At 68.1% G+C, this 53,400-nt stretch carries 56 protein-coding genes, 1 tRNA gene, 3 pseudogenes and 2 riboswitches (1 of these 62 only partly in view); of the genes and pseudogenes, 21 read left to right on the top strand and 39 right to left on the bottom strand.

All coding sequences use genetic code 11. The annotated features are described in order from the left end of the window. Window positions 1–372 carry the 3' portion of a ribose-5-phosphate isomerase RpiA gene (rpiA, locus tag BVI061214_RS11580; protein WP_053768494.1) on the top strand. 312 nt of this gene lie to the left of the window's left edge, so only the last 372 of its 684 coding nucleotides appear in the window; its start codon lies beyond the left edge, outside the window; it ends in the stop codon at window positions 370–372. A 107-nt stretch (window positions 373–479) separates the two neighbouring features. On the opposite strand, the gene BVI061214_RS11575 is transcribed toward rpiA, so the two are convergent. Then, entirely contained in the window at window positions 480–698 is a 219-nt protein-coding gene (locus BVI061214_RS11575) for a DUF4926 domain-containing protein (RefSeq protein ID WP_003044896.1), read from the bottom strand. After that, window positions 695–1,015, bottom strand: a complete 321-nt coding sequence (locus BVI061214_RS11570) for a DUF6883 domain-containing protein (protein WP_053768493.1) — start codon at window positions 1,013–1,015, stop codon at window positions 695–697. Before BVI061214_RS11570 ends, BVI061214_RS11575 begins: the two co-directional genes overlap by 4 nt. A gap of 67 nt (window positions 1,016–1,082) precedes the next feature. On the opposite strand from BVI061214_RS11570, the gene BVI061214_RS11565 reads away from it, so the two are divergent. The 4 genes from BVI061214_RS11565 to BVI061214_RS11550 all read left to right on the top strand — a co-directional run bounded on the left by BVI061214_RS11565 (window position 1,083) and on the right by BVI061214_RS11550 (window position 4,765). Beyond that, window positions 1,083–1,301 (top strand): DUF433 domain-containing protein, encoded by a 219-nt coding sequence (locus BVI061214_RS11565; protein WP_003044893.1) that lies wholly within the window; start codon window positions 1,083–1,085, stop codon window positions 1,299–1,301. 8 nt (window positions 1,302–1,309) lie between these two features. Continuing rightward, on the top strand, window positions 1,310–1,663 hold the full coding sequence (locus BVI061214_RS11560; RefSeq protein ID WP_082333173.1) for a DUF5615 family PIN-like protein: 354 nt from the start codon (window positions 1,310–1,312) through the stop codon (window positions 1,661–1,663). A gap of 275 nt (window positions 1,664–1,938) precedes the next feature. After that, window positions 1,939–3,798 (top strand): methionine--tRNA ligase, encoded by a 1,860-nt coding sequence (gene metG / locus BVI061214_RS11555; protein ID WP_053768492.1) that lies wholly within the window; start codon window positions 1,939–1,941, stop codon window positions 3,796–3,798. Window positions 3,799–3,898: 100 nt separating this feature from the next. Beyond that, on the top strand, window positions 3,899–4,765 hold the full coding sequence (locus BVI061214_RS11550) for a hypothetical protein (RefSeq protein WP_053768491.1): 867 nt from the start codon (window positions 3,899–3,901) through the stop codon (window positions 4,763–4,765). Window positions 4,766–4,814: 49 nt separating this feature from the next. Here the strand turns inward: BVI061214_RS11550 and BVI061214_RS11545 are convergent, their stop codons facing one another. Continuing rightward, entirely contained in the window at window positions 4,815–6,134 is a 1,320-nt protein-coding gene (locus BVI061214_RS11545) for a S41 family peptidase (protein WP_053768670.1), read from the bottom strand. A 72-nt stretch (window positions 6,135–6,206) separates the two neighbouring features. Between BVI061214_RS11545 and BVI061214_RS11540 the strand changes: the two genes are divergently transcribed. Both BVI061214_RS11540 and hpf read left to right on the top strand, forming a co-directional pair. Further along, entirely contained in the window at window positions 6,207–6,935 is a 729-nt protein-coding gene (locus BVI061214_RS11540; RefSeq protein ID WP_053768490.1) for a cell division ATP-binding protein FtsE, read from the top strand. Next, entirely contained in the window at window positions 6,932–7,492 is a 561-nt protein-coding gene (gene hpf / locus BVI061214_RS11535) for a ribosome hibernation-promoting factor, HPF/YfiA family (RefSeq protein WP_053768489.1), read from the top strand. Before BVI061214_RS11540 ends, hpf begins: the two co-directional genes overlap by 4 nt. 104 nt (window positions 7,493–7,596) lie before the next feature. Here the strand turns inward: hpf and BVI061214_RS11530 are convergent, their stop codons facing one another. From BVI061214_RS11530 to BVI061214_RS11510, 5 genes are read right to left on the bottom strand one after another with little or no spacing between them, the layout of a single operon-like run. Then, on the bottom strand, window positions 7,597–8,877 hold the full coding sequence (locus BVI061214_RS11530) for a murein hydrolase activator EnvC family protein (RefSeq protein ID WP_053768488.1): 1,281 nt from the start codon (window positions 8,875–8,877) through the stop codon (window positions 7,597–7,599). Window position 8,878: 1 nt separating this feature from the next. Beyond that, window positions 8,879–9,733, bottom strand: a complete 855-nt coding sequence (locus BVI061214_RS11525) for a cell division protein FtsX (protein WP_053768487.1) — start codon at window positions 9,731–9,733, stop codon at window positions 8,879–8,881. Between the two features lie 34 nt (window positions 9,734–9,767). Continuing rightward, entirely contained in the window at window positions 9,768–10,253 is a 486-nt protein-coding gene (locus BVI061214_RS11520; protein WP_053768486.1) for a peroxiredoxin, read from the bottom strand. A gap of 39 nt (window positions 10,254–10,292) precedes the next feature. Then, entirely contained in the window at window positions 10,293–11,378 is a 1,086-nt protein-coding gene (locus BVI061214_RS11515) for a zinc-dependent alcohol dehydrogenase (RefSeq protein WP_053768485.1), read from the bottom strand. After that, complete coding sequence (locus BVI061214_RS11510; RefSeq protein WP_053768484.1) at window positions 11,375–12,436, bottom strand: class II aldolase/adducin family protein; 1,062 nt, start codon at window positions 12,434–12,436, stop codon at window positions 11,375–11,377. The genes BVI061214_RS11515 and BVI061214_RS11510 overlap by 4 nt, the downstream gene beginning before the upstream one ends. Before the next feature lie 45 nt (window positions 12,437–12,481). Here BVI061214_RS11510 and BVI061214_RS11505 point away from each other — a divergent pair. Together BVI061214_RS11505 and BVI061214_RS11500 are read left to right on the top strand one after the other, a co-directional pair. Beyond that, window positions 12,482–13,468 (top strand): annotated as a pseudogene (locus BVI061214_RS11505) (P1 family peptidase). 74 nt (window positions 13,469–13,542) lie between these two features. Continuing rightward, window positions 13,543–15,084, top strand: coding sequence for a S8 family peptidase (locus tag BVI061214_RS11500; protein ID WP_053768483.1), 1,542 nt, complete (start codon window positions 13,543–13,545; stop codon window positions 15,082–15,084). A gap of 49 nt (window positions 15,085–15,133) precedes the next feature. Here BVI061214_RS11500 and BVI061214_RS11495 read toward each other — a convergent pair whose 3' ends face one another. The 8 genes from BVI061214_RS11495 to hemE form a co-directional block, all read right to left on the bottom strand. Continuing rightward, window positions 15,134–16,141 carry a S1C family serine protease gene (locus tag BVI061214_RS11495; RefSeq protein WP_053768482.1) on the bottom strand — a complete coding sequence of 336 codons (1,008 nt, stop codon included), beginning with the start codon at window positions 16,139–16,141 and terminating at the stop codon, window positions 15,134–15,136. A 56-nt stretch (window positions 16,142–16,197) separates the two neighbouring features. Further along, window positions 16,198–19,131 carry an HD domain-containing phosphohydrolase gene (locus BVI061214_RS11490; protein WP_156303267.1) on the bottom strand — a complete coding sequence of 978 codons (2,934 nt, stop codon included), beginning with the start codon at window positions 19,129–19,131 and terminating at the stop codon, window positions 16,198–16,200. A gap of 12 nt (window positions 19,132–19,143) precedes the next feature. Beyond that, a complete protein-coding gene (locus BVI061214_RS11485) occupies window positions 19,144–21,717 on the bottom strand; it encodes a bifunctional diguanylate cyclase/phosphodiesterase (RefSeq protein ID WP_053768481.1) in 2,574 nt (857 codons plus the stop codon). 41 nt (window positions 21,718–21,758) lie between these two features. Beyond that, on the bottom strand, window positions 21,759–22,115 hold the full coding sequence (locus BVI061214_RS11480) for a hypothetical protein (protein WP_053768480.1): 357 nt from the start codon (window positions 22,113–22,115) through the stop codon (window positions 21,759–21,761). A 50-nt stretch (window positions 22,116–22,165) separates the two neighbouring features. Beyond that, a riboswitch (cyclic di-GMP riboswitch) is annotated at window positions 22,166–22,251 on the bottom strand. 67 nt (window positions 22,252–22,318) lie between these two features. Then, a riboswitch (cyclic di-GMP riboswitch) is annotated at window positions 22,319–22,403 on the bottom strand. Window positions 22,404–22,465: 62 nt separating this feature from the next. Beyond that, window positions 22,466–24,709, bottom strand: coding sequence for a diguanylate cyclase (locus BVI061214_RS11475; RefSeq protein WP_053768479.1), 2,244 nt, complete (start codon window positions 24,707–24,709; stop codon window positions 22,466–22,468). A 35-nt stretch (window positions 24,710–24,744) separates the two neighbouring features. Continuing rightward, a complete protein-coding gene (gene hemG, locus BVI061214_RS11470; protein ID WP_053768478.1) occupies window positions 24,745–26,100 on the bottom strand; it encodes a protoporphyrinogen oxidase in 1,356 nt (451 codons plus the stop codon). After that, window positions 26,082–27,041 carry a ferrochelatase gene (hemH, locus tag BVI061214_RS11465; RefSeq protein ID WP_053768477.1) on the bottom strand — a complete coding sequence of 320 codons (960 nt, stop codon included), beginning with the start codon at window positions 27,039–27,041 and terminating at the stop codon, window positions 26,082–26,084. Before hemH ends, hemG begins: the two co-directional genes overlap by 19 nt. After that, a complete protein-coding gene (hemE, locus tag BVI061214_RS11460; RefSeq protein ID WP_053768476.1) occupies window positions 27,038–28,063 on the bottom strand; it encodes a uroporphyrinogen decarboxylase in 1,026 nt (341 codons plus the stop codon). The genes hemH and hemE overlap by 4 nt, the downstream gene beginning before the upstream one ends. Here hemE and BVI061214_RS11455 point away from each other — a divergent pair. Continuing rightward, a complete protein-coding gene (locus tag BVI061214_RS11455; RefSeq protein WP_082333172.1) occupies window positions 27,956–28,357 on the top strand; it encodes a peptidylprolyl isomerase in 402 nt (133 codons plus the stop codon). The two genes, hemE and BVI061214_RS11455, sit on opposite strands and share 108 nt — an antisense overlap. Here the strand turns inward: BVI061214_RS11455 and BVI061214_RS11450 are convergent. From BVI061214_RS11450 to BVI061214_RS11435, 4 genes are all read right to left on the bottom strand, one after another. Next, the gene (locus tag BVI061214_RS11450) at window positions 28,352–29,200 is read right to left on the bottom strand and encodes a nitrilase-related carbon-nitrogen hydrolase (RefSeq protein WP_053768475.1); all 849 of its coding nucleotides are present in this window, start codon (window positions 29,198–29,200) and stop codon (window positions 28,352–28,354) included. The two genes, BVI061214_RS11455 and BVI061214_RS11450, sit on opposite strands and share 6 nt — an antisense overlap. 65 nt (window positions 29,201–29,265) lie before the next feature. Continuing rightward, on the bottom strand, window positions 29,266–30,009 hold the full coding sequence (locus BVI061214_RS11445; protein WP_053768474.1) for a sulfite exporter TauE/SafE family protein: 744 nt from the start codon (window positions 30,007–30,009) through the stop codon (window positions 29,266–29,268). Then, window positions 30,006–30,665, bottom strand: a complete 660-nt coding sequence (locus BVI061214_RS11440) for a rhodanese-like domain-containing protein (RefSeq protein WP_053768473.1) — start codon at window positions 30,663–30,665, stop codon at window positions 30,006–30,008. The genes BVI061214_RS11445 and BVI061214_RS11440 overlap by 4 nt, the downstream gene beginning before the upstream one ends. Window positions 30,666–30,668: 3 nt before the next feature. Further along, on the bottom strand, window positions 30,669–32,105 hold the full coding sequence (locus BVI061214_RS11435; protein ID WP_053768472.1) for an MBL fold metallo-hydrolase: 1,437 nt from the start codon (window positions 32,103–32,105) through the stop codon (window positions 30,669–30,671). A 192-nt stretch (window positions 32,106–32,297) separates the two neighbouring features. On the opposite strand from BVI061214_RS11435, the gene pdo reads away from it, so the two are divergent. The 3 genes from pdo to BVI061214_RS11420 are packed head-to-tail and all read left to right on the top strand — an operon-like array spanning window position 32,298 to window position 34,154. Continuing rightward, window positions 32,298–32,987, top strand: coding sequence for a protein disulfide oxidoreductase (gene pdo, locus BVI061214_RS11430; protein WP_053768471.1), 690 nt, complete (start codon window positions 32,298–32,300; stop codon window positions 32,985–32,987). Window position 32,988: 1 nt separating this feature from the next. After that, window positions 32,989–33,363 carry a rhodanese-like domain-containing protein gene (locus BVI061214_RS11425; RefSeq protein WP_053768470.1) on the top strand — a complete coding sequence of 125 codons (375 nt, stop codon included), beginning with the start codon at window positions 32,989–32,991 and terminating at the stop codon, window positions 33,361–33,363. After that, complete coding sequence (locus BVI061214_RS11420) at window positions 33,363–34,154, top strand: TlpA disulfide reductase family protein (protein ID WP_053768469.1); 792 nt, start codon at window positions 33,363–33,365, stop codon at window positions 34,152–34,154. The genes BVI061214_RS11425 and BVI061214_RS11420 overlap by 1 nt, the downstream gene beginning before the upstream one ends. On the opposite strand, the gene BVI061214_RS11415 is transcribed toward BVI061214_RS11420, so the two are convergent. The 5 genes from BVI061214_RS11415 to BVI061214_RS11395 form a co-directional block, all read right to left on the bottom strand. Continuing rightward, entirely contained in the window at window positions 34,151–35,524 is a 1,374-nt protein-coding gene (locus tag BVI061214_RS11415) for a SpoVR family protein (RefSeq protein ID WP_053768468.1), read from the bottom strand. The genes BVI061214_RS11420 and BVI061214_RS11415 overlap by 4 nt on opposite strands. A 1-nt stretch (window position 35,525) precedes the next feature. Then, on the bottom strand, window positions 35,526–36,569 hold the full coding sequence (locus BVI061214_RS11410; RefSeq protein WP_053768467.1) for a DUF444 family protein: 1,044 nt from the start codon (window positions 36,567–36,569) through the stop codon (window positions 35,526–35,528). Beyond that, window positions 36,566–38,578 carry a PrkA family serine protein kinase gene (locus BVI061214_RS11405; protein ID WP_053768466.1) on the bottom strand — a complete coding sequence of 671 codons (2,013 nt, stop codon included), beginning with the start codon at window positions 38,576–38,578 and terminating at the stop codon, window positions 36,566–36,568. Before BVI061214_RS11405 ends, BVI061214_RS11410 begins: the two co-directional genes overlap by 4 nt. 76 nt (window positions 38,579–38,654) lie before the next feature. Continuing rightward, entirely contained in the window at window positions 38,655–39,203 is a 549-nt protein-coding gene (locus tag BVI061214_RS11400; protein WP_053768465.1) for a CPBP family glutamic-type intramembrane protease, read from the bottom strand. 4 nt (window positions 39,204–39,207) lie between these two features. After that, entirely contained in the window at window positions 39,208–39,891 is a 684-nt protein-coding gene (locus BVI061214_RS11395) for a metallophosphoesterase (protein ID WP_053768464.1), read from the bottom strand. 23 nt (window positions 39,892–39,914) lie between these two features. On the opposite strand from BVI061214_RS11395, the gene BVI061214_RS11390 reads away from it, so the two are divergent. The 6 genes from BVI061214_RS11390 to BVI061214_RS11365 all read left to right on the top strand — a co-directional run bounded on the left by BVI061214_RS11390 (window position 39,915) and on the right by BVI061214_RS11365 (window position 43,754). Next, a complete protein-coding gene (locus tag BVI061214_RS11390; RefSeq protein WP_053768463.1) occupies window positions 39,915–40,343 on the top strand; it encodes a regulatory protein RecX in 429 nt (142 codons plus the stop codon). Window positions 40,344–40,352: 9 nt separating this feature from the next. Further along, window positions 40,353–40,790 carry a type II toxin-antitoxin system RatA family toxin gene (locus BVI061214_RS11385; RefSeq protein WP_053768462.1) on the top strand — a complete coding sequence of 146 codons (438 nt, stop codon included), beginning with the start codon at window positions 40,353–40,355 and terminating at the stop codon, window positions 40,788–40,790. Window positions 40,791–40,881: 91 nt separating this feature from the next. Continuing rightward, the gene (locus tag BVI061214_RS11380) at window positions 40,882–41,154 is read left to right on the top strand and encodes a stage V sporulation protein S (protein WP_003044778.1); all 273 of its coding nucleotides are present in this window, start codon (window positions 40,882–40,884) and stop codon (window positions 41,152–41,154) included. Beyond that, the gene (locus tag BVI061214_RS11375) at window positions 41,151–42,347 is read left to right on the top strand and encodes an RsmB/NOP family class I SAM-dependent RNA methyltransferase (protein ID WP_053768461.1); all 1,197 of its coding nucleotides are present in this window, start codon (window positions 41,151–41,153) and stop codon (window positions 42,345–42,347) included. Before BVI061214_RS11380 ends, BVI061214_RS11375 begins: the two co-directional genes overlap by 4 nt. Beyond that, complete coding sequence (gene proC / locus BVI061214_RS11370) at window positions 42,344–43,129, top strand: pyrroline-5-carboxylate reductase (RefSeq protein ID WP_003044775.1); 786 nt, start codon at window positions 42,344–42,346, stop codon at window positions 43,127–43,129. The genes BVI061214_RS11375 and proC overlap by 4 nt, the downstream gene beginning before the upstream one ends. 100 nt (window positions 43,130–43,229) lie before the next feature. Further along, window positions 43,230–43,754: a hypothetical protein gene (locus BVI061214_RS11365; RefSeq protein WP_003044771.1), complete on the top strand. Its 525-nt coding sequence runs from the start codon at window positions 43,230–43,232 to the stop codon at window positions 43,752–43,754. On the opposite strand, the gene BVI061214_RS11360 is transcribed toward BVI061214_RS11365, so the two are convergent. From BVI061214_RS11360 to rpsB, 8 genes are read right to left on the bottom strand one after another with little or no spacing between them, the layout of a single operon-like run. Beyond that, a complete protein-coding gene (locus BVI061214_RS11360) occupies window positions 43,741–44,367 on the bottom strand; it encodes a glycosyltransferase family 2 protein (RefSeq protein WP_053768460.1) in 627 nt (208 codons plus the stop codon). The genes BVI061214_RS11365 and BVI061214_RS11360 overlap by 14 nt on opposite strands. Then, on the bottom strand, window positions 44,367–45,377 hold the full coding sequence (locus BVI061214_RS11355; RefSeq protein ID WP_053768459.1) for a M50 family metallopeptidase: 1,011 nt from the start codon (window positions 45,375–45,377) through the stop codon (window positions 44,367–44,369). Before BVI061214_RS11355 ends, BVI061214_RS11360 begins: the two co-directional genes overlap by 1 nt. Then, complete coding sequence (gene dxr / locus BVI061214_RS11350) at window positions 45,374–46,477, bottom strand: 1-deoxy-D-xylulose-5-phosphate reductoisomerase (RefSeq protein WP_003044760.1); 1,104 nt, start codon at window positions 46,475–46,477, stop codon at window positions 45,374–45,376. The genes BVI061214_RS11355 and dxr overlap by 4 nt, the downstream gene beginning before the upstream one ends. Beyond that, on the bottom strand, window positions 46,474–47,298 hold the full coding sequence (locus BVI061214_RS11345) for a phosphatidate cytidylyltransferase (RefSeq protein WP_053768458.1): 825 nt from the start codon (window positions 47,296–47,298) through the stop codon (window positions 46,474–46,476). The genes dxr and BVI061214_RS11345 overlap by 4 nt, the downstream gene beginning before the upstream one ends. Window positions 47,299–47,334: 36 nt before the next feature. Beyond that, on the bottom strand, window positions 47,335–47,892 hold the full coding sequence (gene frr / locus BVI061214_RS11340) for a ribosome recycling factor (protein ID WP_053768457.1): 558 nt from the start codon (window positions 47,890–47,892) through the stop codon (window positions 47,335–47,337). 13 nt (window positions 47,893–47,905) lie between these two features. Beyond that, on the bottom strand, window positions 47,906–48,607 hold the full coding sequence (pyrH, locus tag BVI061214_RS11335) for a UMP kinase (RefSeq protein ID WP_053768668.1): 702 nt from the start codon (window positions 48,605–48,607) through the stop codon (window positions 47,906–47,908). A gap of 54 nt (window positions 48,608–48,661) precedes the next feature. Further along, entirely contained in the window at window positions 48,662–49,252 is a 591-nt protein-coding gene (gene tsf / locus BVI061214_RS11330; protein WP_053768456.1) for a translation elongation factor Ts, read from the bottom strand. After that, window positions 49,249–50,040: a 30S ribosomal protein S2 gene (gene rpsB, locus BVI061214_RS11325; protein ID WP_053768455.1), complete on the bottom strand. Its 792-nt coding sequence runs from the start codon at window positions 50,038–50,040 to the stop codon at window positions 49,249–49,251. Before rpsB ends, tsf begins: the two co-directional genes overlap by 4 nt. Before the next feature lie 164 nt (window positions 50,041–50,204). Here rpsB and BVI061214_RS11320 point away from each other — a divergent pair. Continuing rightward, window positions 50,205–50,279: transfer RNA gene (locus BVI061214_RS11320), tRNA-Ala, on the top strand. Window positions 50,280–50,356: 77 nt separating this feature from the next. Here BVI061214_RS11320 and BVI061214_RS13910 read toward each other — a convergent pair. The 6 genes and pseudogenes from BVI061214_RS13910 to BVI061214_RS11300 all read right to left on the bottom strand — a co-directional run bounded on the left by BVI061214_RS13910 (window position 50,357) and on the right by BVI061214_RS11300 (window position 52,862). Continuing rightward, window positions 50,357–50,626, bottom strand: a complete 270-nt coding sequence (locus BVI061214_RS13910) for a tyrosine-type recombinase/integrase (RefSeq protein ID WP_003044742.1) — start codon at window positions 50,624–50,626, stop codon at window positions 50,357–50,359. Further along, window positions 50,617–51,540 carry a site-specific integrase gene (locus tag BVI061214_RS11310; RefSeq protein ID WP_248841766.1) on the bottom strand — a complete coding sequence of 308 codons (924 nt, stop codon included), beginning with the start codon at window positions 51,538–51,540 and terminating at the stop codon, window positions 50,617–50,619. Before BVI061214_RS11310 ends, BVI061214_RS13910 begins: the two co-directional genes overlap by 10 nt. Continuing rightward, window positions 51,534–51,671 carry a hypothetical protein gene (locus BVI061214_RS13020; protein WP_003044736.1) on the bottom strand — a complete coding sequence of 46 codons (138 nt, stop codon included), beginning with the start codon at window positions 51,669–51,671 and terminating at the stop codon, window positions 51,534–51,536. Before BVI061214_RS13020 ends, BVI061214_RS11310 begins: the two co-directional genes overlap by 7 nt. Beyond that, entirely contained in the window at window positions 51,668–51,832 is a 165-nt protein-coding gene (locus tag BVI061214_RS13330; RefSeq protein ID WP_169775287.1) for a hypothetical protein, read from the bottom strand. Before BVI061214_RS13330 ends, BVI061214_RS13020 begins: the two co-directional genes overlap by 4 nt. Continuing rightward, a complete protein-coding gene (locus tag BVI061214_RS11305; protein ID WP_003044729.1) occupies window positions 51,822–51,971 on the bottom strand; it encodes a hypothetical protein in 150 nt (49 codons plus the stop codon). Before BVI061214_RS11305 ends, BVI061214_RS13330 begins: the two co-directional genes overlap by 11 nt. An 8-nt stretch (window positions 51,972–51,979) precedes the next feature. Then, window positions 51,980–52,862, bottom strand: a pseudogene (locus BVI061214_RS11300) (transposase). 350 nt (window positions 52,863–53,212) lie between these two features. On the opposite strand from BVI061214_RS11300, the pseudogene BVI061214_RS13505 reads away from it, so the two are divergent. Beyond that, window positions 53,213–53,400, top strand: a pseudogene (locus BVI061214_RS13505) (hypothetical protein); the annotation flags it as partial.

The raw sequence follows: 53,400 nt of genomic DNA, 5'->3' as shown, positions 1-53,400 counted from the left end.
CTCCTCCGGGAGAAGATCGTGGAGGCCACGGCGGGGGAGTTCATCGTGGTGGCCGACCACACCAAGAAGGTTCCCGTCCTGGGCCGGGGCGTGGTGCCGGTGGAGATCGTCCCCTTCGGCCACCAGGCCACCCTTAGGGCCATCGCCCACCTGGGGGGCGAGCCCGCATTGCGCATGGACGGGGACGAGTTTTACTTCACCGACAACGGCCACCTCATCGCCGACTGCCGCTTCGGCCCCATCGGGGACCCCCTGGGCCTGCACAAAGCCCTCCTGGAGATTCCCGGCGTGGTGGAAACGGGGATCTTCGTGGGCCTGGCCACCCGGGCCCTGATCGGGGGGCCCATGGGGGTGGAGGAGCTCTTGCCGTAGCGCCCCCTCTTTTTTCACACCCCAGGGGTTGGGGTCAACCCGGGTCGGGGAACGTCGCTGCGGGAGCCGGGTCCAAATGGGCTTCCCGGGCCTAAAGAAGAGGCTCCTCAGGCGGTCTTGGCCCGAAGGAGGGCGGGGCCCCTCAGAGGCTCCACCTCCTCCTCGGCGAGGTCCAGGAGGGCCAGGGTGTTCCCCTCGTGGTCCACGAACTCCACCATGTACCCCCCCTTGGGGTAGACCAGGACCACGGTCCCCACATCCCCCGCCTCGAGGCCCCACTCCCTTTTGTCCCGCCTGAGGACTACCAGGTCGTGCTCGCGGATCATCGCCCCCTCCATGGGTACGCCGTCACCAAACGGGCTACCTCTCCCTCAAGGTACCAGACGCTCTGGAGGAAGACCTCTCGCCTGGGTCCTCGGAGGGGACCCCTTAGGACCAGGACGAGCCCCTGGCCCAGGTAGCCGGGCTGTCGGCTCACCTCCTCTGCCTCCTGGGCGTGTTGGAGCAGGGCCACCTCCAGCGCCTCCGGGGCGTCTGGGGAAAAGCCCAAGGCCATGAAGAAGCGGGCCTTGCTACCCCCCTCAGGATGCTTGGGGTTGAGGAGATAGGCGACCAGCTTTTCCTTGGGCACGAAAAAGCGCACGAGGGAAGTCTACACCTGAGCGCTTTGATCAGACCGCGCCCCAGGCCGCCTCGGCTACAATGGAACCGTGGGCTGGCGTGAGCGCATCACCTTTGACCCCCAGGTCATGGGGGGGAGGCCTTGCATCCGGGGCATGCGGATCACGGTGGGGACGATCCTCACCCTGTTGCGCCATCAGACCCCGGAGGAGATCCTTCGCGATTACCCCTACTTGGAGCGGGAGGACATAGACGCCGCCCTGGAGTACGCGGCCCACCTCGCCGACGAGCGGGAGGTGGCCGTCTGAGGCTTTTGGTGGACGTGAACCTCACGCTAAGGTGGGTGGAGTTCTTTCAGGAGAGGGGCGTGGAGGCGGTTCACTGGTCGGCCCTTGGCCCTCTTACGGCCCCAGACGAGAGGCTCCTTGAAACCGCCGCTGAGGGGGGGTATGTGCTCCTGACCCACGACCAGGACATGGGGACCCTGCTCGCCCTGGGCAAGGGCCGCCGCCCCAGCGTCATCCTGCTCCGTACCGGAGACCTAAGGCCTCAGGCGGTGGGACCACGCCTCCTAGCTGTTCTGAAGAGCTTGGAGGAGGACTTGCGGGCCGGGGCCTTGGTGGTGGTGGAGGACCGGAGGGTGCGGGTGCGGCGCCTACCCCTGGGCTAGCCCCTCAGCACCCGCTTGTACCAGGCCTCGAGGGCCTCGAGGTCCCACGCCACCACCGCCCGGCTCCCGTCGGGGTAGGGGCGCACCTCGTAGCGCTTGGGGAACTGCGGAGAGAGTGGGGTAGACCTGGAGTTGGTTTGGGATGTCGCTCAGAGCGAGGTCCCAAGGTTGAAGCCGGAGGTGGCGAAGATTTTGCGGCAGGCGTAGGAGAAGTGTACCATGTTGGTGCTGAAGGGCATGTGGGGAACCCGTGCCCCAGCTTCCCCGGAGGGTGCATGGAAAAGGTCTTTTACGTGACCACCCCCATCTACTACGTGAACGCCGAGCCCCACCTGGGCCACGCCTACACCACGGTGGTGGCGGACTTCCTGGCCCGCTTTTACCGCCTGGACGGCTACCGCACCTACTTCCTGACCGGCACCGACGAGCACGGGGAGACCGTCTACCGGGCCGCCGAGAGGGCGGGGGAGGACCCCAAGGCCTTTGTGGACCGGGTCTCGGAGCGCTTTAAAAAGGCCTGGGAGCTTCTCGGCATCGCCTACGACGACTTCATCCGCACCACGGAGGAGCGCCACAAGCGGGTGGTGCAGCTGGTCCTCAAGAAGGTCTACGAGGCGGGGGACATCTATTACGGCGAGTACGAGGGGCTTTACTGCGTTTCCTGCGAGCGGTTTTACACGGAAAAGGAGCTCTCCGAGGGGCTTTGCCCCATCCACGGCCGCCCGGTGGAGAGGCGGCGGGAGGGGAACTACTTCTTCCGCATGGAGAAGTACCGGGAGTGGCTTTTGGACTACCTGAAGGCCCATCCCGACCTCATCCGCCCCGAGGGGTACCGGAGCGAGGTCCTATCTATGCTCTCCGAGCCCATCGGAGACCTCTCCATCTCCCGGCCCAAGTCCCGGGTTCCCTGGGGCATCCCTCTCCCCTGGGACGAGGAGCACGTGACCTACGTGTGGTTTGACGCCCTCCTCAACTACGTCTCCGCCCTGGACTACCCCGACGGGGAGAAGTACCGGACCTTCTGGCCCCACGCCTGGCACCTCATCGGCAAGGACATCCTGAAGCCCCACGCCGTTTTCTGGCCCACCATGCTGAAGGCGGCGGGCATCCCCATGTACCGCCACCTGAACGTGGGGGGGTTTTTGCTGGGCCCCGATGGGCGCAAGATGTCCAAGACCCTGGGCAACGTGGTGGACCCCTTCTCCCTGGCGGAGCGCTACGGGCGGGACGCCCTCCGCTACTACCTCCTTAGGGAGATCCCTTACGGCCAGGACACCCCGGTGAGCGAGGAGGCCCTCAGGACCCGGTATGAATCCGACCTGGCCGACGATCTGGGGAACCTGGTCCAGCGCACCCGGGCCATGCTCTTCCGCTTCGCCGAAGGGCGCGTTCCCGAGCCCGTTCCCGGGGAGGAGCTTGAGGAGGGGGTTGGGCTTCCCGGGCGGCTCCGCTCTTTGGTGCGGGAGCTTAAGTTCCACGTGGCCCTCGAGGAGGTCATGGCCTACGTCAAGGCCCTGAACCGCTACATCAACGAAAAGCGGCCCTGGGAGCTTTACAAGAAGGACCCAAAGGAGGCCCAGGCGGTCCTCTACCGGGTGGTGGAAGGCCTCAGGATCGCCTCCATCCTCCTCACCCCCGCCATGCCGGGCAAGATGGCGGAGCTGAGGCGGGCTTTGGGCCTTAAGGAGGAGGTGCGCCTGGAGGAGGCCGAGCGCTGGGGGCTCGCCCTGCCCGGGCCCATCCCCGAGGAGGCTCCGGTGCTTTTCCCCAAGGAGGGGAAGGTGGAGAAAAAGGAAGAAAAGGAAAAGAGGGAGCCCATCACCATAGAGGACTTCGCCAAGGTGGAGCTCCGGGTGGCCCAGGTGGTGGCCGCAAAGAAGCACCCCAACGCCGACAAGCTCCTGGTCCTCACCCTTTCCCTGGGGAACGAGGAGCGCACCGTGGTCTCCGGCATCGCCAAGTGGTACCGCCCCGAGGACCTTGTGGGCAAGAAGGTGGTGCTGGTAGCCAACCTCAAGCCGGCCAGGCTCCGGGGCGTGGAGAGCCAGGGCATGATCCTGGCGGCCCAGGAGGGGGAGGACCTGGTCCTGGTCACCGTAGACGGGGACATCCCTCTGGGGGCGGTGGTGCGCTAGGCTTAAGGCGCTCTTAACCCGGTTCTCATCTTTTTGCTGGAAGACGCCTCTATCTTAGAAAAAGCCTGGCCCTTTTGCGGTCAGGCTAGAGGAGGTTACCATGAAAAGAACGCTGGCCTTTCTTTGGGTTTTGGCCGCGCTGGGTGTGGCGCAACAGGTGAACCTGCCCAAGCCCTCGGGGCCGGTGATAGAGGTGGCTTCGGCTAACGTGTCCGCCACCTTTAAGATCCAGGGGTGCGCCCGGGATCAGGAGGGCAAGGTGGTCTGCGCCGTGCAGATCCAGAGCGCGGCCCGCACCAACCAGCAGGTGACCGTGCCCCACCAAGGGGTGAGGGCCATCTCCGCCCGGGGCTTCAGCTACCCCGGCTACCTGACGGTGGAAGGGGGGCAGGTGGACGTCACCAAGTCCACCTTCGCCCTACCCGCCGGGGGAAGGGCTTCCGGGAAGCTGGTTTTCCCCAACGTTCCCCAGGAGGAGACCTTCTTCGCCGCCCTCTACTTTGGGGGCATGGAGTTCCGGGGCATCCCCATCGGCCAAGCGCTGCCGCCTCAGGCCCAGGCTCCCGCGCCCCAGGCCCAGCCCGCCGCTCCCGCCGACACCGCCGAACCCTGGAAGCGCTTCGTGGTGGGGCCGTTCACGTTTGAGCTGCAGTCAATTACAACCGAATGTTGTAGTTGGGTAGTCGTCTTCAACTACAAGGTTACTTCCTCTATTGATTCTAATCTCCAGATTCGCTTTGACAAAACCAGGACTATTCTGGAAGACGGCCAGCAGCGCACAGGCGGTGTATGGGGTGTGAGCGGGGGCAGAAGCGATTTCATCGCGGGTATACCCCTCTTGGTGTCCTTAAAATTTTATTCGCCAGGGGATGCCAGAGGCATGACCATTCTCTACGCCGAGTTTGAGGTATTTGACGGCAAGGACTGGCAAAGGATCGTTTGGCGGAACATCCCCATCCCCAAATAGGGAGTACGGGAAAGGGGCCGGGGAATCCCCGGCCCCTGGCGCTTTTTCACTACTTACCCAGGACCTCGAGGGCCTTCTTCAGGATGGCGTCCCCCTCCGGGTCCAGCACCGCCTGGCCCCGCTCCTCGGGCAGGGGGCGGCTCTTCTGGGGCTCGGCGTAGGAGAACTTGCCCTCGGTGTCGGCCTTCACCTTCACGGTCTTGCCATTTAGGGTCACGGTGACCTCCGCCCCTGGCGGGGCCCCGGCCCCCTGGAAGGAGAAGGGCGTGGGGAAGCGGGTGTCCTTGACCTCTATGTCGGGCTTCAGGCCCTCCTTGTTGATGGCCCGGCGCTTGGGGGTGAGCCACTCAAAGGTGACCGGGGTGAGCTCCCCGCCGTTGGCCAGGGTGTAGGGGGTCTGGCCCACGCCCTTGCCGAAGGTCTTCTCCCCGATCACCTGGGCCCGGCCGTAGTCCTGCAGGGCCCCGGCCACGATCTCGCTGGCCGAGGCGGAGTTGCCGTTGACCAGGACCACCATGGGGCCGTCCCACAGGGGCCTGCCCGAGGCCTCGCACCAGACCCGGGTGAGGTTCCTGGTGCGGGGGTAGACGATGGGGCCCTCCTTTAAAAAGGCGCTGGCCACGGCGCACCCCTGGTCCAGGAGGCCGCCGCCGTTGTCCCGGAGGTCAAAGATGAGCTTCTTGACCCCCTGGGCCTTCAGGCCCTCTATGGCCTTCTTTAGCTGGTCCTCCACCTTGAAGTTGCCAAAGGTCTCCAGGGCCACGTAGCCCACGTCGCCAATCTTCCCGACGGAGACGGAGATGATCTCCACCTTCTCCCGGATGAGCTCAAAGACCAGGGGGGCGGGTACGCCCTCCCGGCGCACCTTGATGGTGACCTTGGTCCCCTCTCGTCCCCGGATGCGGGCCACCACCTCCTGGAGGGGGAGAGCGGTCACGTCCTCGCCGTCCACCTCCAGGATCACGTCCCCCGCCCGCATCCCGGCCCGCTGGGCGGGGAGGCCCTTCATGACCCCCTCTATCTTGGCCCCGGTGCCGTCGGGGTTGGCGGGGGTGAGCGTGGCCCCGATGCCGAAGAACTCGCCCCGGAGGTCCTCCTGCCGAAGGCTTGCCCGCTGGGGCGGGGAGTAGCTGGTGAAGGGGTCCTTGAGGGCCCCCCCCATCCCGCCGATGGCCCCCTCCAGAAGGGCGTTCAGCTTCTCCTTGGAGAGGGGCTCCAGGTAGTCCTGCTGGATCCTCTGGTAGACCTCCAAGAGGGCCTGGCCGTTGGGGTTTTGCAGAAGGCTTTCCGCCTGGGGGCGGGGGAGCTGGGCGTAGACCAGGGCCAGGAGCACCCCAAGCCCCACCAAAAACCACGCGCGTCGCTTCATCTTCTCCCTCACTACCTCTCACTATAGCGCCTCTCCATGAGAAGAAAGGGTGGGCCGCTATATAGTGGGGGCATGATCGCCTTTCACCGGGTGAGCCTCGAGTACCCCCGCACGGGCACCAAGGCCCTCTACGGGGTGAGCCTCGAGGTCAAGAAGGGGGAGTTTGTCTACGTGGTGGGCCACTCGGGGGCGGGGAAGTCCACCCTCCTCTCCCTCATCCTGAGGCGGCTCGTGCCCACCCAGGGGGCGGTCTACTTCGCCGGGCAGAACCTGAAGGCCCTGAAGGGGGACGGCATTGCCTTCCACCGCCGCCGCATCGGCATGGTTTTCCAGGACCACCGCCTTCTTGCGGATATGACGGTGGAGGAAAACCTCAGGTTCGTCCTGCAGGTCCAGGGGGTTCCGCCCAGGGAGTGGCCGGAGCGCATCGCCACGGCCCTGCGCCGGGTGGGGCTTTTCCACAAAAAGCGGGCCTTTCCCGAGGAGCTTAGCGTGGGGGAGGCCCAGCGGGTGGCCCTGGCCAGGGCCCTCCTCCTGGACCCTCCGGTGATCTTGGCCGACGAGCCCACGGGCAACCTGGACCCGGAAAACGCCCTCCAGGTCCTGGACATCCTCAAGGCGGCCCACCAGCGGGGGGCCACGGTGGTGGTGGCCACCCACAGCCGGGAGCTTCTGGAGGCCTATCCGGCCCGGGTGGTGGTGCTGAAGGCGGGTCAGGTGGTGAGGGACGAGCGTCCCGGGGAGGGTGGTAGCATAAGGGTAAGGGAAGGCCCTGACTGGGGCGGAAAGGAGGAGGCATGAACGTCTACAAGCTCGTCGGCCGCAACCTGGAGATCACCGACGCCATCCGCGACTACGTGGAGAAGAAGCTCTCCCGCCTGGATCGCTACCAAAACGGCGAGCTCATGGCCAAGGTGGTCCTTTCTCTGGCGGGTAGCCCCCACGTGGAGAAGCGGGCCAAGGCCGAGGTCCAGCTGGACCTCCCCGGGGGGCTTCTCAGGGTGGAGGAGGAGGACCAGGACCTCTACGCCGCCATTGACCGCATGGTGGACCGGCTGGAGATCCAGCTCAAGCGCTACAAGGAGCGCCGCTTCGTGGGCAAGCGCCACTCCTACCAGGGCCCCCCTCCCCCTGAGGTGCGGGACATGGAAGCCTTGCGCAAGCCCGAGGAGGAGGAAGGCCCCAGGATCGTCCGGGTCAAGCGCTTTGAGATGAAGCCCATGGACCCCGAGGAGGCCGTCTTCCAGATGGAGGCCCTGGGGCACGACTTCTTCGTCTTCCGCAACGCCAAGACCGACGAGATCAACGTGGTTTACCGCCGCAAGGACGGGAACTACGGCCTCATTGAGCCCGCCTGAGCCTCTAATACCACCCCATGCTGGCTTGGGCCAGCATGGGGGCCCCGGCAAAAGGTTCCTGGGGAGTTACCAGGCATGGGCCCGCTTTGGCCACAGCGGGGCACTTAGTAGTAGGCGGCGGGGTCCACGAAGCGGGTTTCCTCCCCCACGCGCGCGGCCACCCGGAACTCCAGCTCCTCGGGGCGGATGAGGAGGCCGCCCCCGGTGTAGCCCAGGAGCTGGCCCCGGCTCACCTTCTGGCCCTCGGCCACCAGGGGCTCCTGGAGGTTGGTGTAGACGGTGGATAAGGTCTCCGTGTGGACCAGCATCACGGTGTAGCCCAGGTTGGGCAGGTAGAGGACCCCGGCCACGTACCCATCGGCGGCGGCCTGGACCGGGCTTCCCGGGACGGGGCCGGCGATGACCTGGAAGGGACCTTCCTGGCCGTAGGGCACCACCACCCGGCCCCCGGGGACGGGGAAGGCCAGCCGGCCCACGGTGGCGGGCAGGGGAGGTGGGGGGACCACCACCTGGGCCGGGGCCGGGGAAGGCCTTAGGGTGGCCTGTTTCCGCTGGGCCTCCTCCTGCCGCCTCCTTTCCTCCTCCTGCCGCCTGCGCTCCTCTTCCTGGCGTTTGAGCAAAAGAAGCCTCTGCCTTTCGGCCAGGACCCGGGCCTGGAGCTGGGCCAGGGCGCTTTGCAGGCGCTGGCGCTCGCTTAGGGCGTCCCGCAGGAGGGCCTTCTTGCCCTCCTCTTCCTTCCTCAGGGAGGCCAGGGTGGTGAGGAGGTTCTGCCGCTCGGCCTCCAGCTTCCGCTGGATTTCGGCCAGGGCCCGTTCTTTTTCGGAGAGGCTTTGGAGGAGGAGCTTGAGGCGCTCCCGCTCCTCGCCCAAAGCCTTCAACGTGGTCTGGAGCTGGCGCACCAGGTCGGCGTCCTGCTTAGAGATGTACCCCACCCAGCGGGCCCGCACCGCCAGGTCGGTGAAGGACTGGGCCCGGAGGAGGGGTAGGTAGCGCCCGGCCCTTTCCCGGTGGAGGCTTCGCATGAGGGCCTGCAGGCGCTCCTTAAGGGCGGCCAGGTCCTTTTCCAGCTTGGCGATGCGGGCCTCGGTCTCCCGCACCGCCTCCTCCAGGCGGGCGATCTCCTGGCGGAGGGCCATTCGCTCCGCCTCCAGGCGGGCGATTTCCTTTTCCAGGCGGGCCTTTTCCTGGAGGAGGTCCGCTACCCTCTTGGAGAGGCGGGCGAGCGCCTGGTTCAGCTTCTGGATGCGGGCCTGGGCCTCCTGTTCCAGGGCCTTGGCCCGGGCGGCCTCGGCCTCGAGGTCCCTCACCCGCTTCTCCTGGGTGGCCACGTCCTGGGCCAGGGCCAGGAGGGCGAAGAGGGGAAGGAGCCAGGCCAAAAGCCGCATCCTAGGCCTCCTTCAGGTAGGCCCGGCTGGCCATGTAGGCCCCGCCCGCCCCCAGGAAGGCCGAAAGCAGCAGGACGAGAAGCCCGATCCTCACCAGGTCCTGGCGCTCCAGGACCGGCAGGAAGGGGAGAAGCCCCTGGGCCGCCCGCCCCAGGGCCAGGTAGAGCCCACCCCCGGCCAAAACGGCGAGAACCCCAGCGCTCAGCGTGAGCAAGACCCCTTCCAGGACGAAGGGGGCCTGGATGAAGCGCCTAGTGGCCCCCACCAAAAGCATGATGGCCAGGGCCTCTTTGCGGCTTTCCACGGAGAGGCGGATGGCCCCCATGACGCTGAAGAAGGTGTTGAGGAGAAGGAGGGTCACCAGCAGGAACATGGCCAGGCGGCTTCCGGAGAGGACCTGGACCAGCCTTTCCGTGAGTTCCCCCCCGTACTCCACCCCTTCCACCCCGGGAAGAGCCTTGAGGCGCAGGGCCACCTCCCGCACCGCCTCTGGGGTTTGGAGCCTCAGGCGCAGGGTGTCGGGGAGGGGGTTTTCCACCAGGTCCTTGGCCTCGGCCAGGTAGGGGTAGTCCAGGACCAGCCGGGCCAGGGCCTCTTCCTTGGTCACCAGGCGCACCTCCCCCACCTCGGGCCAGGCCTGGATCTCCGTGAGGAGGGCCTCCACGTTGGCCCCGTCCTTCAGGAAGGCGGCCACCTCCAGCTCCCGCTCCAGGCTCTGGACCACCTTTTCCAGGTTCCAAAGGAGGAGGCCCAGGAAGTAGAGGAGGGCGAAGGAGACCAAGGCGGTGAAGAAGGTGGCTAGGCTGGCCGTGGGGTGGCGGAGGACCTGCCTAAAGGCCTCGCGGAGGGCGTACACGCCCCCTATCTTACGGCCTTCAGATGAGAAGCCTTTAGCGGGCCTTACCCCTCAAATAGGCCAGGACGGTGTCCGCGTCCTGGAAGGGGTTGACGTTCCGCCAGATGCGCTCAACCCGGCCTTCCGGGTTTAAGAGGATGGTGTCCCGGCTGTAAAAGCCCAAGAGGCTCCGCACGCCGAAGGCCCGGGCCAGGCGGCCCTCGGGGTCGGGGATCATCCCCCCTTTGAGGGCCAGCTTCTCCACGAAGTCGCACTGCTCCTGGGCGGGGTCGTGGCTCACCCCGTAGACCCGGGCCCCAAGCTTCTGGAACTCGAGGTAGAGCTCGGAGTAGCGCTTGGCCTGGGCGGTGCACCCGGGGCTTTTGGCCTTGGGGTAGAACCAAAGGACCACGTAGCTCCCCCGGAAGTCCACGGGGCGGCCGTAGCTGTCCTTGGCCTCGAGGACCGGAGCCTTGTCCCCGGGGGAGAGGGCGGCGGCCCGGAGGAAGCCCAGGAAGAGGAGGAGGGTTGCGAGGCGCATAAGGTGAGCTTAGGGGGAAAGCCCTGGAGAGAAAGTGGCCTAGGGTCGGAAGAGGGCCTTGCCCCTGACGCTAAGGGCCTCTTGCCACGCCTCCAGGGGGAAGATCCCGCCCACCAGGCTCTCGAGGCCCTGAAGCTCCCTTAGGAGGGCCACGGCCTCGCCGAACTCCTCCCGGGTGTAGGTGTAGCTCCCCACGAGGGCCACCTCCTTGAACCAGAAGGGGGAAAGATCGGCCCACTCCAGGCCCGGGGCCCCCAGGAGGAGGACCTTTCCCCCCTCCTCGGCCAGGGCGAGGGCCTCCCGGAAGCCCTTCCCGCTCCCCGAGGCCTCCACTACCCAGGGGTAGCCCCCCCGGTACCCCTCAAAGAGGAGGTAGCGGTAGCGCCTGGCCCTTTCCTGAAGGGCCTCCCTGGCGCTCCCGTAGACCTTCTCCGCCCCGAAGGCCCTGGCCCGCTCCGCCTGGTGGGGGTACTTGGCCACGGCGTGGACCCTGCCCAAATACCCCAAGGCCCTTAGGAGGCGGACCGCCATGAGGCCGATGGTCCCCATGCCCAGGATCAGGACCTCCTCCGGCCAGGGCCTTGACTTCCCCAGCCCCCGGAGGACCACGGCCAGGGGCTCGGCCAGGACCGCCCGCTCGTCCGGGACCCCCTGGGGGATGGGGTAGAGGCGCTCCTTACGGGCCAGGACCCACTCCCCCCAGCCCCCGGGGAGGTCCTGGTTGTAGCCCAGCATCCCCGGGGCCAGGTCGCCCTCGGCCACGTTCTGGCAGAGGCCCTCCTCCCCCTTCTGGCACATGGGACAGGGGGGAAGGCCCCGGTCGGCGCAGGCGAGGAGGGGGTTCACCGCCACCTTCTCCCCTTCCACCTCCCCCAGGATCTCGTGGCCCAAAACGGCGGGAAAGGAGAAAAAGGGGCTTATGGTGGGGGGGCTTTTCCCGTAGAGGAGGGCCAGGTCCGAGCCGCAGACCCCAGCGAGGTGGACCCGGACCCTCTGGAAGCCCGCCCTCTCGGGCAAGGGGACCTCCTCCAGCCTTAGGGGGAGAAGCGCCTTGGGAAAACGCTTGCCCAAAAGCCTGGCCCCGAAGAAGCGGGGGAGGGAAGGGGTGTAGCGGAGGGCCTTCATGACATGGGCACGGTGCGGACCAGCTTCCCCTCTATCCTCTCCAGGATCTCGTCCAGGCTCCGGCCGGTGATGGTGAGGCCGTGGTTTTTGAGGCCCACCACCGCCCGGGTGGGGTCTGGGGCCTCCCGCACCTTCTCCGCCACCGCCTGGGCCAGCTCATACGTGCCGCAGGGGTAGTTGAAGGGGGTGGCGGGCACCCCCTCCATCCAGGCGTGGACGTGGAGGATAGCCCCCACCCCGGGGTGCTCCCGGTAGATCATCCAGTGCTCAATGGCGTCCACGCTAACCCGCCTTGGCTCCACGTGGGGCGGCACCGAGAGGAGGATGGCGTTCTTCTCGGGGTCGTAGTCCTTCACCATGAGGATGTCCCGGCCGACCACCTTGAGGTTGGCCTTGTCCACGCCGCTCGCCGACATCCAGAAGCGCCTTTCGTCCTTGCGCACGGAAAGGTTGCCGTAAGAAAGCCCGCCGATGCCGTAGAGCCTTTTCACGTGGCGGAGGTCCTCGGGAGGGAGGATCTCCTCAATGGGGAAGGGCGCGGGCAGAAGGTCCCACTCCTTGAGCTTCCTGCCCGCCCGGTACATGCTTTCGGTTAGCTCGTCCCCTTCCCAGAGCTCCGGCTCCAGGTCGGGCACGAAGATGTTGTCAATGACCAGGCGGCTGCAGGCGATGGGCATCAGGCGCTCCGCCACCCGCTCGTAAAACCCCTCCCCCTCCTTCTCCCGGTAGTGGCCCAGCTCCAGGGTGAGGAAGGCCGCCCCCTCGCCGGGCACATAGGCCAGGAGGACGTTGGAAAGGGCCCGGACCAGGTAGGGGTAGAGCTCCTTGATGGGCTCCTCGGGGAAGCGGGGAAGCTCCAGGACCGAGGCCACGAAGGTGGCCTGGGCTCGGCGGCGGTAGGGCTTGGGGTTCTCCTCTGTGATGGCGTTCAGGACCAGGTTGGGGGCCTCGGCCTCGGGGCTGTGGCGGAAGCCCCGGGCCTCGAGGGCCCGCCCCACGCCCTCAAGAAGCCTCGCCACCCCCGGGGTTGGCTCGCCGTGGATCAGGTAGGTCCACATGCTTCCCTCCTTGTCCTGGCCTTCAGGCTACCCCATACTGGGGCCATGGCGGAAGCCTTGCCTCCTGGGAAGGTTCCCTTTTTGGGCCTGAAGGTGGGGCACTTTACGGACCTAAAGGCCCTCACCGGGTGCACGGTCCTCCTCCTGGAGGAGGGGGCCATCGGGGCGGTGGACGTGCGGGGGGCGGCCCCGGGGACCCGGGAGACGGACCTCCTCTCCCCTGAGAACACCGTGGAAAGGGTCCAGGCCCTCCTCCTCACCGGGGGAAGCGCCTTCGGCCTGGGGGCGGCGGAGGGGGTGGTGCGCTACCTGAGGGAGCGGGGCCTGGGCTTTCCCACCCCGGCCGGGCCGGTCCCCATCGTCCCCGCCGCCGTCCTTTACGACCTGGGCCGGGGAGGGACCTTCCGCCCTCCAGACCCGGAGGCCGGCTACCTGGCGGCAATGGCCGCCCGGGAGGAGGTGGCCGAGGGGAGCGTGGGGGCGGGGACCGGGGCCTTGGCGGGCGGGGTCAAGGGAGGGGTGGGGGCGGCGGGCTACCGCCTGGAGGAGGGGTACGCCGTCTACGCCCTGGTGGCCGTCAACAGCCTGGGCCGCCCCTTTGACCCCCGGACGGGAAGGCTCTACGCCGAGGCCTTCCTCACCGAGGAGGAGAGGGCCCTCCTCCCCGACCTCACCCGCTACCGGGGGGAAGAGGAGGCCTACCGCTACCCCTTCCTCCCGGGGCAGAGCACCACCCTGGCGGCGGTCGTCACCGACGCCCCCCTCACCAAGGCCCAGGCCAGGCGCCTGGCCATCATGGCCTAGGACGGGATCGCCCGGGCCATCCGCCCCGCCCACACCCCCCTGGACGGGGACCTGGTCTTCGCCCTGGCCCTGGGGGAGGGCAGGGGGGTGGACCCCTACCTCCTCCTCCGCCTCGGGGCCTACGCCGCCGACGCCCTCGCGCGGGCCATCGCCCGGGCGGTGCTGTTGGCGGAGGGGATGTTGGGGGTGCCTGCATACCGGCAGCTTGTGCGTAAAAATGAAGAATAACTGAATAAAAACCCCCTTGACACCCGGGCATCCTTAGGGTTAGCTTTGCCCTCGTGAAATCCACAAAGGAGCGTATGAGGAAGACTTATTGGCTGATGGCGCTTTTCGCGGTGCTCGTTTTGGGTGGTTGTCAGATGGCCTCCCGCTCCGATCCAACCCCTACCTTGGCTGAGGCCTTCTGGCCCAAGGAGGCTCCCGTCTATGGCCTGGATGACCCTGAAGCTATCCCGGGCCGGTACATTGTGGTCTTTAAGAAGGGGAAGGGTCAGTCTCTGCTCCAAGGTGGCATCACAACCCTGCAGGCACGGCTGGCTCCTCAGGGGGTAGTGGTGACCCAGGCCTACACGGGCGCCCTCCAGGGATTTGCGGCGGAGATGGCGCCCCAGGCCTTAGAGGCCTTTAGGCAGAGTCCCGACGTGGAGTTCATAGAGGCGGACAAGGTGGTACGGGCCTGGGCTACCCAGAGCCCGGCTCCTTGGGGCCTGGACCGGATTGACCAGCGGGACCTTCCCCTTTCCAACAGCTACACCTACACCGCTACGGGAAGGGGGGTTAACGTCTATGTGATTGACACCGGAATCCGCACGACCCACCGGGAGTTCGGCGGCCGGGCCCGGGTAGGCTATGACGCCTTAGGGGGGAACGGCCAGGACTGCAACGGCCACGGTACCCATGTGGCGGGAACGATCGGCGGAGTGACCTATGGGGTAGCCAAAGCGGTTAACCTCTACGCTGTGCGCGTCCTGGACTGCAACGGTTCCGGCTCCACCTCTGGGGTCATCGCTGGGGTGGACTGGGTCACGCGGAACCACCGCAGGCCGGCCGTTGCCAACATGAGCTTAGGAGGCGGAGTCTCCACTGCCCTGGACAACGCCGTGAAGAACTCCATCGCCGCGGGAGTGGTCTACGCTGTGGCTGCGGGGAACGACAACGCCAACGCCTGCAACTACTCCCCAGCCCGGGTGGCCGAGGCCCTTACCGTGGGCGCTACCACATCTTCCGACGCCCGTGCCAGCTTCTCCAACTACGGTAGTTGCGTGGACCTCTTCGCCCCTGGGGCTTCCATTCCCTCGGCGTGGTACACCTCGGACACGGCCACCCAGACCCTTAACGGCACCTCCATGGCCACCCCCCATGTGGCCGGGGTGGCTGCTTTGTATCTAGAGCAAAATCCTTCGGCTACGCCGGCCTCTGTTGCTAGCGCTATCCTCAACGGAGCCACTACGGGGCGGCTTTCGGGGATCGGATCGGGGTCCCCCAACCGTCTCCTTTACTCCCTGCTCTCCTCGGGGAGTGGTTCCACAGCCCCCTGTACCAGCTGTAGCTACTACACGGGCAGCCTTTCCGGTCCTGGTGACTATAACTTCCAACCCAACGGCACCTACTACTACAGCCCTGCAGGTACCCATAGGGCCTGGCTTAGGGGCCCCGCCGGAACGGACTTTGACCTCTACCTCTGGCGGTGGGACGGCTCCCGTTGGGTGACCGTGGCTAGCTCTACGGGGCCCACCTCGGAGGAAAGTCTCAGCTACAGCGGAACTGCTGGCTACTACCTCTGGCGCATCTACGCCTATAGCGGCTCGGGGATGTACGAGTTCTGGCTCCAGCGCCCCTAGGCGAAGGAGTTCTTCCTCCCCTGGGAAGCGCCTGGGGGAGGTTTTCCCTTTAGCGTCCTGGGAAAGGGGCGAGGACCGCTTCCACCTGGAAGACCTGGCCCCCCCGGCGCACGGTGAGGGCGATCCGGCCCCCCACCTGGTGGCGGCGCACCTCGCGGAGGAGGTCCTCAAAGGAGTTCACCGGCACCCCGTTCACCTCCAGGATCACGTCGGGCACGCCTCCCGCCTCGAGGCCCCTAAGCCCCGCCCGGTGGGCCGCCCCGCCCGGCACCACCTCCCCCACCAGGACCCCGCCCGGCGGGAGGCCCAGCTCCCGGGCGAGCTCTGGGGTCAGAGCCCGGGGGCCCCGGAGGCCCAGGTAGGGCCAGTAGCGCCTCTCGCCCCGCTCCAGGGCCAAAAGGACCTCCCCCCGGCCGAAGAGGGGGGTGAAGTAGCTCCGGAAGCCCGCCTCCGTCTGGCCGATGGCCACGGCCACCCCCAGGACCTTCCCCCGGGCGTCCAACACCGGCCCCCCGGAGTCCCCCGGGGCGAGGGGGAGGGAGGTCTCCACCAGGCCCTGGGGGAGGAAGGCGGAGGGGCTGGCCTCGAGGCGGGTCACCCGGCCGTAGCGGGGAGCGATGAACTGACCCCGGCCGTTGCCGATGTGGAGCACCGCCTCGCCCGCCTGAGGCCGCCTCTCGGTCTCCAGGGGAAGGGGCGGGGCGGGCGGGGTGGCCTCCGTGGCCAGGACCGCCAGGTCCAGGGGCTCGGCGAAGCCCAGGAGGCGGGCCTGGGCCCGGGTGCGGTCCGCCAGGAGGAGGGTGAAGGGCCCCCCCTCGGCCACCACGTGGTAGGCGGTGAGGACCAGGCCCGGGGCGTAGAAGAAGCCCGTGCCCCGGGTTCCCTCGGGGCCCTCTACCCCCAAGACGGCGGGGTGGGCTTTGGTGTAGACCTCCTGCAGGGTTTCCGGGCCCGCTTGGACGGTCTCGGTCCAGAGGACCGGGGGTCCTTTGGTGAGGAGGAGGTTCAGGGCGAGGAGAAGGGGCAGAAGGAGGAGGAGGCCGCCCAACTTCCGCATGCCCTCATTCTGGCCCCAGGTTCTGGAAAGAGGGTGGCCCCGGGCACCTTCGGGACCTAAAGGCCCTCTTCCTCCACCAGGCGCAGGAAGGTCGCCACCACCTGGGGGTCAAACTGCCGGCCCGCCTGCTCCCGAAGGTAGGCCAGGGCCTTCTCCTTAGGCCAGGCCTTGCGGTAGGGGCGGTCGGAGGTCAGGGCATCGTAGACGTCCACCACGGCGAAGATGCGGGCGGAAAGGGGAATGGCCTCCCCTTTCAGGCCCCGGGGGTAGCCGGAGCCGTCCCAGCGCTCGTGGTGGGCGTAGGGGATGTCCAGGGCCTTCCTGAGGAAGGGGATGCCGGAAAGCCACTCGTAGGCGTAGACGGGGTGCCTTTTCATAACCGCCCACTCCTCCTCGGTGAGGGGGCCCGGCTTGAGGAGGATGTGGTCGGGGATGGCCAGCTTGCCCACGTCGTGGAGGATGGCTCCCCGCCGGATGTGCTCCAGGTCCTCCTCGGGTACCCCCAGGGCCCGGGCCAGGCGCAGGGTGAGCGCCGTGACCCGCTCCGTGTGGCCGGCGGTCTCCTGGTCCCGCAGTTCCACCGCCTTGGCCCAGCCCCATAGGGTGAGGTCGTAGGCGGCCTCCAGCTCCCGCTGGGTCTTCTGCAGGGCTTGGAAGGTGAGGGCGTTGTCCAGGGCGATGGTCCCCTGGCCCACCAGGGCCTCCAGGAACTCCTCCTCCTCGGGGGTCAGGTCCCAGGGCTTGCGGGTGAAGGCCGCCAGGACCCCCAGGAGCCTGCCCTTGGCGAAGAGGGGATAGGCCCGCTCGGAGACCAGGCCTTCCCTGAGGGTGAACTCCGGGTGGGTGCCCGGGTTTTGGGCCAGGTTCTGGACGTGGACCACCTGCCCCTCCAGGGCCGCCTGGCCCACGTGGCCCACGCCCAGGGGGATGCGCTTCGGCAGGGCTTCCTTGGGGGAGAGGAACCCCTTGGCCGCCTCCAGGACCAGTCCTCCCTCCTCCTTGCAGTAGAGGAAGAAGGCCACCGCGTCCAGGGGCAGGCGGAGGACCTGGGCCAGAAAGACTTCCAGGGTGGGCCCCAGGTCCAAAGAGGCGGCGATGGCCTGGTCCACGGCCCGGAGGGCCTCCAGCTGGGCCACCCGCTGGGCAAGCTTTGCCCGCAGACTACCCCGGCGCAGGGCGTTGCCCAGGACCTCGCCCAGGATCTGGGTCCGCTCCACCTCCCTAGGGCCGGGAAGCTGGGCCCGGGGCCAGGAAAGGAAAAGGGCGCCCACCGCCTCCCGGCCCGCCAGGAGCGGGAGGGCCAGGACCCCCCAGCCCTCGGGGATAAAGGGGCGGGCCGCTTCCCGGACCCGGGGATCAGTCTTGGGGTCGGGGGAGAGGACGACCTCCCCCGCCAGGGCCTGGGCCACCAGGCTCCGCGCCTCCAGGGGGTTGGAGGGAGGGGGGAGGTGGGCCATCCACCCCCGGTCCGCGGCCACCCGGACCTGGGGAGGGGTGCCTTCGTACATGAGGACGCTTCCCGCCCCGGCCCCCAGGAGGTCCATCACGGTGTCCAGTCCCTTTTCCATCATCTCCCGGAGGTCTTCGCTTTCCCTCAGGGCCAGGCTGAGGCGCGCGAAGGCCTCCAGGGTCCGCTCCCGTTCCTTGGCCTCGGTGATGTCCAGGCCCACGCCCAAGACGGTGGGTTTCCCCCCAAGCTCCACCCGGGCGGCGGAGTAGTCCAGCCACAGGACCTCCCCTCCCTTGGTCAGGATGCGGAAGGCGTAGCGGCTCGGGGGGGTTTGCCCCCTAAGCCGGGCCAGCCCGCGGCTTCGCACCAGCTCCCGGTCCTGGGGGTGGACGAACTCCCAGATGGGCCTGGCCTGGAGTTCTTCCAGGGTGTACCCGGTGAGGCGCAGGGCCTCGGGGTTGGCGTAGACCAGCCTGGCGGACTCGGGCCGGGTGGGGTCTTCCGCCTGCCACATGAGGATGAGGGCCGGGGCGGTCTCCGCCAGGGCGCGAAAGCGGCGCTCCGACTCCACCTCTTCCGTGACCTCGTAGGTGTACCCGGTGAGAAAGCGGGTTTCGGGGTGGTAGACGAGGGTGTCCCGAAGCCAAACCCAGGCCTCCTTTTTCCCGTGCCAGAAGCGGTAGGTGTGGACCTGAACCCGGCCGGGTTCCGCCACCGCTTGGCGTAGGGCGGCCTCGAGGCCCTCCCGGTCCTCGGGATGGACCTGGGAAAAATAGAAGGCGGGGTCGGCGAGGAGGGCTTCCGCCGGGTAGCCCAGGAGGGCCGCGGCTTGCTTGGGGCTGATGTAGTAGAGGGAGGCGTAGGCGGGGTCTTCTCCCTCCGCCACCTGTACCTGGAAGACCATACCGGGGAGGGCGTCAAGGACGCTCTCCAGGCGGTCCTGGTGCCTGACCAGCTCGGTGACGTCCTGGACCTTGAGGACGATGGCCCTAACCGCCTCGTCCTGGAGGAGGTTTCTGCCCCACACCCGCACCGCCCGCACCCCGCCCTCCTTGTCCAGGACGCGCAGGCGGTACTCCAGGGTGGTCCCCGGGTGGCGGAGGAGGTCCTGCAGGGCCGCCTCGGCGAGAAGCCTGTCTTCAGGGTGAACGTAGTCCAAAATAGGCGCCCCCGGCCCCGGGTCCTCCCAGGGCAGGTAGCCCAGCACCTTCCTCACGTTGGGGGAGGCGTAGCGGATCCGCCCCTTTTCGTCCAGGAGGTAGACGAGCTCCCTGCCGCTTTCCAGAAGGGCCTGGAGGCGGCGGGCGGAGGCCCTTTCGGCTCTGGTTTTGGCCTCTTCCGCCCGGGTTTCCCTGAGGGCCAGGAGGTAGACCAGGAGCCCAGAGAGGGCCACGAAGAGGAACCCTTTAACCGTTTGCCAGAGGGTGAGGGTTGCGGCCTTGGGAAAGAGGGCCAGAAGGAGCCGATCGTTTCCCAGGATCCAGAGGAGGGAAAAGAGGGCGTAGGCTAGGGCGACCTTGCCTGCGGCGCTGAGGCGCATTCTCCTACCCCACTATACCCCCAAAGGGGCGGGGCGGCCAAAGAGGAAGCCCTGTCCCAAGGTGAACCCCAGGCGGCGCAGGTAGGCCAGGGTGGCCTCGCCCTCTATGCCCTCGGCCACGGCGGCGAGCCCCAGGGCTTGGGCCAGGGCCAAGACGGCGGCCACCAGCCGGGCGGCGGGGCTTTGGGGGTCCGGAGGGTTCCCCAGGGCCTGCGTGAAGGCCTGGCCCAGCTTGAGGCCGTCCACGGGAAGGGCCGCCAGGCGCTCCAGGCTGGAGTAGCCGCTTCCGAAGTCGTCCAGGAAGACCCTGACTCCCAGCTCCCGCAGGATGCGCACGGTCAGGGTGGCGTCCCGCCCCCTCTCGTCGGGGATGAGGGCGGTTTCCGTGATTTCCAGGACCAGGGCCCTGGGGGGGCATCCGGTCTCCTCCAGGACCTGGGCCACCAGGCCGGGGTAGCCGGGGTGGAGGAGCTCCTGGGGGCTCACGTTCACGTGCACGGGCAGGCCGTGGCGGGCCTGCTCCCGGCAGGCCCGGCGCAGGACCCACGCCCCCAGCTCCGGCATGAGGCGGTGCCGCTCCGCCAGGGGGATGAACTCGCCGGGGGGGGCCTTGGGCCAGCGGATCAGGGCCTCGAGGGCCACAGGGGCCCCCGTGGCCAGGTCCACGATGGGCTGGTAGAGGAGGGTGAGCTCGCCCTCATCCCCGGCCAGGGCCTCCCGCAGGGCCTCCACCAGGGCCATCTCCCGGCGCAGGGCCTCCTGGAGCCCGGGCTCGTAAAAGGCCAGCCGGTCCTTGCCCTCGCCCTTGGCCCGGTAAAGGGCCAGGTCGGCCCGGGCCAGAAGCTCCCCCGGGGTGAGGCCGGGCTCCCCCAGGGCGATGCCCAAGGAGGTGGTGAGGTGAAAGACCCGCCCGCCCAGGGGCAGGGGCAGGCGCACCACCTCTAGAAGCCGCTCCGCCACCTGGACGGCCTCCTCCGGCTTGCGGAGCCCCGCAAGGAGAACGAGGAACTCGTCCCCGCCCTGCCGGGCCACCAGGTCCCGGGGCCTGACGGCGGCCCGCAGGCGGGCGGCCACGGTCCGGATGACCTCGTCCCCCGTGGCGTGGCCCTCCAGGTCGTTGACCAGCTTCAGCCCGTCCAGGTCCAGGTACAAGACGGCCACCCTGGGCTCCTCTTTTAGGGCCTGGGCCAGCTTCTCCAGGAAGAAGAGGCGGTTGGGTAGGCCGGTCAGGGGGTCGTGGAAGGCCAGGTAGGTCAGCCTCCCCTCCAGCTCCATCCTCCGGAGGAGGAGGCCCAGCTGGCTGGCAAAGGCCTGGGCCAGCTCCAGGTCCAGGGGGGTGAAGGCGTCCTCCCTCTCCAGGTTGTCCAGGTACAAGAAGGCCTTGCGCTCGCCGGAGAGGTAGACGGGCACCGCCAGAACGGCCTGGATCTCCCGCACCCTTCCCGCCTCCTCCATCACCCTTCTCCGCTTGGGGTCCAGCCGCCGGTTGAAGCGCTTGAGGTCCTTCTGGGTGAAGACCTGGGCCTCCCTGTGCCCGGTGAGGGAGAGAGGCTCTTCCGGGTGGAGCCGGACCTGGCGCAGGGCCTCCAGGTCGTACCCTTTGGCGGCCACGAAGTGGTAGTACCCGTCCTCCTTGAGGACGGCCACGCTCCCCGCCTGGGCGGCGGGCACCGTGTCCAGGGCGGCCTCGAGGATGAGGCCGAAGACGGACTCGGAAAACCCCTCGGCCATCAGGGTCTCGTAAACCCGGAGGAGGTTTTTGCGGAAGGCACTCCAGCGGGCCTCCCGCTCCTGGGCCAGGAGGCGCTCCCGAAGGTCCAGGCCGAAGGCCAGAACCTCTAGGACCTCCCCTCCCGGGCCGGGCACGGCCACCAGGGTCCACTCGGCGGGGGCCTCCCCAGCGGTGGTGGCCGTCACCGGCCGCCCCGGCTGGGCCAGGGGCGCCTCCAAGGGCAGGGGAAGCCCCTGGGGGAAGGCCTTTTTAAAGGCGAGGTTGGCCCATAGGCGTCCGCCTTCTGGGCTCATGCGGGCCACGTAGAAGGGGGAAAGCTCCAAGAGGCGTTCCGTGAAGCGGTGGACCTCAAAGAGGTCCAGGGTGCGGGCCAGGGCCTCAGCCACCTCCCGGAGAAGGGCTTCCTCCTCGAGGGTGAAGGCCCGCTCCCTTTCGCAGTCGTCCACTCCGAGAAAGCCCCAGAGCCGCCCCTCCACCCGGATGGGGACCACCAGGAGGCTTTGGATCTCCTGGGCCTCCAGAAGGGGCCTTTCCTCCTCGGGGAAGGTCCTTACCGCGCCTCCGATGGCTTCGCCCCGCAGAAAGGCCTCCAGCCAGCGGCCGTAGCCCGCTTCCCGCACGGGCAGGCGTTGCAGGCTGGGGTTCTGGATCTGGGGCGTGACGTGGGGGCCCGCCCACTCGGCCAGCTGGGAGGCGTACCAAAGCCCGTCCCGCTCCTCCAAGCGGAAGAGGTAGGCGCGGTGGGCCTGTAGGGCCTTGGCCAGGGCCCTGAGGGCCTCGGGAAGCCCCTGAAGGCCCTGCCGCAGGAGGGGCAGGACGGGCGAGGACCGTGAGGGAGTTCGGGTCCAGTCCATGGCCGAATCCCCTCTAGTTTACACCTAAGGGGGTGTGGTTTCTAAGAAATCCCCGCCAGGGCCACCTTGAGGCGCACCCGGCTCCCCGGGGGCACCTCCAGGGTGAGGGTCAGCCTGCCCCGGCCCGAGAGGACGTGGGTGCCCGCCTGAAGGGACAGGTTGGCCAGAAGGGCCTGGCCCTCCACCTCCACCCTAAGCTCCCACTGGGTGTTGGCCACGAGCCTGAGGGTGTGGACCCCGGGCCCAAGCTCCAGTGCGGACACCATAGGCCCTTCCACCTCCGCCAGGCGGAGCCCCACCACGGCGGGGATGCGGATGCCCACGCCGACGCTGGCGGCGCTCTGGGCCGGGGCCACGCCCCCTACGAGGATCAAGAGGGCTAGGATCCACGTCCGCATGCCCACCTCCTTGGGGGAGGTGGCGCAAGGGTCGGCGGTATAGCCGTGCTATAGCGTCCGGCCGGTTGCGCCACTGGCTCCCCGTGTCCCTTGGCGCCCATCTTGGGTATCACGGTTCCTCGCCTCCGAACGCCCTAAAAAGCCTTAGGGCCAGGCTAGGCGCCTGGCCGACAGAGGGAAAGCAAGGAAAAGGTTTGGCTTTGCCCGCCCTCGGCCGGTTGCGCCACTGGCTCCACCTGTCCCAGGCGCCCAGATTGCAGGACAGGCTTCGTCGCCTCCGAGGTGCCTTTGGGGACTTCAGCGTCCCTAGCTCAAGGGTACACCTGCGGGCGGGTTTTGGCAAGGGGCGTTTAGGCCAAGACAGAAAGCCCCTGGGCCTTGGCCTGGTACATGCGGGTGTCGGCGGCGGATAGGAGCTCGTCCGTGGTCGTCCCGTCCTCGGGATAGGTGGCGAGGCCGATGTTGACCCCCAGGCAGAGGCCTTCCAGGCAGATGCCCTCAATGGCCCGGGCGTAGCGGAAGGCGGCCCTTACGGCCCCCTCCTTGCCCGTGTGGGGGAAGAGGGCGGCGAACTCGTCCCCGCCCCAGCGGAAGACCCGGTCCCCGTTGCGCCGCTCCTTGGAAAGGACCTGGGCCACGCGGACGAGGGCCAGGTCCCCGGCGGCGTGGCCTAGCCGGTCGTTGATGGCCTTGAACCCCTTCAGGTCCAAGACGGCCAGGGAGAGGGGGTAACCGTAGCGCTCGGCCCGCTTCAGCTCCTCCAAAAAGAGCCGTTCAAAGGCCCGGCGGTTGGGAAGGCCCGTGAGGGGATCGGTGAGGGCGGCCTCCTCCAGAAGCCTCCGGGTCCTGGCCTCGTGGAGGAGGGCGGCCAGGGGGGTGGCGAAGAAGCGGGCGGCCTCGAGGCTGTCCTCGCCAAAGGCCCGGGGGTCGTGGAGGTTGTCCAGGTTCAGGTAGGCCAGCACCTGGCCCTGGTAGGGGATGGGGAGGCAGAGGTTGGCCTGGATCTCCGTGGCCCTGCCCGCGCGGTCCATGACCTCCGGGGGGGCGGTCTTGTGGCTGATCTCGGCGATGGGGCGGGCCTCGGCGCTGAGGATCCGGGGCTCGCCCCTCTGGGCCTCCTCCTCTCCCAGGCCGTACCAGAGGAGCTGGTCCTCCGGCCGGAAGGCTACCCCCTTAAGCCCTTCCAGGTCGTACCCCACCGCCGCCCGGAAGCGGTAGACCCCCTCCTCCAGCACGAGGAGGCTCCCCGCCTCCGCCCCCGGCACCTGCCGGACGGCTTCCTCCAGGACCTCCTGGTAAAGGGCCTCCAGGGGCTTTTGCAAAAGCTCCTGGAAGAGGCGGTTCACCGCCTGGTGCCGCGCCTTCTCGGCCAGGCGTTCCAGGGCCAGGGCCAGGGTGCGGCTACAAAGGAGGAGGCTCTCCACCTCGGCCCTGCGCCAGGGCCGGGCCTCCGGCGCGCCCAGGACCAGGACCCGGCGGCTCCTGGGGCTTCCCGGGGAGGGCAGGGGGAGGGCGGCGAAGGTGCGCCAGCCCAGGGCCTGGAGGGCGGGAACCCCCTGGCTTTCCTCGGCGTAGCGGGCGGTGAAGAGGGGGCTTCCCGTCTCGTACACCCGCCAGGCGAGGCCCACCCCAAAGGCCAGGCCCTCCTCCAGCACCCGGAGGAGGCTTGCTTCCCGCACCCCGTGGTGGGCGAGGGCCTGCATCCGCGCTCCTCGGGCCTCCCAGAGGGCCCCGGCCTGGAGGCCCAAGGCGGGCACCAGGAAGGCCAGGGCCCTCCCCGCCGCCTCTTCTTTGGTCCCGGCGCTTTGGAGCCTTTCGGAAAGCCCAGAAAGGAGGGTCCTCTCCTCCAGGTCCGCCAGGCGGTCCAGGTGGAGGCCCACCGCCTGGGCGAAGCGGGTGAGGCCCTCCACCTCCTCGGGGAGGAAGGGCTTTGGGCGCTCCAGGTTCAGCACCGCCACCACCTCGCCCCTTTCCCAAAGGGGCAGGGCCAGCTCGGCCAGGGTGGGGATGGAGGGGTCCGGGATGTAGCCGGGCTCCCGCCGCACATCGGGGATGTAGAGGGGCTTGCCCTCCCGGAAGGCCCGGCCCACCACGCCGCTATCCGGGATCCAGGCCAGGCTCATGGGCGGGTGGGTGGCGAGAAGGCTAAACCCCCCTTCGGGGGCGGGCACCCAGACCCCCACGTGCCCCCCCTCCCCCAGGGCAAGGAGGCGCTCGGGGAGGCTCTTGAGGAGGGCCTCCCGGTTTGGGGCCTGGGGGAGGGCCTCGAGGGCCTCGGCGATCAGGCGCTGGCTTTTGGCGAGGGCTTTAGCGCGGCGGTGAGCCCGCCGCAGGCTTTCCCCCACCTGGTGGGCCAGCAGGGCGGAGAGGAGGAGGAGGGCCAGGGCCATCGGGTTAAACCCCGGGAAAAGGAGGAGGACCAGGGTGGAGAAGAGGGCGGCCAGAAGCCCCCAGGAGAGGCCGTAGACGCTGGCCACCACGGCCACGGCGATCATGAACCAGGGGAGGATGTAGGGGTCGCTGTAGCCCAAAAAGCCCGCCAAAAGCCCCACCAGGAAGGAGGCCAGGGCTATGGCAGGATAAGACAGGGCCATGTTTGGCCTATGCTGACCCAAGCCTTTCCCGGGCGCTAGGGGGTGGGGGCCAGGGCCAGGTGGGCCAGGGCGCGGCCCGCCGCCCTCCTGCCGGAGCGCACCACCTCGGGAAGGCCCACGCCCTCCAGGTAGTTCCCCGCCAGGAAGAGCCCGGGGGCCTTGAGGAGGGCCATCTCCAGGCGGTCAAGCCGCTCCAGGTGCCCCACCCGGTAGCCGGGCATCCCCTCGGGGAAGCGGAAGACGAAGGTGTGGCTCGGACGCACCTCCTTCCCGAGGAAGCGGCGGAGGTCCTCCAGGGCGATTTTGGCCAGTTCGGCCTCGGAAAGCCCCGCCGCCTCGCCCGAGAGATAGGCCCGGACCAGGCTATGGCCCTCGAGGGCCCGGCCCTCCCACTTCTGGTGGGTCCAGGTGAAGCCCCGCACCCGGAACCCCTCCCCTTTGGCGATCAGGAGGCCGTGCCCCACCACGGGAAGGGGCTCCGGGAAGGCCAGGCTCACCGTGGCCGCCGGGATGTGGGGGATGCCCTTTAAGAGGGCGGTGGCCTCGGGCAGGAAGGGCCTCAGGAGCCTGGCCGCCTGGGGGGCGGGGGTGGCCAGGACGAGGGCCTCGGCCTCCAGGACTCCCTTTGGCGTGTGGACCCGGTAGCGGCTTCCCAAGGGCTCCACCCCAAGGACCGGGGTGCCCGTGAAGACCCTTTCCGAAAGGGCCTCGGCCATCTTTCGGGTGAGGGCGGAAAGCCCCTCCCGGAAGGAGAAGAAGAGGCTACCCCCTTCCCGGCTTCCCCGGCTTTTTCTCTCCCGCATGGCCCCCAGGATCAGGCTCCGGTGCCGCCTTTCCAGCTCCAGAAGCTGGGGGAAGGCGGCTTTCATGGAAAGCTCGTCGGGCTCGCCCCCGTAGATCCCCCCCGCCAGGGGGGCCACCAGGGCGGCGAAGACCTCAGGGCCCAGGCGGCGCTCCACGAACTCCCTCAGGCTTTCGTCCTCCTTGTTGCCCCGGGGGAGGAAGAGGTCGTAGAGGGCGCGGAGCTTTCCCGAAAAGGAGAGGAGGGAGGTCCTGGCCAGGCCCCTCAGGTCCCCGGGCACCACCTGCAAAAGCCCCTCGGGCAGGGGGTGGGGCCGCCCCCCTTTCAGGATCAGGGCCGAGGGCTTTTGGGGGAGGGTGCCGATGGGCTCCAGGCCGAAGGCCTGGGCCAGCTCCAGGACCTCCTTTTTGTAGCGGACGCTGGCGTCGGGCCCGCCCTCCACCAGAAACCCCCCCTGCCTCAGGGTGCGCACCTTGCCCCCCAGGCGGGGTCTCGCCTCCAGGAGGAGGAAGTCGGCCCCGGCCTCCTTCAGGGCCAGGCCGGCGGCGAGCCCCGCCCCCCCCCCGCCGATCACGAGGACCTGAGCCACGCCGCCTCCACCAGGTCCTTGAGGACCTCTATGTAGTCCAGGTCGGCGTTGAGGCTCCGGGCCCTTAGGAGCCTCAGGCCCACCGCCTCCGCCGTGGCCTGGGCCTCGAGGTCCAGGTCGTAGAAGACCTCCAGGTGGTCGGCGGGGAAGCCCACCGCCTGGACCACGGCCTCGGTAAAGCCCTCCTCGCCAAGCCGCCTTAAGAGCTCGTTGATGTCCGGGCCCAACCAGGGCTCAGGGGTGCGCCCCGCCGACTGGTAGGCCACGAAATAGCGGGGGAGGGAAAGCCTTTTGGCGATGAGCTCCGCCGTCTTCTCCACCTGCCTGGGGTAGGGGTCCCCCCGCTCAACGGCGGCCACGGGGATGGAGTGGGCGGTGAAGACGTAGGCGGCCCGCCTGGGGTCCTTGAGCCGCCAGATGGCCTCCTCCAGCCGCCTGGCGTAGGCGGCGATCAGGCCGGGGTGGGCCTCGTAGCTTTCCACCCAGAGGAACTCTATGGGCTCGGGCAGGGACTTGAGGGCGGCCTCCACCTTCTCCTGGTACTCGGCCACGCTCCTTAGGGAGTAGTGGGGGGCGGCCACTAGGGCCACGGCCCGCCGCACTCCGTCCTCGTGCATGGCGGCCACCGCCTCGCCGATGGAGGGGAGCCAGTGCTTGGTGCCCACGTAGACCCGGGCCGGGCCGTGGGGGGCCCGGGGGCCGAAGGGGCTTTGCAGGCGCTTGGGGTAGAGAGGGGCCTCGAGGTTCAAGAGGGCCTGGAGGCGCATGGCCTGGACCAGGGTGATCTCGTTCAAGGGGCTCTTGCCGATGGCTTCGTAGCGCTCGGCGAGCTCTTTTAAGAGCTCCTCCGTGGGGCGCCGGCCCCGGCGGATATCCGTGTAGTAGGGGGCGATCTCCTCCGGGGTGTAAGGGGTGCCATAGGCCATAAGGAGCACGTTCACGCCGCCACCTCCTTCACGAGTTCTACCACGTAGGCCACGTGGTCATGGGGGGTCTTGGGCAGGATGCCGTGGCCCAGGTTGAAGATGTGGCCTGCTCGGCCGGCGTTTTCCTCCAGGATGCGGCCCACCTCCCGCCGGATGACCTCCTTGGGGGCGAAGAGGACGGCGGGGTCCAGGTTGCCCTGGACCGGCGTATTCCCCAACACGTCCCGGGCCCAGGGGAGGGGGGTGTGGTGGTCCAGGCCCATCACGTCCCCCCCCGCTTCCCGCATCTCCTGCAGGAGGCCCATGGTGCCCACGCCGAAATGGATGACCGGGACCCCAAGGGGCCTTAGGGCCTGGAAGAGCCTTTTCATGTGGGGCTTCACGTAGCGGCGGTAGTCGGCCGGCCCAAGGGCCCCCACCCAGGAGTCAAAGACCTGGAGGAGGTCGGCCCCCGCCCGGGCCTGGGCCTCCAGGTAGCGGGCCATGGCCTCGGTGAGCTTTTCCATGAGGCGGTGCCAGAGGGCCTCCTCCCCGTACATGAAGGCCTTCACCTGGAGGAAGTGGCGGCTTGGCCCCCCCTCCACCAGGTAGCTGGCCAGGGTGAAGGGGGCCCCGGCGAAGCCGATGAGGGGGACCTTGAGCTCCTTCTTCAAGAGGCGGATAGCCTCTAGGACGAAGGGCACGGCCTCCTCGGGCACCAGGGGCCTCAGGGCCTCCACCCCCTCCTTGTCCCGGATGGGCCTGTGGATGACGGGCCCCTTCCCCTCCACCAGGTCCAGGGCCACGCCCATGCCGTAAAGGGGGGTGGTGATGTCGGCGAAGAGGATGGCGGCGTCCACCCCGAGTTCCCTCACGGGGAGGAGGGTCACCTCCGCCGCCACCTCGGGGTTCTTCACGATCTCGGGCAGGGTGTAGCGCTTCCGGATCTCTTGGTAGCTTTTTTGGTAGCGGCCCGCCTGGCGCATGAACCAGACGGGGGGCCTGGGGGTGGGCTCGCCCCGGGCCGCCCGCAGGATGAGGTCGTTCACGCCCTCCATGCTAGCAGCTCCAGGGAGGCCGGGGGGGAGCTGGGTTGCGAGCCTGAGGGCACCTACATCCCCGCCTTTGAGAAGGCCCTCCTCCTCCTAAAGCCCGGCCAGGTGTCGGCCCCGGTCCAGACCGAGTACGGCTTCCACCTGATTCTTTTGGAAAAGGCCCTCCCCCCGGGCCGCTACCCCCTGGAGGAGGCCCTTCCCGACCTGGAGGAGGCCCTGAAGGCCAAAGCCTGGGAGAAGCTGGCCAAGGCCCTCATCCGCGGCGTGCCCATCCGCCTCTTTCCCGAGCGCCTATAGGGTGAGGAGGAGGGTCTCGTCCCCCACGGGGCTTTGGGCCAGGCGCAAGGCCTCGCCTTGGGCGTAGATCCCGCTTCGCCCCTCAAAGGCGAGGGAGAGGATCCGCCCGTTCAGCATGGGGTTTAGAAGGACCCTCAGGTTCTCCCGGCCCAGAAGCCTTTCCCTGGCCGAGGCCAGCCACACCTCTCCCTCCTTCCGCGTGGGGTCCCAGGGCCAGGGCCTCTCCCAGGGGGCGGGGTTGGCGGAGGGCTGGAGGAGGACCTCGGCCCCCAGGGCGTCCAGGCGGGAGAGGTGCTTTTCGTAAAACCCGTCCAGGCAGATCAGGATGCCCACCCGCCCGGCCCGGGTCTCCACCAGGTGGGGGCCGAACCGCCCCCTTAGAAGCCAGCGCTCGGGGGGCGTGCGCTCCATCTTGGGCACCTGGGCCAAAAGCCGGCCCTCGGGGTTAAAGAAGAGGGCCAGGTTTTGGAAGAGGGGGGTGCGGGCGAAGCGCCCCCGGGCAAGCTCCTCCTCGTAAGGGGGGGCGAGGAGGCTTCCCGAGAGGAGGTAGGTGCCAAAGGCCCTGGCGGCCTCGGCCATGACCCGGTGAAAGACCCCGTAGGCCTTTTTGGCCCGCCGCCAGGGAAGGAGGGGGTCTTTGAGGAGGTCCTTGAAGCCCACCTCCCCCTCGAGGTGGAGGAGGAGGGGAAGGCCAAAAAGCTCGGGGAACGCAGCGAGCCTGGGGGAGGGGGTGCCCTCCAGGGGCTTCAGGAGGGCAAGGACCCGCTCCCGGAAGGCCTCCTCGTTCTTATAGGCCTCCGGGAACACCTCCGCCTGCACCGCCAGGTAGGTGCGGAAGGGCACGCCCTATAGTACCCCACCGCGGCGAAAGCCGCGGTGGGGGCCCCAAAAAATGTGCCGGGGTGGTATTAGAGGTTCTGGGCCACCATGTAGACCCCCATGACCACCAGGAAGAGGGCGAAGCCCCGCTTCAGGGCCTCGTGGGGAAGCCTGACGGCCACCCTTCCCCCCAGCAGGCTCCCCAGGGCGCCCACCAGGAGGAAGAGCCCGGCGTTGGCGAAGTTGACGGAGAGGCCCAGGGCGGGGAGGAGGTGGAGGTACTTATAAAAGCCGGCGAAGGACTTGAGGGCGATGATGAGGAGGCTGGTGCCCACGGCCAGGTGCATGGGAAGCCCGCCCAGGAGGACCAAGGCGGGCACGATCAGAAAGCCCCCGCCCACGCCCACGAAGCCGGTGAGGGCCCCCACCGCCGTGCCCTCGAGGACGATCTTCCAGGCCTGCCGCTTCTGGGTGGGGCGCAGGGGGGTGGGCCGGGCCATGAAGTAGGCGGCGAGGATCATGACCAGGGCGAAGGTGAGGAGCTGGACCTGCCCGGAGACGAACTGGGAGAGCCAGGCCCCCAGGTAGGTGCCCGCCATCCCGGGAAGCCCGAAGAAGAGGATGTTACGCCAGTCCACCAGGCCCCTTAAGGCGAAGGGGATGGCCCCCAAGAGGGCGATGCCCCCCACGACCAGGAGGCTTTCGGCGATGGCCTGCTTGGGGTGCTCCCCCAGGAGGTAGACCAGGACGGGGACGGTGAGGATGGACCCCCCCGAGCCCAGAAGGCCCAGGGAAAGCCCGATAAGGAGGGCGCCAAGAAGGGCTAGGGTCATCGCTCCACCGGGAGGCCCGAGGCCATCCAGGCGTAGGTGCCCCCCTCCAGGTTGTAGACCTTTTCCCCGGGGAAGCCCTGCTGGACCAGGAAGTCGGCGGCCACCCCCGAGCGGTTCCCCGAGTTGCAGACCAGGAGGATGGGGCGGTCCCGGGGGAGCTCGGCAAGCCTTGCGGGCAGGGTGGAGAGGGGGATGTTGACCGCCCCCGGCAGGTGGCCTTCGGCGTACTCCCAGGGCTCCCGCACGTCCACCACCAGGGCCTCTTCCAGGAGGGCCTGGGCCTCGTGGGGCCCCACCTCCTGGAAGGGGGTGGCGGCGTAGCCCACCTCCACCGGGGTGGTGTCCACGGGGAGGCCCGAGCGGTACCAGCGGACGATGCCCCCATCCAGGTTCAGCACCTGGTCGTAGCCCAGCGAGGCCAGCCAGGCCGCCGCCTGCCAGGAGCGGTTTCCCGTGCGGCAGTAGAGGACCACGGGCCGGTCTTGGGGGATCTCCCCGTAGCGGGCCATGAACTCGGAGAGGGGGAGGAGGCTGGCCCCGGGGATCCGGGCCTGGGCGTACTCCTCCACCTCCCGGACGTCAATGAAGGGCACGCCCGCCTCGTGGAGGCGCCTGGCCTCCTCGGGGGCGATGTTTTTGACCTGGGTCTCGTACATGGCTTAGGCCTCCACCAGCTCCTCGCCCTTCACCACCGGGTAGCCGGCCTCCATCCAGGCCTTGATGCCCCCCGTCAGGTTCAGGGCGTTCTTAAAGCCGTGGGCGAGAAGGGCGGAGATGGCGGTGCTGGAGCGGTCCCCGCCCACGCAGTGGACCATGATGGGCCGGTCCTTGGGCAGGCGGTCCAGGTGGGCCAGCACCCGCCCGGCGTGGATGTTGAGAGCCCCGGGGATGTGCCCGGCGCGGTACTCGTCCCGGGCCCGCACGTCCAGGATGAGGGCCTTGCCGGACTCCCAGAGCTCCTTGGCCTCCTTGACGGTGATCTGGGGCACGATCTCTAGCTCGCCCTCGGCGTAGCCCTGAAGCCCAGGGATGTAGCCCACCACCTCGTCCAGGCCGATGCGGATCAGGGCCCGGGTGAGGACCTCCACCTCCGAGGGGTGGGCCAGGAGGATGAGGGGCCGGTCGTAGGGGAGGAGCCAGCCCGCCCAGGTGGAGAAGTTCTTGCCGGCGGGGATGTTGATGCTCCCCGGGATGTGGCCCCCGGCGAAGGCGAACTTGTCCCTGGTGTCCACCAGGACCGCCCCCTGGGCGAGGAGGCGGTCAAACTGGGCCTTGGTGAGGCGGCCCGGGTGGGGGATTCCGCCCAGGATGGGCATCCCGTCCCGGTTGAGCCGCTTCATCTCCTTGAAGTAGGTGGGGGCCTCGGGCTGGCCCTCGAGGAGGGCCCTCACAAACCCCTCCTCGTCGCCCTGCTCCAGGTACTCCGCCCACCAGGCGTGGCGGCGCTCGTAGCCCACGGTGGTGGCGGGAAGGGCGCCCAGGGCCTTGCCGCAGGCGGAGCCCGCCCCGTGGCCGGGCCAGACCTGGACGTGGTCGGGGAGGGTGAGGAACTTCTCCTTGAGGCTCTTGAACATGCGCCGGGCTCCGGGGATGGCGGTGCCCCTGATGCCCGCCGCCTCCTCCAGGAGGTCGGGCCGCCCCACGTCCCCCACGAAGACGAAGTCCCCGGTGAGGAAGAGGAGGGGCTCTTCCGTCACCGCGCCGTCGGCCACCAGGAAGGAGAGGTGCTCGGGGGTGTGGCCGGGGGTGTGGACCGCCTTCACCCGGATGTTCCCCACCCGGAACTCGTCCCCGTCCTTGAGGAGGACAAAGGAAAAGCCCTCGAGGCCCTTGTACTTCCAGTTCTCGTCCCCCTCGTCGGAGAGGTAGAGGGTAGCCCCCGTGGCCTTGGCCAGCTCCCGGGCCCCCGAGAGGTAGTCGGCGTGGATGTGGGTCTCGGCGATGGCGGTGATGCGGAGGCCCAGGCTCTCCGCCAGCTCCAGATAGGTGTCCACGTCCCGTTTGGGGTCCACCACCAAGGCCTCGCCGGTGGCGGCGCACCCTAGGAGGTAGCTCATCTGAGCGAGACCTTCTTCGTAGATCTGCCGGAAGACCATAGCTTCGCCTCCTTCAAGGGACCTTTGTCCCCAACGGGCCCCAATATACCCTACCGGGGTAATGGGTGTCAAGGGCGGAGGCCACCCCCAGGGGGCAAACGCGCCCGGTGCCCCCTTGGCTCTACGCACTTTTCTTCCGGTCTGGTATAGTGGGGGAAGGACCTACCCCTACGGGGGTATCCGGGAGGAAACATGGCGCTACTGGGACCTAAAGAACAGGAGATCGTGCGCGAGCGGCTTTCCGGCCTTACCCGGGACGTGGAAATGGTGCTCTTCACCGACTCCTCCACCCTCATCGCCCCGGGTAAGGAGCCCTGCATGTACTGCAAGGAGACCAAGCAGCTTCTGGAGGAGCTCAAGGCCCTCTCCGACAAGCTCCACCTGGTGGTCTACGACCTGGCCACCCCCGAGGGGCGGGAGATGGCCAAGGCCTACAAGGTGGAGGCCGCCCCCCCCCTCATCCTGCGGGAGAAGGGGTCCGAGGCCCTCAACATCCGCTACCGGGGCATCCCCGCCGGGTACGAGTTCGCAAGCCTCCTGGAGGACCTGGAGATGTTGGGCCGGGACGGCCACGGCCTGCCCGAGAACGTGGTGCAGGAGCTTCAGAACCTGCCCGAGGAGGTGGTCCTCCAGGTTTTCGTCACCCCCACCTGCCCCTACTGCCCCCAGGCCGTCCGCACCGCCCACCGCCTGGCCTACGCCTCCCCCAAGGTCTGGGGCGAGATGATTGAGGCCAACGAGTTCCCCGAGCTCGCGGGCCGCTACCACATCCACGGGGTGCCGGACACCATCATCAACCACGGCAAGGAGCGGGTCCTGGGGGCCCAGCCCCTCTCCCAGTTCCTCCAGGCCATCAAGAAGGCCGTGGGGGTCAAGGCCTAGGATGAACCGCCGGGCTTTCCTCGCCTTCTTGGCCCTGGCGCTCCTTGCCGCCTGCGGCCCCAAGGGGAGCTACCAGAACGTGGGCCCGGAGGAGCTTTACCGGGCCTTGGAGTCTGGTGCCCTGATCGTGGACGTGCGCACCCCCGAGGAGTGCCGGGCGGGCCGTGTGCCGGGGGCGGTGAACCTCCCCGTGGAGGAGGTGGCCCGCTGGGCGGACACCCTGCCCAAGGACAAGCCTGTCTACCTCTACTGCCGCAGCGGCAACCGCAGCCGCCAGGCGGCGGAGTACCTGAAGAAGAGAGGGTACACCAACCTCTACCACGTGGAGGGCGGCGTGCTGGCCATAGAGCGGGCGGGATTTCCCCTGGTCCGGTGATGGACGCGCTTCAGGTGGGGCCCCTCGCCCTGCCTTGGGCCAGGGTCCAGGTGGCCCTGGCCCTCTTGGCCATGGTGGCCGTGGCCGAGGTTCTGGCCCGGCGGGTGGACAGGAGGCTCTCTCCATGGGTCTACAACGCCATCCTGGTGGGGCTTTTGGGGGCCAGAGTCGGCTTCGTGCTGGAAAACGCATCGGTCTACGCCCGGGATCCCCTCAGCGCCCTTTACGTCTGGCAGGGGGGCTTTGATCCCCTCTGGGGTATCCTGGCGGGAGGAGGGTACACGCTCATGACCTTGCCCAAGCACCTTTGGCGGTACGCGGCCCTGGCCGGGGTGGTGGCCCTGTTGGTAGCGGGCCTCTTCCTGACCCGGGGACAGGGGGACAAAGAGCAGAGGCTCCCTCCTGTGAGCCTTTACACCCTGGGGGGTACAGAGATTTCCCTGGATCGGTTCCTGGGTAAGCCCGTGGTCCTCAACGCCTGGGCCACCTGGTGCCCCCCCTGCCGGTGGGAGCTTCCCATGATGGTGCGCGTGAGCCAGGAAAACCCCGACGTCTACTTCGTTTTCGTGAGCCAGGGGGAGGGGCCGGAGGTGGTGCGGCGCTTTCTGGAGGAGCAGGGCCTGACGGCGGAGTGGGTCCTCCTGGACCCCGAGACCCGTCTCTCCCAGGCCCTGGGGATCCAGGGGCTTCCCACCACCTTCTTCTTTGACCGCGAGGGCCGGCTGGTAAGCCGGCACCTGGGGGAGCTTTCCGAAGCCCTGCTCCTCGGGTACCTCCGGGTCTTGCGCTAGGCCCCGGCGGAGAGAAGGGTCTCCTTGCCCCCCACCACGGTCTTCAGGTGCACGGGGCGGCTCCAGAGGCGGTGGAGGTTTTCCAGCACCGCCTTGGTGCGCCTCAGGTCCAGCTCCACACCCTCATAGAGATGCTCCAGATAAAGCTCCCCTCGGTTGCCGTAGTTGGCGTCCACCAGCTCCACGATGGGGTAGCCCATATTGGTGAGGCGGAAGAGGAGGGCCCTCTTGGCCTCCGGGAAGCGGGGGAGGTCCTCGAGGGCGAGGAGGCGCCGGCCCAGGGCGAACTCGGGGGTGAGGAACTCCTCCAGGAAGGAGATGTCGGTGTGGACGGTCCGCACCTGGAAAAGCTTCCGCTTACCCTCCCCGGTGGGCCTCTCGTAGCGGAGCTTTTCCCCTAGGGGCAGGGCCTCGTACTCGGGGCCGAACCGCCCCTTGTCCCACCTTTCCTCCACCTCCTGGAGGAGGAAGTAGCCCAGGCGGTAGGGGTTGAAGCCGTGGGCGGCCAGGAGGCCCGACTGGAGCTCGGCGAACTCCAGGGCCTCATCGGGGGTGAGGAGGGGGAGGAGGAGCCTCGTGTGCCAGTAGGTGGCCCAGCCCTCGTTGAGGATCTTGGTGGCCGCCTGCGGGGCGTAGTAGAGGCTCTCCTCCCGGATGATCTCCAGGATGCCCTTCTGCCAGGGGGCCAGGGGGGCGTGCCGGGCCAGGAAGCCCAGGATGTCCCGGGTGGGCCTGGGGGGGAGGGGCCTGGGGCTTGCCCCTTCCTCCGCCTCCTTGGGGGGCTCGGCCGGGGGGTTCACGTAGGGGTCCAGGTAGGCCCGGACCCGCAGGCGCCCCTGGGGCCTCTCCTCCTCCTCGCCCTCGGGCCTCCGGATGTAGGGGGCGTGGGGGTCTATCAGGTTCTCCAGGGAGAGGGCCATGTCCAAAAACTCCTCCACGCTCCTCGCCCCGTGCCTTTCCATGGCCCTTTCCACGTAGGCGGCGTGGTGGGCCATCTCGTCCAGCATGTCCTTGGGGGTTGCCTGGAAGGCCAGGTTGTTGGCGAAGAAGTCGGCGTGGGCGTAGACGTGGGCCATGACCAGCTTCTGGGCGAGGAGGGTGTTCCCCTTGAGGAGGTAGGCGTGCACGGGAACGGTGTTCACCACCAGCTCGTAGATGCGCCCGAGGCCGTAGCGGTAGACCTCCCGCTGGCGCAGGTACTCGCTGCCAAAGCGCCAGTGGGGGTAGCGGCGGGGAAAGCCCCCGTAGGCCGCCAGCATGGCCATCTCCTCGGGCCCCACCTCCTCAAAGAGCACCGGGGGGAAGGTAAGCCCTTCCTCCCTGGCCCTCTCCCCAAGCCGCTCGGCCCAGTACCGGAGTTCCTTCCGCACCTCACCCTCCCAGAAGCCGCCTCAGGGCCGGGGGCAGGTCCTCCCGGCCCCGCACCTCCACCGCCCTAAGTTCCTCCCGCTCCCCCAGGGCTTCCTCCAGTTCCGAGAGGAAGCGCCCTTGGCCGTAGGGCCCCTGGACCTGGGCGTAACCGTACAGGGCCAGGCCTGGTAGGAGGCGGCCCAGGACCTCGAGGGCCAAAGGGGTGTCCCCCTGCCAGTTCTCCCCGTCGGAGAAGTGGTAGAGGTAGCGGTTGTAGAAGGCCTCGGGGTAAGCCTTAAGGATCTCCTCCGCCAGGAGGAGGGCGCTGGAAAGCCGGGTGCCCCCGCCCTCCCGGGCCCGGAAAAACTCCTCCTCGGAGACCTCCCAGGCCTCGGCGTCGTGGAGGAGGTAGCGCCTCTCCAGCCGGGGGAAGTGGCGGCGGATCCAGAGGGTGATCCAGAAGGAGAGGGTCTTGACCAGCCTAAGCTCCTCCTCCCGCATGCTCCCCGAGACGTCCAGGGCGAAGAGGACCACTGCCTGGGCGTGGGGCCGGGGCTTGGCCTTTGGTGCCTTGTAGCGGAGGTCCTCCCGCTCAGGGACGAGCCTCGGCTCCTCCTCCCGGTACTCTCCGGAGAGGAGGCTCCGCTTGAGGCTCTCCTTGAGGGTGCGGCGCACGTGGCGGAGGCCTCTTGGGCCCTTACGGGCGATGGTGGTGTGGCGGAAGGCCTCCTCCGTCACCTCCCCTTCCCCCTTGGGCCTGAGGCGGGGAAGCCGCAGGGCTTCCCCCATGAGGTCCAAAAACTCCTCCAGCTCCAGCTCCGCCACAGGGATGTGCCCCCCAGGGCCCAGGCCCTCCGCCCCCGGCCCCGCCCCCAGGGGGCCTTCCCCCAGGGGCTCGCCGTAGACGATCTTGGGCACCTCCAGCTGGGGGAGGGGGATGGAGACCACCCCCCCTTCCACCTGGCCGAAGAGCTCCTCCCGGGTGAGGAACTCCCGGGCCCTCTTCTTCACCTCCCCCCAGACGATCTCCTTGAAGCGCAGGAGGTCCCGCTCAATGGGCCTCATCGCTCGCTCCGGGCGAAGATGGAGGCGGCGAACTCCAGGACGCCGCCCGCGCAGTGCTCGCAGTAGCCGTAGTCCCGGATGAGCCGGGCCTTGACCACGTCAATCTTGGCCTGGGTCTCGGGGTCCACCGTGCCCGAGACCAGGGCGGAGAGCCGGATGGTGTCCTTCTGGTCCTCAAAGAGCTTGAGCTCCAGGGCCCGGCGCAGGCGCTCATTGTCCTTGTAGGTGAACTGCCTGCCTTCCAGGGCCATGGCCCCGATGTAGTTCATGATCTCCCGGCGGAAGTCGTCCTTGCGGGACTCGGGGATCTCTATCCTCTCCTCCACGGAGCGCATGAGGCGCTCGTTTGGGGGCTCGGGGGCGCCGGTGTAGGGGTTTTTTACCTTCTCCCCCAGCACGTAGGCCTTCACGTGGTCTATGTAGTTGTGGAAGAGGCGGTTTAGGGCCTCCTCGTCGGCGGCGATAGCCCGCTGCACCTCGTTTTTTACGATCTCGGCGTACTCCGCCTTCACCTCCTGCAGAAGGGCCCGGTAGCGCTCCCGGGTCTTTTCGTCCGAGATAAGGGAGTGGTGCTTGAGCCCCTCCTCCAGCTCGTTCATCACCATGAAGGGGTTGATGCAGGGCTCCTCGCTGGTGACGAGGACGTTGCTGATCTTGTCCTGGATGTACCGGGGGCTGATCCCCTCCAGGCCCTCCCGCTTGGCCTCCCCCATGAGCTCCCGCACCGCCTCCTCCGTCCAGCCCGGAAGGAGCCTGCCGTCGTAGAGCTTGAGCTTTTGCATGAGGGTGAGCCCTGCCCGCTTGGGGGGCTCGAGGCGGGTGAGCACGGCCCAGGTGGCGGCCATCTCCAGGGTGTGGGGGGCGATGTGCTTGCCCCGCACCTTGGCGAAGTCCCGCCGGTAGATCTTCACCTCGTCGGAGACCCGTAGGATGTAGGGAATGTCTATCTTGATGGTGCGGTCCCGGAGGGCTTCCATGTACTCGTTGGCCTGAAGTTTTCTATATTCTGGCTCATTTGTGTGGCCCAACACAATCTCGTCTATGTCCGTCTGGGCGAACTTCTTGGACTTGATCTTGTGCTCTTGGCTGGCCGTGAGGAGGTCGTAGAGGAAGGCCACGTCCAGCTTGAGGATCTCAATGAACTCCACGATGCCCCGGTTGGCGATGTTGAGCTCCCCGTCAAAGTTGAAGGCCCTTGGGTCGGAGTCGGAGCCGTAGATGGCCACCTTGCGGTAGTTGATGTCCCCGGTGAGCTCGGTGGAGTCCTGGTTCTTCTCGTCCTTGGGCTGGAAGGTGCCGATGCCAATGCGGTCCTTCTCCGAGAGGACCAGGCGCTTGACCGCGATCTCCTTCTCCAGGACCGCCGCCAGGTCCCCCCCGTGGCGGCTCAGGGCCTCCCGCATCATGAAGCGGCAGACGGGGCAGAGGTCCCCCTCCACCTCGAGGGGGTAGGGGTAGTCGGGGTGCAGACTCCGCAGTTCGGCCAGAAAGGCTTCCCGCATCTCCATGGGGAGGAGGTGCAGGGGCTCCTCGTGCATGGGGCAGGGGAGGGGGCCCTCCGGGGTTTTCCAATAGAAGGTGTAAAGCCTCCCCTCCTCGGTGCGGCTGTAGGCCTCGAGGCCCTTCTTGAGGAGCCGGGCGATGGTGCTCTTGGCCGAGCCCACGGGGCCGTGGAGGAGGAGGATGCGCCTTTCTGGCCCCAGGCGGTGGGCGGCCGCCTTCAGGGTGGCCACCAGGCGCATGAGGGGCTTGTCCAGGCCGAAGATGGCGTCCTTGCCCCCTTCAAAGGGGTCGTCAAAGAAGGGGTAGTGGAGGAGCTTCTCCCGGAAGAGGGTGTACTCTTCCACCCCGTGGGCCAGGATCATGTCGTGGGCCCGCTGGAAGCTGGTCCTTAAGGGCCTGGGGTCCTCCTTGAGGAGGCGCAGGTAGTCGGCGAAGGAACCTTCCCAGCTCAAGGCCCGGTAGGCTTCCAGGTCTTGGCGCTGGCGGATGAAGTCCAGCTCTCCCATCTCATAGGCTTTTGGTATACCCCGTTGGGCCCCATTCTACCATAGGCCTCGGGGAAAGTGTGGCCCGGCTTCCCTTTCATCCCCGCCAGGCCTCGTAAAACCCCCGGGCGTTGTGGAGGACGTGGGCCAGGATGCCCGGGATGAGGCTTCCCGTGAGGAGGTAGGCGAGGCCCAGGAGGAGGCCCGCCACCCCGGTGTAGAGGGTGTAGGCGAAGGCCTTCCGGGGGGCGGGGTGGAGGAGGGCGAAGAGGAGGGCCTGGAGGAGGAGGCCCCAGGCCCCGAACTTCGCGTAGAGGAGGGTTTGCAGAAGGCCCCGGAAAGAGACCTCCTCCGCCACCCCGGAAAGGAGGGCCAGGAGGAGGAGGGCGGGCGGCCCAAGCCCCGCCGCCTTCAGGCTTCGCCCCAGTTCCCGGTGGAGCCTTTCCGCTTCTCGGAAGGAGGCGGGAAAGAGGCGGGCGAAGAGGCCCTCGAGGCCCTGAAGGAGCCCAAGGAGGAGGAGCCCCGCCGGCACCTCCACCCAGGGGTTTCGCCCCTTTAGGGGTAGGCCCAGAAGGAGCATGCCCGAGGCGCCCATGAGGAGAAGCCCTCCCTGGAGGAAAAGGAGAAAGGCCCAGGGTCCTCGCACGGGCCTAGACCTCCAGGATGGGCTTGGGCCGGAAGCCTAAGGCGTCGGCGGCCACCAGGTGGAGGGGAATGCCCCGGTAGGCCTGGGGAAGGCGCTCGGGGTCGGCCCCGTGGAGGTGGCCGTAGACGATGGCGCTGGGCCCCGCTTCCGCCGCCATCTCCAGGAGGGGGGTGGCCTCCCCGCCCGGCCCAAAGGGGGGGAAGTGGAAGGCCAGGACCAGGTGGCGGTAGGGCTGGCCCTTTAGGGCCTTCAGGGAAAGGCCCAGGCGCTCCACCTCCCGGGCGAAGATCTTTTCGTCCTCGGGGGTCTTGGGAGGGTACTCCCAGCCCCGGGTGCCCGCCACCGCCACCCCGTCCAGGACCAGGGCGTCGTTCTGCAGGGCGTACATGCCCTCGGGCAGGACCGCCCGCAGGCGGCTGATGGAGGGCCACCAGTAGTCGTGGTTGCCCTTTAGGAGGACCTTTCTGCCGGGCAGAGACGCCAGGTCCAGAAGGTCGGGGATGGCCTCGGCGAGGCGCATGGCCCAGGAGATGTCCCCGGCCACGATGACCAGGTCCTCCGGGCCCACCACCTCCCGCCAGCCCCGGAAGAAGGCCTCCGGGTGGCCCTGCCAGGCGGGCCCGAAGATGGTCATGGGCTTGGGGTGGACGCGGGAGAGGTGGGGGTCGGCGATGGCGAAGACCCGCATGGGCCTTAGCGTACCCTAAAGGCATGGAACGCGCCGCGGCCCTGGCCCACGCCCTCCGCCTCCTTGCCCGGAGGGCCATGAGCGAGGCCCGCCTCAAGGAAAAGCTCCTGGCCCGCTTCGCCCCAGAGGAGATAGAGGAGGCCCTGGAGCGCCTGAAGGCCATGGGCTACCTGGACGACCGGGCCTTCGCCGAGACCTACGTGGCCACCCGCGCCCGCTATGGCCCCATGAAGTTAAGGAGGCTCCTGCTGGCCCAGGGGGTGGGGGAGGAGATCGTGGAGGCGGTTCTGCCCAAGGAGGAGGACGTCCTTCAGGCCGCCCTGAAGGTCCTCCGCCGCTATCCCCGGCGGGGGGACAAGGCCAAGGCGGTCCGCTTCCTAAAGGGGCGGGGCTTTCCTTTGGGGGTGGCCCTCGAGGCCTACCGGCTTGTCAAGGAGGAGGAAAGCGGGTAAAAAGAGCCCATGCCCGAGGTACGCGCCGAACGTTTCATCCAAGCTCCCCCGGAGAAGGTCTACGCCCTGGCCAAGGACCTGGAGGGCCTCAAGCCCTACCTCAAGGAGGTGGAAAGCCTCAAGGTCCTATCCCGGGAGGGCCACCGCACCAAAAGCGAGTGGGTGGCGGTGGCCATGGGCAAGAAGGTGCGCTGGCTGGAGGAGGAGGAGTGGGACGACGAGAATCTGAGAAACCGCTTCTTCTCCCCCGAGGGGGACTTTGACCGCTACGAGGGCACCTGGGTCTTCCTGCCCGAGGGGGAGGGGACCCGGGTGGTCCTCACCCTCACCTACGAGCTCACCATCCCCATCTTTGGCGGGCTTTTGCAGAAGCTGGTGCAGAAGCTCATGCAGGAGAACGTGGAAAGCCTCCTCAAGGGCCTGGAGGAGCGGGTCATGGCCGCCTAGTTGCCAAGGGCGGGCTTGGTGTCCTAGCATGGTCTCAAGCCGCCCAAGGCTGATCCAAGCGGGGTGGCCCAAGGGTTTTCAGGAGGTCAAAGTGGAAACGTTGCGCGTCTCTTCCAAGTCCCGCCCCAACTCCGTGGCTGGCGCCATCGCGGCGCTTTTGCGCACCAAAGGCGAGGTGGAGGTCCAGGCCATCGGGCCCCAGGCGGTGAACCAGGCGGTGAAGGCCATCGCCATCGCCCGGGGCTACATCGCCCCCGACAACCTGGATCTGGTGGTCAAGCCCGCCTTCGTCAAGCTGGAGCTGGAGAACGAGGAGCGGACCGCCCTTAAGTTCAGCATCAAGGCCCATCCCCTGGAGTCTTGAGGCCCACCACCCCCCGGGGCCTGGCCCTCGCCGTCCTCCTGGAGGTGGAGCGGGGAGGGCGGGCCCAGCTCCTTTTGGACCGGGCCCTGGACCGCTCGGACCTCCCCGAGCGGGACAAGGCCTACGTGACCCACCTGGTCTACGGGGTCCTGCGCCGCCTGAGGCTTCTGGACTTCCTCCTGGAGCCCCACCTGAGGGCTCCGGATAGGCTTCCCAAGGAGGTGCTCTGGATCCTGCGCCTGGGGGCCTTGGAGTGGCTTTTGGGCAAGGAGGACCACGCCCGGGTGAGCCCTTGGGTGGAGGAGGCGAAGGCCCGCCACCCAGCCCTTTCTGGCCTGGTGAACGCCGTGCTCCGCCGCCTTAAGCCCCGGGAGGCCCCGGAGTGCGTGCGCCTCTCCCTGCCTGACTGGCTCTGCCAGGCCTGGCGGGGCTTTTTCGGGGAGGTGGGCTTCGCCGAGGGCTTCAACGAGCCCGCCCCCCTCTTCGTCACCGCTTACCGCCCCGTGGACCTGAGGCCGGGCCCCATCCCGGGGAGCTACATCTGGGAAGGCCCCAAGGAGGACTTCTCCCGCCTGGGCCTCCAGCCCCAGAACCCGGCCTCCCTCTTCGCCGCGAGGCTTCTGGAGCCAGAGCCCGGGGAAAGGGTCCTGGACCTCTGCGGGGGAGCGGGGCTCAAGGCCTTTTATCTGGCCTCCAGGGGGGCGGAGGTGGTCTCCTACGACCTGAACCCGAGGCGCCAGGAGGCGGGGGCGAAAACGGCCAGGCGGCTTGGGCTTAAGGTCACCTACCGCACCCAGGACCTGAGGGAACCCTTGAAGGAGAAGGCCAAAAAGGTCCTCCTGGATGCCCCCTGCACCGGCACCGGCACCTTCCGCGCCCACCCCGAGCTCCGCTACCGCCTGAAGCCGGAGGACCCCAAGGCCATGGCCCGCCTTCAGCTAGAGCTTTTGGAAACCGCCGCCGGGGCCACCGAGGAGGGCGGGGTGCTGGTCTACGCCGTCTGCTCCCTCACCGAGGAGGAGGGGGAGGGGGTGGCCCGGGCCTTTTTGGAGCGGCACCCGGAGTTCCGCCTCGAGGCCTTCTCCTGCCCGCTACCGGTCCTGAAGGCGGGCCTTGGGGTCTACGTGGCCCCGCGGGAGGGTCTGGACGGGTTTTATTACCTGCGCCTCCGCAAGGTAGACTCTAAGGCATGAGGCTGGTCTTCCTGGGCCTGGGGAAGATGGGCAGGAGCATCCTCAAGGGGGCCCTCGCCCGGGGCTTCCTGCGCCCCGAGGAGGTGGGGGTGGTGGGCCGCACCCCCGAGCGCACCCGGGAGCTGGCGGAGGCCTTTGGCATCCGGCCCGTGCCCCTGGAGGAGCTTTCCCAGGCGGAGCGGGTTTTGATCGCCGTCCAGCCCAGGGACTTTCCCCACCTGGCCCCGGAGGTGGCCCGCCCGGAGGTGGGGTACATCTCCATCATGGCGGGGGTGTCCACGGCCCTTCTGGCCCGGAGGCTTTCCAACAGGCGGGTGGTGCGGGCCATGCCCAACCTGGCGGCGGTGATCGGGGAAAGCTCCACCGCCCTCACCGCTTTGCCGGAGGCCAGGGAGGCCGGGGACCTGGACTTCGCCCGGGCCCTCTTCGCCACCGTGGGCGACGTGTACGAGATCCCCGAGCATCTCTTTGACCCCTTCACCGCCATGTCGGCCTCGGCGCCCGCCTACCTGGCCCTGGTGGCCGAGGCCCTGGCCGACGCCGGGGTCAAGATGGGGATGCCCAGGGCCCTGGCCCTGCGCCTGGCGGCCGAGGCCCTGGCCGCCACCGGGGAGCTTCTGAAGGGCCGCCACCCGGGCCAGCTCAAGGACGAGGTGGCGAGCCCCGGGGGCACCACCATCCACGGCCTGCACGCCCTCGAGGCTCGGGCCCTGCGGGCGGCCTTCTACGAGGCGGTGGAGGCGGCCACCCGGCGGGGGCACGAGCTGGGGGAGGTGGAGTGATCCCACCCCATGCTGGCCCAAGCCAGCATGGGGGCACTGGCGAAAGGTTCTTGGGGAGGTTGCCAGGCATGGTGGGCCGAAGGAAAGGGGAAACAAGGGTATGAGGCGCCTCCTCGCTCTTCTCCTTTGCCTCCTCCCGGCCCTGGCCCAGGTCTTCCCCCAGGGCGGGGGGCGGTACGCCTACTCGGACGGCACCTTGCAGGAGCTCCTCCCCGCCCCCGAGGGCTTTCGCCTCCGCTACCTGAAAGGTGGCCGGCTTTTCCGGGAGGACCGCCTCAAGCTCACCCCGGAGGGGCTTTACCTCCTGGGCGTGGGGCTTCCCGAGGGGTACTTCCCCTTCGCCCCGCCCCTTCTCCTCTACCCACCCCGCCTCTTCCCCGGGCAGGCCTGGGGCGGAAGCGCCGCCTTCCAGGGCCAGAAGGTGGCCCTCTCCGCCCGGGTGGAAGGCCTGGAGGGCCTTAGGACCAGGGCCGGGGCCTTCAACGCCTACCGGGTGCGGGTGGCCTTCACCACGGAAAAGGGCGGCACCGACCTCAAGGAGCTCTACCTGGTGCCGGGCCTGGGGGTGGTGGCCTACCGGGCGGGGGCGGGGCTGGTGGAGCTCCTTCGCTTCAGCGCGCCTTGAGGCGGTAGCGGAGGATCTCCTTGTACATCCTGAGGCGGTGGAGAAGGCCAGGGAGAAGGCCGCGCTTTTCCTCCTTCATCACCTGGCTCACCCCCGTTAGGGGCAGGTAGCGCACCCGCCAGCCCCGCTTCTTGGCGTGGCGGGTGAGGAGGAGCTCCAGGTCGTAGCGGGCCCCCTCGAGGCCCTCCACCTCCCGGAGGTCCTGGGTCCTTAGGGCCCTCTGCCCCGAGAGAAAGGGGGTGAGGCGCATGGCCAGGTCTGTGGAAAGCCGCCCTCCCCGGAAGACCCCCACGGTCATCTCCGCCTCCCCCCGGGCCACGGGGAGGAGGAGGTCCTTAAGGTGCTCGGGCCTAAGCCCCAGGAGGTCGGCGTCCAGGAGGAGGACCAGGGGGGTCCTCACCCGCTTCAGCCCCTCGGCGATGGCCCCGCCCTTGCCCCGGTTCCCCTCCAGGCGGACCACCTCCGCCCCGGCGCCTTGGGCCTCCAGGGCCGTCTTGTCCCTGGAGCCGTCGTCGGCCACCACCACGGGAAAGCCCGCCTCTCGGGCCACCCGCACCACCTGGGCGACCGTGGCCTCCTCGTTGTAGGCGGGGATGAGGACCGTGGCCTCCATCAGCCCCCCAAAAGCCGCCTCAGGTCCTGCAGGGTGACCAGGAGGACCAGGAGCATGAGGAAGAGGAAGCCCAGGTAGTGGACCAGGGCCTCCTGCTCGGGCCGGATGCGGAGGAAGCGGGTGAGGAAGAGGAGGAGGATCCGCCCCCCGTCCAGGGCGGGGATGGGGAGGAGGTTGAAGAGGGCCAGGGAGAGGTTGATGGCGGCGGTGAGCTCTATGAGGCGGAAAAGCCCCTCCTGGGCCGCCCGGCCCGCCTCGGCCACGATGCCCACGGGCCCCACCACGCCGCTATTGGCGTTCCCCGAAAGCACGCCAATAAGCCCCCCCACCAGGGCCTGGACCATGGTGGGCCCAAAGGCCAAGGTGCGGCCCGCCGCCAGGGCCAGGCCCTGGAGGAAGCCCACCTGGCGGTAGGCCACCTCCGGCTGGTAGACCACCCCCAGCTTCTCCATCCCCTCCCCCCAGGTGAGGCTAAGGGCCACCTCCCGCCCCTCCCTGAGGACGGTCAGGGTGTGGGGGCCCGTTACCTTGACGGCCTCAATCTCCTGGGGGCGCCTTAGGGGCTTGCCGTCCACCGCCACAAGGACGTCCCCGGGCTTGAGCCCGGCCTCCTCCGCCACGCTCCCCGGCAGGACCTCCAGGATCACCGCCCGCCCCGTGGCCTCCGGCACCCCCTGGGCGCTGAAGAGGTAGGCCAGGAGCACCCAGGCCAGGAGGACGTTCATGAGGACGCCCGCCACCAGGACGAAGAGCTTGCCCAAAAAGGGCAGGGCGTCGTATCCCCGGCCCCGCTCCTCGGGGAGGAGGCCCTCAATGTCGGCATCCCCTCCTAAAGGGATGGCGGAAAGCCGCCACTCTGTGTCCCAGGCCCGCTTGCGCCATAGGACGGGGCCAAAGCCTACGCTGAAGGCCTTGACCCGCACCCCCTGGACCCGGGCCGCCAGGTAGTGGCCCAGCTCGTGGACGAAGACGCTGACGCCGATGATGATCAGGAACCAGAAAAGGCTCATGCCCACCTCTTGGCCTCTTCCCGGGCCCAGGCGTCCACGGCGAAGAGGTTCTCCCATGTTAGGGGGACGGAAGGGGTGTTTTCCAGGACCTTGGCCAACACTTCCGGGATGCGGGTGAAGGGGATCCTGCCCGCCAAAAAGGCCTCCACGGCCACCTCGTCGGCGGCGGAGACGGCCACCTGGGCCACGCCGCCCCGCTTCCCCGCCTCGTAGGCCACGGCCAGGGCGGGGAAGCGCTTTAGGTCGGGCTCCAGAAACTCCAGGACCCCGGGGATGGGGAGGTCCTTTAAGGGGGTTTCCGCCCGGTGGGGGTAGGTGAGGGCGTACTGGATGGGAAGGCGCATGTCCGTGGGGCCCAGCTGGGCCTTTAAGCTTCCGTCCACAAAGCGCACCAGGCCGTGCACGTAGGCCTGGGGGTGGACCAGGACCCGGATCTTCTCCAGGGGAAGGCGGAAGAGCTCCTTGGCCTCGAGGACCTCCAGCCCCTTGTTGAAGAGGGTGGCCGAGTCCACGGTGACCTTGGGCCCCATGCGCCAGCGGGGGTGGTTCAGGGCCATCTCGGGGGTTACCTGGGAGAGGTCCTCCGGGCCTCTTAGGAAGGGCCCCCCGCTTGCGGTGAGGATGAGCTCGGCCACCTCCTCCTTGCTTTCCCCCAGGAGGGCCTGGAAGAGGGCCGAGTGCTCCGAGTCCACGGGGAGGATCTCGGCCCCGCCCTTTTCCACCTCCTGCCACAGGAGGGGCCCCGCCGCCACCATGGCCTCCTTGTTGGCCAGGGCCACCCGCTTGCCCGTCCGCACCGCCACCCGGGTGGGGGGTAGCCCGGCGAGGCCCGGGATGGCGGCCACGGCCACCTCGGCCTCCATGGCCGCCACCTCTTCGGCGGAGGCCAGCTTCAGCCAGGGAAAGCGCGCCTTAAGCTCCCGGTGTAGCCCCTCCTCGGCCGCCACCAGAAGGGGCCGGAAGCGGGCGATCTGCTCCGCGAGGACCTCCAGGTTCTTCCCCGCCGCCAGGCCCACCACCCGGTAGCCCCGCCAGAGGGCCACCTCCAGGGCCTGCCGGCCGATGGAGCCCGTGGAACCCAGGATCACCAAGCGCTTCATGTGAAGAGCACCACCAGAAAGTAGGTCAGGGGGAAGGTGAAGAGGAGGCTATCTATCCGGTCCAAAAGCCCCCCGTGCCCGGGCAGGAAGCGCCCGGAGTCCTTGACCCCGGCGAAGCGCTTCAGCATGGACTCCGCCAGGTCCCCGAGCTGGGCCGCCAGGGAGAGGAGGAGGCTGAAAAGCCAAAGCTCCAGAAGGCCAAAGGGGAAGACTTCCCGCACCAAGGCGGTGTAGGCGAGAAGGGCCAGAAAGCTGAAGAGGATGCCTCCCATGGAGCCTTCCAGGGTCTTGCCGGGGCTGATCTCCGGGGCCAGCTTGTGCCGCCCAAAGAAGCGCCCGGCGAAGTAGGCCCCGGTGTCGGTGGCGAAGCTGGCCACCAGGGGCAGGGAGAGGGTCCAAAGCCCAAGGCCCGGGTCCGGGGTCTCCCTCAGGAGGAGGACGTACCCCAGGCTCCAGGGCAGGTAGAGGAAGGCGAGGAGGGTAAAGGCGAAGCGGGTGAGGTCCGCCCCCCGGAGGAGCTCGTAGCTGAAGCTTCCCATGAGGAAAAGCCCCAGGGCCACCTCCCGCCAGGGGACCTGGGGGAAGTGCCAGTAGAGCTGGGGCAGGGAGAAGAGGAAAAGGAGCCCGCCCCCCAGAAAGAGGAGGGGCTGGTTCAGGCCGATCCCCCTTCGGGCCAGCATCTCCTTGAGCTCCAGGCCCCCAAGCCAGAGGACGAAGAAGAGGGTGGGCAGGATCAGGGGAATCCCCGCCCAGAGGACCAGAAGGAGGAGCCCCGCCCCCACCAAAGAGGAGAGGACCCGCATGGGGAGGTCGTCCTTCACCCCCCGCCTCCTGGGGCTTTGGCCGGACCCATGGGCCTAGTGGAGGATCTCCGCTTCCTTCTTCTCCAAAAGCTCGTCCACCTTGGCGATGAACTCGTCGGTGATCTTCTGGATCTCGGCCTCGGCCCGCTTGGTGTCGTCCTCGGAGAGGTGGAGCTCCTTGGCAAGCTTCTTCAGCTTCTCCAAGGCCTCTCGGCGGATGTTGCGGATGGCGATGCGCCCCTCCTCGGCGTAGTGGCGGGCGGCCTTCACCAGTTCCTTGCGCCTTTCCTCGGTGAGGGGCGGGATGTTGATGTAGAGGGCGTCCCCCTTGTTGCTGGGGTTCAGGCCCAGGTCGGAGTCGCGGATGGCCTTCTCAATGGCCTTGAGGGCGTTCTGGTCCCAGGACTGGACCACCAGGGTCCTGGCGTCGGGGGCGGTGACGGTGGCGATCTGGGAGAGGGGGACGGGGGTGCCGTAGTACTCCACCTTGAGGTGGAGGAGAAGCGCGGGGTTGGCCCGGCCGGTGCGCAGGCCGGAGAGGTTGTGCTCCAGGGCCTCGAGGCTCTTCTGCATGTGGCTTCGGGTTTCGGCGTAGAGGTCTTTCAGGTTCATGGCGCCTCCTTTCTCAGTGGATCAGGGTGCCGACCTTTTCCCCCTGGATAATACCCACCAGAGCCCCGGGTTTGAAGATGTCAAAGACCACGATGGGAAGGCCCGCCTCCATGCAGAGGGTGATGGCGGTGGTGTCCATGACCTGAAGGCCGCGGTTCAGGACGTCCAGGTAGCCGAGCTCGTCAAAGCGGACGGCCTCGGGGTTCTTCCTTGGGTCGTCGGAGTAGACCCCGTCCACCTTGTTCTTGGCCATGAGGACCACCTCGGCCCCCACCTCCAGCGCCCTCAGGGCGGCGGCGGTGTCGGTGGAGAAGAAGGGGTTCCCCGTCCCGCCCCCGAAGATGACGATGCGCTCCTTTTCCAGGTGCCTTAGGGCCCTCCGCCTGATGTAGGGCTCGGCCACCTGGGTGATGGTGAGGGCGGTCTGGACCCGGGTGGGGATGGAGAGGGCCTCGAGGGCGTCCTGCAGGGCCAGGGCGTTCATGATGGTGGCCAGCATGCCGATGTAGTCGGCGGTGGCCCGGTCCATGCCCACGCCCTGGCGGGCGCCCCGCCAGAGGTTGCCGGCCCCGATCACGATGGCCAGCTGGACCCCGGTCTCGTAAGCGGCCTTGATCTCCCGGGCCAGGGCCTGGGTGGCCTCGGGCTCAATGCCGAAGCCGTTAGAGGTGAGGAACTCGCCGGAAAGCTTGAGGAGGACCCGCTTGTACTTCATGGCTTTAAGAAAAACCGGGGCCCGCTTTTGGAGGGCCCCGGCGGCTTCCATGGCCTACGCTCCCACTTCCAGGCGGCAGAAGCGCCGCACCACGATGTTCTCCCCGGTCTTGGCGATGGCCTGCTGGAGGAGCTCCTTCACCTTCACCTTGTCGTCCTTGACGAAGGGCTGCTCCAGGAGGACCACCTCCTCCAGGTACTTCTTCAGGCGGCCCTCGGCGATCTTCTCGGCGATTGGCTGGGGTTTGCCCTCGTTCAAAGCGGCCTGGATGTAGATCTGCCGCTCCTTCTCCAGCTCCTCGGCGGGAATCTCCTCGGCGGAGACGTACCGGGGGTTCATCATGGCGATGTGCATGGCCAGGTCCTTGGCCAGGTTCTGGAAGACCTCGTTCCTGGCCACGAAGTCGGTCTCGCAGTTGAGCTCCAGGATGACCCCCACCCGCTGGTTGTGGTGGATGTAGTGGCCGATGATGCCTTCCCGGGCCTCCCGCTCCGCCTTCTTGGCCGCCTTCATGGCCCCCCGCTCCCTAAGGAGCTGAACGGCCTTTTCCTCGTTCCAGCCGGCGTCCTCGAGGGCCTTCTTCACGTCCATCATCCCGGCCCCCGTGGCCTCGCGGAGCTTCTTGATGAGTTCCATCTGGCTCATGCTTCCACCTCGTCCTCAAGGCCCTCATCGCTCAGTCCCCGGCTTTGGGCCTCCATGCGCTCCGCCTCCTCCACCAGGGCGTAGGAGGGGGAGGGTTCCACCACCCCGCCCCGGGCCTCAATGATCAGGTCCGCCGCCCGGGAGAGGATGAGCTGGATGGAGCGGATGGCGTCGTCGTTGCCGGGGATGATGTAGTCCACCAGGTCGGGGTCGGAGTCCGTGTCCGCCAGGGCGATGACGGGGATGAAGAGCTTCCTGGCCTCCCGCACGGCGATGGCCTCCTTGGTGGGGTCCACGACGAAGATGGCGTCGGGGAGGCGCTTGAGCCGCCGGAAGCCCGAGAGGTACTTCTGCAGGCGCTCCAGCTCGTGCTTGAGCCGCACCTGCTCTTTCTTGGGGCGCTGGTTGATGTCCTCGGAGGCGAAGAGGTTCTCCAGCTCCTCTAGGCGGTTCACCCGCTGGGCGATGGTCTTGAAGTTGGTCAGCATCCCGCCCAGCCAGCGCTGGTTCACGTAGGGCATCCCCGCCCGGTCCGCTTCCATGCGCACGATGTCCTGGGCCTGCTTCTTGGTGCCCACGAAGAGCACCGTGCCCCCCCGCATGGCTAGGTCCTCGAGGAAGCGGAAGGTGCGCTCCAGCTCCACCATGGTCTTCTGCAGGTCAATGATGTGGATGCCGTTGCGCTCGGCGTAGATGTAGCGGCTGAACTTGGGGTTCCAGCGCTTGCGCTCGTGGCCGAAGTGGACCCCGGCTTCCAGTAGCTCCTTTACCGTGATGTTAAGCGGCATATTCCTCCCATTCGGGGAAGGTTGGGCTTGGCGGTTCGTGCGGGCCGGCCTTTTTCCCCAGGGACCTTCCCCTGCCCAGGGGCTGGTCCGGCACGCCTTACCGATTATAGGGCCCAAGGGGCCTTTGCGGAACCCCCCCGGTTGGGCTATACTCCCTAAGGCCTGGGGCGGTAGCTCAGAGGGAGAGCACCCGCCTTGCAAGCGGGAGGTCGGGGGTTCAAATCCCCCCCGCTCCACCAGCGCAGGGACGCAAAACTTCCCCCCTCGGTAGTGAGGGGGGGAAGGCCTTTTTACTGCAACCCTACTGCAACCCGGGTCAGGCCTTGGCCCGGTTAGGCTTCACCAGCTCCTCGAGGTTCATGACCCAGCCCCGGCGCTCCTCCTCTAGGACGTGGCGGTAGCGGTTGAGGGTGATGGTGGGGTTGGCGTGCCCCAAGCGCTCCGATACCACCTCGAGGGGGACTCTTCGCGCCAAGCAGAGGGTGCCGTAGCTGTGCCGGAGGTCATGGACCCGCACCCGTTCCAGGCCCAGGCGTTGGGTTATCCGCCTCAGGGCGTGGTTGGGGCTGTTGGGGTTTAGGGCCACGAGGGGTCCTTGGTGCCGGGGAAGACCCAGGGAGTCCCCAGGCCCCCGAAGGTGCCCTCCCACCAGGCCCGGTAGGCCCTGAGCCGCACCAGGGTGGAGTGGGGGATAGGAAGGGTCCGGTACGCGTTCGGCGTTTTGGGGTCCGAAATCTCCCCCCTTCCCTCCACGGCTACCCAGGCCCTTCGGATGGTGAGGACTCCTTCCTCGATGTCCAGGTCCTCCCATTGGAGCCCCAGAATCTCCACCCTCCGGAGGCCCAACGCCAGCCCAAGGTGCAGGGCGAGGCCCATGCGGGGGTCAGGGTAGGCATCCAGGGCCTCGAGGAGGGCATCCGCTTCTCCGGGTTCCAGGGCCCTCCCCGTCTTCTCCGGGGCGGGGGCCTTCACCTTCACCGGGGCCACGGGGTTTCGGGCCACCAGCTCTAGGCTCAGGGCCTCCTCAAAGAGGGCGTGAAGCTTCTCCCGCACCTTCTTCACCGTGCGCACGGAGAGGCCCCGCTCGGCCAGGCCGTCCAGGAGGGCCCGAATGTGGGCGGGCTGGACGGCCTGAAGGCGCATGCTCCCCAAGGGGTCTTTGGCCTGGGGGTCCTCGAGGGAGGGAAGGGCGTAGGCCAGCTCCTCCCAGTAGAGAAGGAGGGTCTTGGGCCGCACCTTCCGGGCCTTCCGCTCAAGCCACCTCGAGGCCCACTCCCGCACGGTGATGGCCTCGGGGGAGGGGAGGAGGCCCTTGTGGTGCTGGGCGGCGAGTTCGGCCAGCTTGGCCGCCACCTCCTGCCGGGTCCTGCCGTAGACCGTGCGCCTCCTGGGCTTGCCATCGGGGCCGTAGCCCACCATCAGCTGGCCCATCCAACGCCCATCGCGGCGGCGCACGATGGTGCCCTCCCCGTTGCCCCGCTTGCGCTTCCCCACTACCACCACCCCCTTCGTCTTCCCGCCCGCCTCAGGGTCCTCTTGGCCCACCTCCAGGCCAGGCGCTTGGGAAGCCGCCCCCGGGAGAGGGCCTTCACGTCCCCTATGAGCCTGAGAAGCCGCCAAAGCCACCTCACGCTTCCTCCTCCACATCCTCTTCTTCCGCGGGCTCCCACCAATAGTGCTCCACCTTGAGGCCCCTGAGAAGGGCCTGCCCCCGCTCCTTGGGGGACAGGCCCTCGAGGGCCTCCCCGTGGTGGAGGCGCACGGGGGGCGAGGAGGAGAGGTCAAGGACCATCCTCCCCTCCTTCCAGGGCGGGGAGGGGCTTGGCCTCCCCCTCGGGGAAGGCCTCCTCGGGGGTGAGGTGGCCCCACTGCACCAGCAAGGCCCGCACCCTGGGGTCTTCCGGGATGGGCCGCTCCAGGCCGAACAGCATGTCTGGACTTACGCGGCCTCCACCTGCACCGGTAACAGAGGGCTCAAATCCAGGCTCAGCTTGCCTGCGATGAGTCTCCGTCGGCATTGGTAGAAACTCAACCCCAGCCCCTCCCGCTGCCGCTCAATGAGCCCATAGGCCACCAAGCCCAAGGCCAGATGGGCCAGAAGCCTGGCCCTACGCCAGTGCCGATGCCCCGTCCACCCCAGTTCCTGTTGAAGCCCCCGGAAAATCTCTTCAATCGCTTGCCGCGACCGGTAGACCTCCCTCATCCCCACCCCCCACCATTCCTCCCGATCCGTCCCGTAAAACTTCCCCCCGCGCTTGAACACCCCCACGGCGAAGGTCAGGCCCCGCAGCCTCCCCGCCTTCACCCAACGGGTACCCCCACGCCTCCTGAGCTGAACACCGTCCAGCACACGGTTAGACCTGAGCCTCGTGACAAAAGGCCAGCCGTGGGCACGGAGCCACTCCAGGACCCGCCTCGCCGCGTACCAGGCGTCAAAGAGCACCCCCTCCGGACGAAAGCCCGCCTCCTTGGCCCACTCCAGCAGGGCCAGGTCCAGCTTGCTCTCTTCTTCCCCGAAGTAGGGCAGGAACGCCAGGGGAATCCGCCGCTTCCCGTCCGTCCAGGCTAGCACCACCAGGGACAGCCCAAAGGATGAGGTAGCCCCGGTCCAGGCCACCCATGGCCTTGCAGAGCTCCAGGGAGAGTTCAAAGAAGGAGGCCAAGGGTTGGTTCAGGGCCCGGTAGAGGGTGTCGTGAGCGAAGTCTTGGCCCTCGGCCATGGCCAGGGCGGAGGTATTGATGGGGCTTTGGGCTAAAGCTCCAAGATACGGGCTTCACCCGTGATCTAGAGCGCGCAGAACAGGCCGTGGTATCCTCTTCATTGGGCCTCCCTAGTCACCGGCTGCTTTCCCATAGGGAAACATCTTGAGGCCCATTTTATCGGGGATCTTCAGCACCGCGTAAGTCCAGGTAGATAGCCACAAGGAGGGTTTCTGCGTCAAGATAGTAGAGCAGGACTTTACCCACATCTCCGTTTCGTGGTAAATCTCCAGGACTTTACCCACATCTCCGTTTCGTGGTAAATCTCCCCTTGCGGGCGCAGCCCGTATCTGGTACCGGGGGTGATCCATGGACATGCTCAAGGTGGCCGAGGCCAGGCTCCAGGAGTTCACGGGCCGTTTTGCGAGCGTTTTCCCCCGATAAGCGCCTCCACCGACGGTTTGAAGAGGTGGTGCGGGGCGCCTTGGCCGCAGGCTCAGCCCGGGTGAGCGAGATGGTGGCCTCGCTCCCTTCTCCCCTCCAGAACCGCTTCCACCAGGCCAAAGCCCTTTACCGCTTCCTGTCCAACCCACGGGTGGAGGCAGAAGCCCTCCTTGACCGGGTCTATCAGGAGAGCGCGACTGCCCTGGAGGGTGAGGA

The organism is Thermus aquaticus (assembly GCF_001280255.1).
Lineage (GTDB): Bacteria > Deinococcota > Deinococci > Deinococcales > Thermaceae > Thermus > Thermus aquaticus.
The sequence above is the reverse complement of the archived record's forward strand: the minus strand, read 5'-3'. Positions and strand labels throughout refer to the sequence as shown.

Coding starts and splice junctions, on each gene's coding strand:
- BVI061214_RS11575 (WP_003044896.1), bottom strand. CDS start 698: ATGATCCGCGAGCACGACCTGGTAGTCCTCAGGCGGGACAAAAGGGAG.
- metG (WP_053768492.1), top strand. CDS start 1,939: ATGGAAAAGGTCTTTTACGTGACCACCCCCATCTACTACGTGAACGCC.
- BVI061214_RS11550 (WP_053768491.1), top strand. CDS start 3,899: ATGAAAAGAACGCTGGCCTTTCTTTGGGTTTTGGCCGCGCTGGGTGTG.
- BVI061214_RS11545 (WP_053768670.1), bottom strand. CDS start 6,134: ATGAAGCGACGCGCGTGGTTTTTGGTGGGGCTTGGGGTGCTCCTGGCC.
- BVI061214_RS11540 (WP_053768490.1), top strand. CDS start 6,207: ATGATCGCCTTTCACCGGGTGAGCCTCGAGTACCCCCGCACGGGCACC.
- hpf (WP_053768489.1), top strand. CDS start 6,932: ATGAACGTCTACAAGCTCGTCGGCCGCAACCTGGAGATCACCGACGCC.
- BVI061214_RS11530 (WP_053768488.1), bottom strand. CDS start 8,877: ATGCGGCTTTTGGCCTGGCTCCTTCCCCTCTTCGCCCTCCTGGCCCTG.
- BVI061214_RS11520 (WP_053768486.1), bottom strand. CDS start 10,253: ATGCGCCTCGCAACCCTCCTCCTCTTCCTGGGCTTCCTCCGGGCCGCC.
- BVI061214_RS11515 (WP_053768485.1), bottom strand. CDS start 11,378: ATGAAGGCCCTCCGCTACACCCCTTCCCTCCCCCGCTTCTTCGGGGCC.
- BVI061214_RS11510 (WP_053768484.1), bottom strand. CDS start 12,436: ATGTGGACCTACCTGATCCACGGCGAGCCAACCCCGGGGGTGGCGAGG.
- BVI061214_RS11500 (WP_053768483.1), top strand. CDS start 13,543: ATGAGGAAGACTTATTGGCTGATGGCGCTTTTCGCGGTGCTCGTTTTG.
- BVI061214_RS11495 (WP_053768482.1), bottom strand. CDS start 16,141: ATGCGGAAGTTGGGCGGCCTCCTCCTCCTTCTGCCCCTTCTCCTCGCC.
- BVI061214_RS11490 (WP_156303267.1), bottom strand. CDS start 19,131: ATGCGCCTCAGCGCCGCAGGCAAGGTCGCCCTAGCCTACGCCCTCTTT.
- BVI061214_RS11485 (WP_053768481.1), bottom strand. CDS start 21,717: ATGGACTGGACCCGAACTCCCTCACGGTCCTCGCCCGTCCTGCCCCTC.
- BVI061214_RS11480 (WP_053768480.1), bottom strand. CDS start 22,115: ATGCGGACGTGGATCCTAGCCCTCTTGATCCTCGTAGGGGGCGTGGCC.
- BVI061214_RS11475 (WP_053768479.1), bottom strand. CDS start 24,709: ATGGCCCTGTCTTATCCTGCCATAGCCCTGGCCTCCTTCCTGGTGGGG.
- hemE (WP_053768476.1), bottom strand. CDS start 28,063: ATGGAGGGCGTGAACGACCTCATCCTGCGGGCGGCCCGGGGCGAGCCC.
- BVI061214_RS11445 (WP_053768474.1), bottom strand. CDS start 30,009: ATGACCCTAGCCCTTCTTGGCGCCCTCCTTATCGGGCTTTCCCTGGGC.
- BVI061214_RS11440 (WP_053768473.1), bottom strand. CDS start 30,665: ATGTACGAGACCCAGGTCAAAAACATCGCCCCCGAGGAGGCCAGGCGC.
- BVI061214_RS11435 (WP_053768472.1), bottom strand. CDS start 32,105: ATGGTCTTCCGGCAGATCTACGAAGAAGGTCTCGCTCAGATGAGCTAC.
- pdo (WP_053768471.1), top strand. CDS start 32,298: ATGGCGCTACTGGGACCTAAAGAACAGGAGATCGTGCGCGAGCGGCTT.
- BVI061214_RS11425 (WP_053768470.1), top strand. CDS start 32,989: ATGAACCGCCGGGCTTTCCTCGCCTTCTTGGCCCTGGCGCTCCTTGCC.
- BVI061214_RS11420 (WP_053768469.1), top strand. CDS start 33,363: ATGGACGCGCTTCAGGTGGGGCCCCTCGCCCTGCCTTGGGCCAGGGTC.
- BVI061214_RS11410 (WP_053768467.1), bottom strand. CDS start 36,569: ATGAGGCCCATTGAGCGGGACCTCCTGCGCTTCAAGGAGATCGTCTGG.
- BVI061214_RS11405 (WP_053768466.1), bottom strand. CDS start 38,578: ATGGGAGAGCTGGACTTCATCCGCCAGCGCCAAGACCTGGAAGCCTAC.
- BVI061214_RS11395 (WP_053768464.1), bottom strand. CDS start 39,891: ATGCGGGTCTTCGCCATCGCCGACCCCCACCTCTCCCGCGTCCACCCC.
- BVI061214_RS11390 (WP_053768463.1), top strand. CDS start 39,915: ATGGAACGCGCCGCGGCCCTGGCCCACGCCCTCCGCCTCCTTGCCCGG.
- BVI061214_RS11385 (WP_053768462.1), top strand. CDS start 40,353: ATGCCCGAGGTACGCGCCGAACGTTTCATCCAAGCTCCCCCGGAGAAG.
- proC (WP_003044775.1), top strand. CDS start 42,344: ATGAGGCTGGTCTTCCTGGGCCTGGGGAAGATGGGCAGGAGCATCCTC.
- BVI061214_RS11365 (WP_003044771.1), top strand. CDS start 43,230: ATGAGGCGCCTCCTCGCTCTTCTCCTTTGCCTCCTCCCGGCCCTGGCC.
- BVI061214_RS11360 (WP_053768460.1), bottom strand. CDS start 44,367: ATGGAGGCCACGGTCCTCATCCCCGCCTACAACGAGGAGGCCACGGTC.
- BVI061214_RS11355 (WP_053768459.1), bottom strand. CDS start 45,377: ATGAGCCTTTTCTGGTTCCTGATCATCATCGGCGTCAGCGTCTTCGTC.
- dxr (WP_003044760.1), bottom strand. CDS start 46,477: ATGAAGCGCTTGGTGATCCTGGGTTCCACGGGCTCCATCGGCCGGCAG.
- frr (WP_053768457.1), bottom strand. CDS start 47,892: ATGAACCTGAAAGACCTCTACGCCGAAACCCGAAGCCACATGCAGAAG.
- pyrH (WP_053768668.1), bottom strand. CDS start 48,607: ATGAAGTACAAGCGGGTCCTCCTCAAGCTTTCCGGCGAGTTCCTCACC.
- tsf (WP_053768456.1), bottom strand. CDS start 49,252: ATGAGCCAGATGGAACTCATCAAGAAGCTCCGCGAGGCCACGGGGGCC.
- rpsB (WP_053768455.1), bottom strand. CDS start 50,040: ATGCCGCTTAACATCACGGTAAAGGAGCTACTGGAAGCCGGGGTCCAC.
- BVI061214_RS13330 (WP_169775287.1), bottom strand. CDS start 51,832: ATGGTCCTTGACCTCTCCTCCTCGCCCCCCGTGCGCCTCCACCACGGG.
- BVI061214_RS11305 (WP_003044729.1), bottom strand. CDS start 51,971: ATGCTGTTCGGCCTGGAGCGGCCCATCCCGGAAGACCCCAGGGTGCGG.